General features: G+C 62.3%; 58 protein-coding genes and 1 pseudogene (1 of these 59 only partly in view). 32 read left to right on the forward strand and 27 right to left on the reverse strand.

The features are described 5' to 3' along the window. Positions 1-224: pseudogene (locus tag WA070_RS11840) on the reverse strand (cold-shock protein); the annotation flags it as partial. A 251-nt stretch (positions 225-475) separates the two neighbouring features. Here WA070_RS11840 and WA070_RS11845 point away from each other — a divergent pair. From WA070_RS11845 to WA070_RS11855, 3 genes are read left to right on the forward strand one after another with little or no spacing between them, the layout of a single operon-like run. After that, positions 476-1,093 (forward strand): ribonuclease D, encoded by a 618-nt coding sequence (locus tag WA070_RS11845; RefSeq protein ID WP_422634134.1) that lies wholly within the window; start codon positions 476-478, stop codon positions 1,091-1,093. Between the two features lie 20 nt (positions 1,094-1,113). Continuing rightward, positions 1,114-1,761: an LPS export ABC transporter periplasmic protein LptC gene (lptC, locus tag WA070_RS11850; RefSeq protein WP_422634135.1), complete on the forward strand. Its 648-nt coding sequence runs from the start codon at positions 1,114-1,116 to the stop codon at positions 1,759-1,761. Further along, on the forward strand, positions 1,761-2,327 hold the full coding sequence (locus WA070_RS11855) for an LptA/OstA family protein (RefSeq protein ID WP_422634136.1): 567 nt from the start codon (positions 1,761-1,763) through the stop codon (positions 2,325-2,327). Before lptC ends, WA070_RS11855 begins: the two co-directional genes overlap by 1 nt. A 165-nt stretch (positions 2,328-2,492) precedes the next feature. On the opposite strand, the gene WA070_RS11860 is transcribed toward WA070_RS11855, so the two are convergent. From WA070_RS11860 to typA, 3 genes are all read right to left on the reverse strand, one after another. After that, on the reverse strand, positions 2,493-3,818 hold the full coding sequence (locus WA070_RS11860; RefSeq protein WP_422634137.1) for a NupC/NupG family nucleoside CNT transporter: 1,326 nt from the start codon (positions 3,816-3,818) through the stop codon (positions 2,493-2,495). A gap of 203 nt (positions 3,819-4,021) precedes the next feature. Further along, positions 4,022-4,189, reverse strand: coding sequence for a hypothetical protein (locus WA070_RS11865; RefSeq protein WP_422634138.1), 168 nt, complete (start codon positions 4,187-4,189; stop codon positions 4,022-4,024). Positions 4,190-4,267: 78 nt separating this feature from the next. Further along, positions 4,268-6,100: a translational GTPase TypA gene (typA, locus tag WA070_RS11870; RefSeq protein WP_422634139.1), complete on the reverse strand. Its 1,833-nt coding sequence runs from the start codon at positions 6,098-6,100 to the stop codon at positions 4,268-4,270. A gap of 177 nt (positions 6,101-6,277) precedes the next feature. On the opposite strand from typA, the gene WA070_RS11875 reads away from it, so the two are divergent. Next, the gene (locus WA070_RS11875) at positions 6,278-7,825 is read left to right on the forward strand and encodes a S10 family peptidase (RefSeq protein WP_422634140.1); all 1,548 of its coding nucleotides are present in this window, start codon (positions 6,278-6,280) and stop codon (positions 7,823-7,825) included. A gap of 84 nt (positions 7,826-7,909) precedes the next feature. Here WA070_RS11875 and WA070_RS11880 read toward each other — a convergent pair whose 3' ends face one another. Then, entirely contained in the window at positions 7,910-9,613 is a 1,704-nt protein-coding gene (locus WA070_RS11880; protein WP_422634141.1) for a cation acetate symporter, read from the reverse strand. Further along, positions 9,610-9,945 carry a DUF485 domain-containing protein gene (locus tag WA070_RS11885; protein WP_422634142.1) on the reverse strand — a complete coding sequence of 112 codons (336 nt, stop codon included), beginning with the start codon at positions 9,943-9,945 and terminating at the stop codon, positions 9,610-9,612. The genes WA070_RS11880 and WA070_RS11885 overlap by 4 nt, the downstream gene beginning before the upstream one ends. Before the next feature lie 293 nt (positions 9,946-10,238). Here WA070_RS11885 and WA070_RS11890 point away from each other — a divergent pair, with 293 nt between their 5' ends. From WA070_RS11890 to WA070_RS11900, 3 genes are all read left to right on the forward strand, one after another. Next, positions 10,239-11,456, forward strand: coding sequence for a toxic anion resistance protein (locus WA070_RS11890; protein ID WP_422634143.1), 1,218 nt, complete (start codon positions 10,239-10,241; stop codon positions 11,454-11,456). 72 nt (positions 11,457-11,528) lie between these two features. Further along, positions 11,529-12,239 (forward strand): hypothetical protein, encoded by a 711-nt coding sequence (locus WA070_RS11895; RefSeq protein ID WP_422634144.1) that lies wholly within the window; start codon positions 11,529-11,531, stop codon positions 12,237-12,239. Between the two features lie 18 nt (positions 12,240-12,257). After that, a complete protein-coding gene (locus WA070_RS11900) occupies positions 12,258-12,413 on the forward strand; it encodes a hypothetical protein (protein WP_422634145.1) in 156 nt (51 codons plus the stop codon). A gap of 78 nt (positions 12,414-12,491) precedes the next feature. On the opposite strand, the gene WA070_RS11905 is transcribed toward WA070_RS11900, so the two are convergent. The 4 genes from WA070_RS11905 to WA070_RS11920 all read right to left on the reverse strand — a co-directional run bounded on the left by WA070_RS11905 (position 12,492) and on the right by WA070_RS11920 (position 18,417). Further along, positions 12,492-13,214 carry a class I SAM-dependent methyltransferase gene (locus WA070_RS11905; RefSeq protein ID WP_422634146.1) on the reverse strand — a complete coding sequence of 241 codons (723 nt, stop codon included), beginning with the start codon at positions 13,212-13,214 and terminating at the stop codon, positions 12,492-12,494. Continuing rightward, positions 13,214-14,341, reverse strand: coding sequence for a peptide chain release factor 2 (prfB, locus tag WA070_RS11910; protein ID WP_422634147.1), 1,128 nt, complete (start codon positions 14,339-14,341; stop codon positions 13,214-13,216). The genes WA070_RS11905 and prfB overlap by 1 nt, the downstream gene beginning before the upstream one ends. Positions 14,342-14,576: 235 nt before the next feature. Continuing rightward, a complete protein-coding gene (locus WA070_RS11915) occupies positions 14,577-17,111 on the reverse strand; it encodes a penicillin-binding protein 1A (RefSeq protein WP_422634148.1) in 2,535 nt (844 codons plus the stop codon). A gap of 109 nt (positions 17,112-17,220) precedes the next feature. Continuing rightward, complete coding sequence (locus WA070_RS11920; RefSeq protein ID WP_422634149.1) at positions 17,221-18,417, reverse strand: N-acetylmuramoyl-L-alanine amidase family protein; 1,197 nt, start codon at positions 18,415-18,417, stop codon at positions 17,221-17,223. A 534-nt stretch (positions 18,418-18,951) separates the two neighbouring features. On the opposite strand from WA070_RS11920, the gene WA070_RS11925 reads away from it, so the two are divergent. From WA070_RS11925 to yihA, 8 genes are all read left to right on the forward strand, one after another. Beyond that, the gene (locus tag WA070_RS11925; RefSeq protein WP_422634259.1) at positions 18,952-21,654 is read left to right on the forward strand and encodes an Rne/Rng family ribonuclease; all 2,703 of its coding nucleotides are present in this window, start codon (positions 18,952-18,954) and stop codon (positions 21,652-21,654) included. A 211-nt stretch (positions 21,655-21,865) separates the two neighbouring features. Further along, the gene (locus WA070_RS11930) at positions 21,866-23,215 is read left to right on the forward strand and encodes a M48 family metalloprotease (RefSeq protein WP_422634260.1); all 1,350 of its coding nucleotides are present in this window, start codon (positions 21,866-21,868) and stop codon (positions 23,213-23,215) included. Positions 23,216-23,217: 2 nt separating this feature from the next. Beyond that, positions 23,218-23,985, forward strand: a complete 768-nt coding sequence (locus tag WA070_RS11935) for a DsbA family protein (RefSeq protein WP_422634150.1) — start codon at positions 23,218-23,220, stop codon at positions 23,983-23,985. Between the two features lie 236 nt (positions 23,986-24,221). Next, positions 24,222-24,356, forward strand: a complete 135-nt coding sequence (gene rpmH / locus WA070_RS11940) for a 50S ribosomal protein L34 (RefSeq protein ID WP_006959075.1) — start codon at positions 24,222-24,224, stop codon at positions 24,354-24,356. 32 nt (positions 24,357-24,388) lie between these two features. Further along, the gene (gene rnpA, locus WA070_RS11945; protein WP_422634151.1) at positions 24,389-24,763 is read left to right on the forward strand and encodes a ribonuclease P protein component; all 375 of its coding nucleotides are present in this window, start codon (positions 24,389-24,391) and stop codon (positions 24,761-24,763) included. Beyond that, positions 24,760-24,972 carry a membrane protein insertion efficiency factor YidD gene (gene yidD, locus WA070_RS11950; protein ID WP_422634152.1) on the forward strand — a complete coding sequence of 71 codons (213 nt, stop codon included), beginning with the start codon at positions 24,760-24,762 and terminating at the stop codon, positions 24,970-24,972. The genes rnpA and yidD overlap by 4 nt, the downstream gene beginning before the upstream one ends. Before the next feature lie 29 nt (positions 24,973-25,001). Further along, a complete protein-coding gene (gene yidC / locus WA070_RS11955) occupies positions 25,002-26,705 on the forward strand; it encodes a membrane protein insertase YidC (RefSeq protein WP_422634261.1) in 1,704 nt (567 codons plus the stop codon). 99 nt (positions 26,706-26,804) lie between these two features. Next, positions 26,805-27,452 (forward strand): ribosome biogenesis GTP-binding protein YihA/YsxC, encoded by a 648-nt coding sequence (gene yihA, locus WA070_RS11960; RefSeq protein ID WP_422634153.1) that lies wholly within the window; start codon positions 26,805-26,807, stop codon positions 27,450-27,452. Positions 27,453-27,554: 102 nt separating this feature from the next. Here the strand turns inward: yihA and WA070_RS11965 are convergent, their stop codons facing one another. Continuing rightward, the gene (locus WA070_RS11965) at positions 27,555-28,481 is read right to left on the reverse strand and encodes an SGNH/GDSL hydrolase family protein (RefSeq protein WP_422634154.1); all 927 of its coding nucleotides are present in this window, start codon (positions 28,479-28,481) and stop codon (positions 27,555-27,557) included. Between the two features lie 174 nt (positions 28,482-28,655). Between WA070_RS11965 and WA070_RS11970 the strand changes: the two genes are divergently transcribed. From WA070_RS11970 to WA070_RS11990, 5 genes are all read left to right on the forward strand, one after another. Further along, positions 28,656-28,964 (forward strand): alkylphosphonate utilization protein, encoded by a 309-nt coding sequence (locus WA070_RS11970; protein WP_422634155.1) that lies wholly within the window; start codon positions 28,656-28,658, stop codon positions 28,962-28,964. 70 nt (positions 28,965-29,034) lie between these two features. Further along, on the forward strand, positions 29,035-29,469 hold the full coding sequence (locus tag WA070_RS11975; RefSeq protein ID WP_422634156.1) for a pyridoxamine 5'-phosphate oxidase family protein: 435 nt from the start codon (positions 29,035-29,037) through the stop codon (positions 29,467-29,469). Further along, positions 29,466-29,885 (forward strand): DoxX family protein, encoded by a 420-nt coding sequence (locus WA070_RS11980; RefSeq protein ID WP_422634262.1) that lies wholly within the window; start codon positions 29,466-29,468, stop codon positions 29,883-29,885. The genes WA070_RS11975 and WA070_RS11980 overlap by 4 nt, the downstream gene beginning before the upstream one ends. Before the next feature lie 84 nt (positions 29,886-29,969). Then, positions 29,970-32,018: a carbon starvation CstA family protein gene (locus tag WA070_RS11985; RefSeq protein WP_422634157.1), complete on the forward strand. Its 2,049-nt coding sequence runs from the start codon at positions 29,970-29,972 to the stop codon at positions 32,016-32,018. After that, complete coding sequence (locus WA070_RS11990) at positions 32,015-32,200, forward strand: YbdD/YjiX family protein (RefSeq protein WP_422634158.1); 186 nt, start codon at positions 32,015-32,017, stop codon at positions 32,198-32,200. Before WA070_RS11985 ends, WA070_RS11990 begins: the two co-directional genes overlap by 4 nt. A 186-nt stretch (positions 32,201-32,386) precedes the next feature. Here the strand turns inward: WA070_RS11990 and WA070_RS11995 are convergent, their stop codons facing one another. Together WA070_RS11995 and WA070_RS12000 are read right to left on the reverse strand one after the other, a co-directional pair. Next, positions 32,387-33,316 carry an XdhC family protein gene (locus WA070_RS11995; protein WP_422634159.1) on the reverse strand — a complete coding sequence of 310 codons (930 nt, stop codon included), beginning with the start codon at positions 33,314-33,316 and terminating at the stop codon, positions 32,387-32,389. A 42-nt stretch (positions 33,317-33,358) separates the two neighbouring features. Beyond that, on the reverse strand, positions 33,359-34,036 hold the full coding sequence (locus WA070_RS12000; protein ID WP_422634160.1) for a S24 family peptidase: 678 nt from the start codon (positions 34,034-34,036) through the stop codon (positions 33,359-33,361). 115 nt (positions 34,037-34,151) lie between these two features. Between WA070_RS12000 and WA070_RS12005 the strand changes: the two genes are divergently transcribed. After that, the gene (locus WA070_RS12005; protein ID WP_422634161.1) at positions 34,152-34,334 is read left to right on the forward strand and encodes a hypothetical protein; all 183 of its coding nucleotides are present in this window, start codon (positions 34,152-34,154) and stop codon (positions 34,332-34,334) included. Then, on the forward strand, positions 34,334-34,705 hold the full coding sequence (locus WA070_RS12010; RefSeq protein ID WP_422634263.1) for a hypothetical protein: 372 nt from the start codon (positions 34,334-34,336) through the stop codon (positions 34,703-34,705). Before WA070_RS12005 ends, WA070_RS12010 begins: the two co-directional genes overlap by 1 nt. A 16-nt stretch (positions 34,706-34,721) precedes the next feature. On the opposite strand, the gene WA070_RS12015 is transcribed toward WA070_RS12010, so the two are convergent. Further along, the gene (locus tag WA070_RS12015) at positions 34,722-35,594 is read right to left on the reverse strand and encodes a hypothetical protein (RefSeq protein ID WP_422634264.1); all 873 of its coding nucleotides are present in this window, start codon (positions 35,592-35,594) and stop codon (positions 34,722-34,724) included. Between the two features lie 58 nt (positions 35,595-35,652). Beyond that, a complete protein-coding gene (locus WA070_RS12020) occupies positions 35,653-36,894 on the reverse strand; it encodes a TIGR04063 family PEP-CTERM/XrtA system glycosyltransferase (protein WP_422634162.1) in 1,242 nt (413 codons plus the stop codon). An 89-nt stretch (positions 36,895-36,983) separates the two neighbouring features. On the opposite strand from WA070_RS12020, the gene WA070_RS12025 reads away from it, so the two are divergent. From WA070_RS12025 to WA070_RS12035, 3 genes are read left to right on the forward strand one after another with little or no spacing between them, the layout of a single operon-like run. Next, entirely contained in the window at positions 36,984-37,118 is a 135-nt protein-coding gene (locus WA070_RS12025; RefSeq protein WP_422634163.1) for a hypothetical protein, read from the forward strand. After that, positions 37,111-38,475, forward strand: a complete 1,365-nt coding sequence (locus WA070_RS12030) for a putative O-glycosylation ligase, exosortase A system-associated (RefSeq protein WP_422634164.1) — start codon at positions 37,111-37,113, stop codon at positions 38,473-38,475. The genes WA070_RS12025 and WA070_RS12030 overlap by 8 nt, the downstream gene beginning before the upstream one ends. Continuing rightward, a complete protein-coding gene (locus WA070_RS12035; RefSeq protein ID WP_422634165.1) occupies positions 38,472-39,182 on the forward strand; it encodes a hypothetical protein in 711 nt (236 codons plus the stop codon). Before WA070_RS12030 ends, WA070_RS12035 begins: the two co-directional genes overlap by 4 nt. Here WA070_RS12035 and WA070_RS12040 read toward each other — a convergent pair. Further along, on the reverse strand, positions 39,142-39,696 hold the full coding sequence (locus tag WA070_RS12040; RefSeq protein WP_422634166.1) for a type 1 glutamine amidotransferase domain-containing protein: 555 nt from the start codon (positions 39,694-39,696) through the stop codon (positions 39,142-39,144). The two genes, WA070_RS12035 and WA070_RS12040, sit on opposite strands and share 41 nt — an antisense overlap. Positions 39,697-39,813: 117 nt before the next feature. Between WA070_RS12040 and WA070_RS12045 the strand changes: the two genes are divergently transcribed. From WA070_RS12045 to WA070_RS12055, 3 genes are all read left to right on the forward strand, one after another. After that, the gene (locus WA070_RS12045) at positions 39,814-40,821 is read left to right on the forward strand and encodes a DNA topoisomerase IB (RefSeq protein WP_422634167.1); all 1,008 of its coding nucleotides are present in this window, start codon (positions 39,814-39,816) and stop codon (positions 40,819-40,821) included. 32 nt (positions 40,822-40,853) lie between these two features. Next, complete coding sequence (locus tag WA070_RS12050; protein WP_422634168.1) at positions 40,854-42,017, forward strand: mechanosensitive ion channel family protein; 1,164 nt, start codon at positions 40,854-40,856, stop codon at positions 42,015-42,017. A gap of 132 nt (positions 42,018-42,149) precedes the next feature. Further along, a complete protein-coding gene (locus WA070_RS12055; RefSeq protein ID WP_422634169.1) occupies positions 42,150-42,545 on the forward strand; it encodes a hypothetical protein in 396 nt (131 codons plus the stop codon). Here the strand turns inward: WA070_RS12055 and dgcA are convergent. Continuing rightward, positions 42,539-43,528: an N-acetyl-D-Glu racemase DgcA gene (dgcA, locus tag WA070_RS12060; protein ID WP_422634170.1), complete on the reverse strand. Its 990-nt coding sequence runs from the start codon at positions 43,526-43,528 to the stop codon at positions 42,539-42,541. The two genes, WA070_RS12055 and dgcA, sit on opposite strands and share 7 nt — an antisense overlap. A 136-nt stretch (positions 43,529-43,664) precedes the next feature. On the opposite strand from dgcA, the gene WA070_RS12065 reads away from it, so the two are divergent. Next, positions 43,665-45,497 carry an ABC transporter transmembrane domain-containing protein gene (locus WA070_RS12065; RefSeq protein WP_422634171.1) on the forward strand — a complete coding sequence of 611 codons (1,833 nt, stop codon included), beginning with the start codon at positions 43,665-43,667 and terminating at the stop codon, positions 45,495-45,497. 363 nt (positions 45,498-45,860) lie between these two features. Here WA070_RS12065 and WA070_RS12070 read toward each other — a convergent pair whose 3' ends face one another. The 5 genes from WA070_RS12070 to WA070_RS12090 all read right to left on the reverse strand — a co-directional run bounded on the left by WA070_RS12070 (position 45,861) and on the right by WA070_RS12090 (position 48,947). After that, complete coding sequence (locus tag WA070_RS12070; protein WP_422634265.1) at positions 45,861-46,175, reverse strand: PilZ domain-containing protein; 315 nt, start codon at positions 46,173-46,175, stop codon at positions 45,861-45,863. Positions 46,176-46,376: 201 nt separating this feature from the next. Then, on the reverse strand, positions 46,377-46,799 hold the full coding sequence (locus WA070_RS12075) for an ExbD/TolR family protein (RefSeq protein WP_422634172.1): 423 nt from the start codon (positions 46,797-46,799) through the stop codon (positions 46,377-46,379). A gap of 54 nt (positions 46,800-46,853) precedes the next feature. After that, a complete protein-coding gene (locus WA070_RS12080) occupies positions 46,854-47,339 on the reverse strand; it encodes an ExbD/TolR family protein (protein ID WP_422634173.1) in 486 nt (161 codons plus the stop codon). Between the two features lie 102 nt (positions 47,340-47,441). Next, positions 47,442-48,215, reverse strand: coding sequence for a MotA/TolQ/ExbB proton channel family protein (locus tag WA070_RS12085; protein WP_422634174.1), 774 nt, complete (start codon positions 48,213-48,215; stop codon positions 47,442-47,444). A gap of 72 nt (positions 48,216-48,287) precedes the next feature. Then, positions 48,288-48,947 (reverse strand): energy transducer TonB, encoded by a 660-nt coding sequence (locus tag WA070_RS12090; RefSeq protein WP_422634175.1) that lies wholly within the window; start codon positions 48,945-48,947, stop codon positions 48,288-48,290. A 375-nt stretch (positions 48,948-49,322) separates the two neighbouring features. On the opposite strand from WA070_RS12090, the gene WA070_RS12095 reads away from it, so the two are divergent. Continuing rightward, entirely contained in the window at positions 49,323-50,072 is a 750-nt protein-coding gene (locus WA070_RS12095) for a hypothetical protein (protein ID WP_422634176.1), read from the forward strand. Positions 50,073-50,181: 109 nt separating this feature from the next. Then, the gene (locus tag WA070_RS12100; protein WP_422634177.1) at positions 50,182-51,486 is read left to right on the forward strand and encodes a homoserine dehydrogenase; all 1,305 of its coding nucleotides are present in this window, start codon (positions 50,182-50,184) and stop codon (positions 51,484-51,486) included. Positions 51,487-51,492: 6 nt separating this feature from the next. Here WA070_RS12100 and WA070_RS12105 read toward each other — a convergent pair whose 3' ends face one another. After that, positions 51,493-51,930 carry a hypothetical protein gene (locus tag WA070_RS12105; protein WP_422634178.1) on the reverse strand — a complete coding sequence of 146 codons (438 nt, stop codon included), beginning with the start codon at positions 51,928-51,930 and terminating at the stop codon, positions 51,493-51,495. A gap of 155 nt (positions 51,931-52,085) precedes the next feature. Here WA070_RS12105 and glpX point away from each other — a divergent pair, with 155 nt between their 5' ends. Continuing rightward, the gene (gene glpX / locus WA070_RS12110; RefSeq protein WP_422634266.1) at positions 52,086-53,069 is read left to right on the forward strand and encodes a class II fructose-bisphosphatase; all 984 of its coding nucleotides are present in this window, start codon (positions 52,086-52,088) and stop codon (positions 53,067-53,069) included. 49 nt (positions 53,070-53,118) lie between these two features. Here the strand turns inward: glpX and WA070_RS12115 are convergent, their stop codons facing one another. The 4 genes from WA070_RS12115 to WA070_RS12130 form a co-directional block, all read right to left on the reverse strand. After that, positions 53,119-53,496, reverse strand: coding sequence for a MerC domain-containing protein (locus WA070_RS12115; RefSeq protein ID WP_422634267.1), 378 nt, complete (start codon positions 53,494-53,496; stop codon positions 53,119-53,121). 103 nt (positions 53,497-53,599) lie between these two features. Continuing rightward, positions 53,600-55,381, reverse strand: coding sequence for a diguanylate cyclase (locus WA070_RS12120; RefSeq protein ID WP_422634179.1), 1,782 nt, complete (start codon positions 55,379-55,381; stop codon positions 53,600-53,602). A 136-nt stretch (positions 55,382-55,517) separates the two neighbouring features. Then, positions 55,518-55,928 carry an ATP-dependent Clp protease adapter ClpS gene (gene clpS, locus WA070_RS12125; protein ID WP_422634180.1) on the reverse strand — a complete coding sequence of 137 codons (411 nt, stop codon included), beginning with the start codon at positions 55,926-55,928 and terminating at the stop codon, positions 55,518-55,520. Between the two features lie 191 nt (positions 55,929-56,119). Further along, positions 56,120-56,262, reverse strand: the 3' end of a protein-coding gene (locus WA070_RS12130) for a phasin family protein (RefSeq protein ID WP_422634181.1). It continues 682 nt past the right edge of the window; the window shows 143 of its 825 coding nt (coding positions 683-825); the start codon falls outside the window, past its right edge — the gene reads right to left on this strand; the stop codon is at positions 56,120-56,122.

Consider the following 56,262-nt stretch of genomic DNA (forward strand, 5'->3'; position numbering starts at 1 on the left):
CCACCGAAGCCACCACGGTCGCCGCCACCACCGCCGCCGAAGCCGCCGCGATCACCACCAAAGCCGCCGCCGCCGCCGAAGCGATCACCGCCGAAGCCACCACCGCCGCCAGCAAAACCGCCGCCGCCACCGCGACCGCCGCCCTGGTCATAAAAATTGTCGTCGCCGAAACCGTCGCGCTTGTCCTTGCCGCGCCCGCCGCGGCGACCTCTGTCAAAACTCATGCCCTGTTAGTCACTTTCGCTTCGCCCCAAGACCAAAATCGGACAAAACATGTCGGGCGAATGACATGCGCAATCCACCGCAAAGGCGGGTTTGGGAATCACTATATCAAATTTTCGGGGCAGAGCGAATGATTTTCGCCGCTATTTCAAATGAGGTTGGAACGACAGCCAGCGGGTGCGTCCACGCTCCCCCTGTCACGCACACCAAAGCGCCGATTGCGGGACGCCCGCTTTGCGCATAGGGGATGCATATGACCGTCCATTTCCATGAAGAAGATCTGCCCGCAGGCGTGCTTGCCCCCGGCCCGATCGCCGTCGATACCGAAACCATGGGGCTGATCACCCCACGCGACCGGTTGTGCGTCGTCCAGCTGAGCGATGGCAAGGGCGACGAGCATCTGGTGCGGTTCATGCCCGACAGCGATTATGCCGCGCCCAACCTGCGCGCCGTGCTGGCGGACCCGGAACGGCTGAAACTCTATCATTTCGGGCGTTTCGATATTGCCGCGATCCAGCATTATCTGGGCGTGGTCGCAGCCCCCGTCTATTGCACCAAGATCGCCTCGCGCCTCATCCGCACCTATACCGACCGTCATGGCCTGAAAGAACTGGTCCGCGAACTGCTGGGTCAGGACATCAGCAAGCAGCAGCAGAGCAGCGACTGGGGCAACCCGACCCTGTCCGACGCGCAAAAGGATTATGCCGCGTCGGACGTGCGCTTCCTCCATGCGCTGCGCGCCGAACTGGACAAGCGGCTGATCCGCGAAGGCCGCATGGAACTGGCGCAGGCCTGTTTCGATTTCCTGCCGCACCGCGCCGCGCTCGACCTGGCCGGATGGCCGGAAATCGACATCTTCGCGCATATGTAAGCGAAACGGAAAGTCCGCCCATGTCCGTTCAGGCCGATCAGCAACGCAATGTGCGCCGCCATTGGGCGCGCCCCGGCGGCAGCCACGACCGGCTGGTCCTGCGCCTGAAAAACTGGCTGCCGGTCGCGGTCGGCGTGTTCAGTGCGCTCCTCTTCACCGCGCCCTTCACTGGCGGCGATAAAGTCAGCTTCGTTCTGGATAAAAAGAAGGTGGACGTCGCCACCGAACGGATGCGCGTCACCGAAGCCCTCTATCGCGGGCAGGACAGCAAGGGGCAGCCCTTTTCCCTGCGCGCCGGGTCCGCGGTGCAGAAAAGCTCGCGCGAACCGATCGTCGATCTCAACAGCATGTCCGCCCGCATCCTGCTGACCGACGGTCCCGCCGTCCTCAATGCGGAAAAAGGGCGCTACGACATGGAATCGGAACGCATGGGTATCGAAGGTCCGGTCCAGTTCGAGGCAGCAGGCGGATACCGGCTGACCACGCGCGACGTCGGCATCGACCTCAAAACCCGCAGGATGCGCAGCGCCGGGCGCGTGGATGGGCGGATTCCCATCGGCACGTTCAGTGGCGACCATCTGGAGGCTGACCTGGCTACGCGCACGGTAACGCTCAATGGCCGGGCGAACTTGCGCATCGAACAAAATGGCCTCAAAGGGCGGAACTGATGAAAGCCTCTCTTATCCTGTTCGCGATCGGCTCCGCAGGCGCGGCCGGTATGATGGTCTTCGGCGCTGGCGCGCAGGTGATGCGCAACCATGACAGCAACGCACCCGTCAATTTCAACGCCGACCGGATCGAGGTGCAGGACCGCGCCGACCGTGTCGTCGTGTCCGGCAATGTCGTGGTGACGCAGGCGGGCATGACGCTCAACGCCGCGCGCATGACGGTCGCCTATCGCAAGCAGCCCAATGGCCAGACCAGTACCGGTCCCAGCGGCGTGGAGATCGACCGGATCGACGCGTCGGGCAGTGTCGTCGTGACCAAGCAGGACCAGACAGCGCGGGGCGATGTCGCCATCTACGACCTCAACAGCAAGCTGATTACCATGCTGGGCAACGTATCGCTGACGCAGGGCGCCAACAGGCTGAACGGCGGACGGCTGGTGATGGACCTCAACAGCGGCCGCTCGACCGTCGATGGCCGCTCCTCTGGCGGCGTACCGGGCGCAGCAACGGGTACGGGCGGACGCGTGTCAGGCACCTTCATCGTGCCGCAGCGGACCAACAATTAGAGTTTAGCACCCGTTATTGCGAATGAAACCAGGGCCTGACTACCCACCACCTCCGTTCGCTTCGAGCGAAGTCGAGAAGTGTATAGCGCTGGGCCTTGGTTTCTCGACTTCGCTCGAAACGAACGGAGGCGGGTAAAGCATTAAGCATCAAGCTGCCCCAGCCCCCTACCGCAAACTCAACATCAACCCCGCCAGCGCCGCACTCATCAGGTTAGCCAGGCTCCCCGCGACCAGCGCCTTCAACCCCAGCCGCGCGATCATGGGCCGCTGGTTGGGCGCCAGATTGCCGGTAACGGCCATCTGGATCGCGATCGAACTGAAATTGGCAAAACCGCACAGGGCAAAGGTCACGATGGCAATCGTCGTGGACGACAGACTGCCCTGCACCTGCCCCAGATTGATATAGGCCACGAACTCGTTCAGCACGACCTTCGTCCCGAACAGGCCGCCCGCCACCTGCGCCTCCGTCCACGGGATGTTCAGCAGATACATGACCGGCGAAAACACATAGCCCAGCAGCATCTGAAAGCTCAGGTTGGTGAGGCCGAACCACGCGCCGATCCCGCCCAATATGCCATTGGCCAACGCCACCAGCGCCACGAACGCCAGCACCATCGCACCCACCGCCACCGCCAGCTTGACGCCGGTCTGTGCGCCTTGCGCTGCCGCCATGATGAGGTTGGCGGGCCGTTCCTCGTCATGCGTCGCGACTGGCATCGGTTCGCCCGGCGTGCCTTCGGGCAACAGCGCGGCAGGGCCAACGCCGCTGATCCGTGTTTCGGGCAGGGTCAGGTCGGGATTATCGCCCAACGCCAGTTCACCCTGCACCGGCACGCGTGGGTCAGGCATCATGATCTTGGCCATCAGCAATCCGCCCGGCGCAGCCATGAAGCTGGCCGCCAGCAGATAATCGATGCGGATACCCATGGAGGCGTAGGCAGCCAATATGGTGCCAGCCACGCCCGCCATGCCGCTGGTCATCACGGTGAAGAGTTGCGCGGGCGTCAGGCCCGCCAGATAGGGGCGAATGACGAGCGGACTTTCGCTCTGCCCCACGAAGATATTGGCTGCCGCGCACAGGCTTTCGACCTTCGACACGCCCGTCACTGCCTCGATCGCGCCACCGACCCAGCGGACGATGAACTGCATGATCCCCAGATAATAAAGGATCGACACGAGGCTGGCGAAGAAGATGATGACCGGCAATGCCGCGATGGCAAAGCTCGCCCCGCCAATTTCCGGCCGGGCCAGCGGGCCGAAGATAAAGTCCGTCCCCGCCTGCGCATAACCCAGCAGATTCGCCACGCCGCGCGACATGCCCGCGATGATCGAACGCCCCGCCGGGACGTATAGCACCAGCAACGCGATCCCCGCCTGCAATATGAATGCCGCGCCGACCACGCGCGGCTTGATGGCGCGGCGATCAGACGACAGGGCGAAGGCGATGGCAAGGATCAATAATATGCCGGCAAGGCCGATGAGCAGGTGCATGAAACGCTTTCGCGGAAAGGGACTTATCGCGCGACTATATGGACGGGTCGCGATCATGGCCAGCAGGTTCGTGGGCGAGCGTGGCCGGGCTAAAAGTGTGATGGCGTTGAGCTAACTCCCCACCTCCGTTCGTTTCGAGCTTGTCGAGAAACCAAACGCAGCGCTATCCGCTTCTCGACACGCTCGAAGCGAACGGATCGACCCTAGCCCTCGCCCTTGCCCGCCTGCTTGGCCTTATGCGCCGCCAGCAGCGCATCGATCTCGACAATGCGCAACCGTTGCGGCGTATCCTTCGCCAGCCCTTTCAGGCGACATTCGGCCCACAGGGCGCGGCGTTCGGCGTTCAGCGCCTTGAAATACAGATCGGCCATGATTGGCTCCTACGTCTAAAACGGAAAAGGGCCGGCGCCTCGCGACACCGGCCCTTTGATTATCGTGCTACCTTAGAATCAGGCAGCCTTGGAACGGCTCATGCGCTTGCGCTCGTTCGGGTCCAGATACCGCTTGCGCAGACGAATGGTCTTGGGCGTGACTTCGACCAGTTCATCGTCGTCGATATAGGCGATGGCCTGTTCCAGCGTCAGCTTCCATGGCGGGGTCAGGCGAACGGCGTCATCCTTGCCGCTGGCGCGGAAGTTGGTCAGCGCCTTCGACTTCATCGGGTTCACTTCCAGATCGTCGGGCTTGGCATTTTCGCCGATAATCATGCCTTCATACAGCGCTTCGCCCACGCCGACCATCAGGATGCCGCGCTCTTCCAGCGGTCCCAGCGCGTAAGCGTTGGCTTCGCCCGCGCCGTTGGAGATCAGGACGCCATTCTTGCGGCCTTCGATTTTGCCCTTATGCGGACCGTACTTCTCGAACAGCCGGTTCATGATGCCCGTGCCGCGCGTGTCGGACAGGAACTCACCATGATAGCCGATCAGGCCGCGCGAGGGGGCGGAGAAGGTGATGCGCGTCTTGCCACCGCCCGAAGGACGCATGTCGGTCATTTCCGCTTTGCGCAGGTTCATCTTTTCCACGACCGTGCCGGAAAATTCATCATCGACGTCGATCATGACGACTTCATATGGCTCGGTCTTGCCATTTTCGTCTTCACCAAACAGCACGCGCGGGCGGCTGATCGACAGTTCGAACCCTTCGCGGCGCATCGTTTCGATGAGCACGCCCAGCTGCAATTCGCCGCGCCCTGCCACTTCGAAGCTGTCCTTGTCGGCGCTCTCGGTCACTTTGACGGCGACGTTGGATTCGGCTTCGCGCGCCAGACGGTCGCGGATCATGCGGCTCGTCACCTTGGTGCCTTCGCGGCCCGCCATCGGCGAATCGTTCACGGCAAAGCGCATCGACAGCGTTGGCGGATCAATCGGCTGCGCCTGAATCGGCACGGTGACCGACGTGTCGCAGATGGTGTTGGCCACGGTCGCGACGGCCAGACCGGCCAGCGAAATGATGTCGCCCGCCTTGGCTTCATCCACTGGCACGCGATCGAGGCCGTGGAAGGCCATGATCTTCGACGCACGGCCGGTTTCGATCACCTTGCCGTCCATGTCGAGCGCGTGGATCGCCTGATTCACCTTCACCGAACCGCTGGTCACGCGGCCAGTCAGGATGCGGCCGAGAAAATTGTCGCGGTCAAGCAACGTCACCAGGAAGGTGAAGGGCACGCCATCGACTTCCACGGCGGGTGCAGGCACATGATCGACGATCTTCTGGAACAGCGGGATCAGCGTGCCCGACCGCAGCGTGGGATCTTCATTGGCGTAGCCGTTACGGCCCGACGCATAGAGAACGGGGAAGTCGAGCTGCTCGTCGGTCGCGTCGAGCGACACGAACAGGTCGAACACTTCGTCCAGCACTTCCTGGATACGCTCGTCGGGGCGATCGACCTTGTTGACGACGACGATGGGCTTCAGGCCCAGCGCCAGCGCCTTGCCGGTCACGAACTTCGTCTGCGGCATCGCGCCTTCGGACGAATCGACCAGCAGGACGACACCATCGACCATCGACAGGATGCGTTCGACTTCACCGCCGAAATCGGCGTGTCCGGGCGTATCGACGATGTTGATGCGCACGGGCTCGCCACCTTCGGGGGTCCATTCGACCGAGGTGGGCTTCGCCAGGATGGTGATGCCCCGTTCCTTTTCCAGGTCGTTGCTGTCCATCGCGCGCTCTTCGACGCGCTGGTTGTCGCGGAACGTGCCGGACTGGCGGAAAAGCTGATCGACAAGGGTGGTCTTGCCGTGATCGACGTGCGCGATGATCGCGATATTACGCAGGGACATATTTTGCCTTCGGGATATGGTTTCCCCTGGCAGACACTAAGGCCGCGCAGAGGCTTCGGGCGCGCCCCTACAGGAAATGACGCGATGCGGCAAGGGCGGCGCGCCCCTGATCGGACGCTTGATCGGTCGCCCGACTGCTTTATGGGCGTAAAACAGGTTCGAATAAAGGAAATACCCATGCGGCTGCCCGCCCTTCTCACCTTCACTGCGCTCCTTGCCCTGTCCGCCCCTGCGCTGGCGCAGAAAGACGCGCCCGACGCGGCCAGGTCCCATGCCGAAAAAGTGGCTGAGGATGTCGCGGCCAACTGGGCCAGCGCCCCGGTCGAGGAAGTCGTGAAAAGCGGCAAAGGCACCGCCCGCGTCGATGGCCGGGCGATCGCCTACACCCAGAGCGCCGGCACGCTGACCATCCGCGATGAAAAAGGCAAGCCCGTCGCCAGCATGTTCTACACCGCCTATACCGCAGCGGGTAAGAACCGCCCGCTCACCTTCTTCTATAATGGCGGCCCCGGTTCCTCATCGCTGTGGCTGCGCATGGGCAGCTTCGCGCCCGAACATGCCCGCACCGGCGATCCACAAGCGGTCAGGCCCGCCCCCTTCGATGTCGGCCCTAATCCCGACAGCCTGATCGGCAGCACCGACATGGTGTTCCTCGACGCGATCGGCGCGGGCTATTCGCGGCCCTTGGGCGATGCCAAGCCCGCCGATTTCTACGGCGTGGATCAGGATGTCGACGCCTTTGCCAAGGCGATCATGCGCTACACGACCAAGTTCGGCCGCTGGGCATCGCCCAAATATATCTTCGGCGAAAGCTATGGCACCACCCGGTCAGGCGCACTCGCCTATCAGTTGGAGGACCGCGGACTGGCGCTCAACGGCGTCGTCCTTCTGTCTTCCATCATGAACTATGGCGTGCGCCAGTCGGGCTTCGACACCATCCATATCGGCTATATCCCCAGCTATGCGGCGACCGCCTGGTATCATAACCGCGTGCCCAACCGCCCCGCCACCTTGGAGGAATTTGTCGAGGAAGCGCGCATTTTCGCCAACGGACCCTACGCCACCGCGCTGCTCAAAGGACAGGACATCAGCCCGCAGGAAATGGACTCCATCGCCACCCAGATGAGCCGTTTCACCGGACTGTCGGTCGATTATATCAAGCGCGCGAACCTGCGCGTCAGCCTGTCGCGCTTCCGCAAGGAAATCCTGCGCGACAGCCGTGAAACGGTGGGCCGCTTCGACAGCCGCTACAAGGGCATCGACGATGACGCAGCGGGCGAAACGCCAGACTATGACGCATCCAGCACCGGCATCACCGGCCTCTATGTCGGTAGCTTCCTGGATCAGGTCACGCGCCAGATGGGCTATGAAACCGACCTGTCCTACCGCCTCAGCGCACGCGAAGGCGGCGATTTCAAATGGGACTGGACCCATGAAGCCCCATCGGGCGGGAAGCAGAATGTCGCCGACGTGACCGCAGACCTCAGCGCCGCGATGCGGACCAACCCGCATCTGCGCGTCCTGTCGCTCAACGGCTATTATGACATGGCGACGCCCTTCTTCTCCACCGAGCGCGATCTCAAGCACATGATGCTGGAACCGGCGCTGCGCCAGAACCTGCAATTCCATTATTATCCCGCCGGGCACATGGTCTATCTGAACCCGGTGGCGCTGCACCAGATGCGCCTCGACATGGAACGCTATTATGCGGAGGGCGCGCGCTAAACCCCGTCCGTCATCCCCGCGAAGGCGGGAACCCATCTCCCAACCTGGCATCCAGCATCAAGGTTGGGAGATGGTCACAAACGCTCAATGGTCACTCGCCGCAAAAGCCCCAATCCCCGTTTCCGCCCGCACCCGCTGCGCCGGATAACCCGCCTTATCGACCGCCGCGCGCGGTGAGCGATCCAGCCGCGAAATCAGCCAGATCGCGATGAAGCCAGCCGGGACCGAGAAGATCGCCGCCGAACTATAGGGGAAGGGCGCGACGCCAAAGCCGAATGTGCTGGTCCACACCGCTGGCGACAGCAGCGTCAGCACAAATGCGGTCAGCAAACCGATCCCCCCGCCCCATGCCGCGCCCTTCGTCGTGCAACCACTCCACAGCAACGACAGGATCAACACCGGGAAATTGCCCGACGCCGCCAGCGCAAAGGCGAGCGACACCATGAACGCCACATTCTGCTTTTCAAAGACCAGCCCCAGCAGCACCGCCAGCGCACCCAGCGCCAGCGTGGTCAGGCGCGATACCCGCAATTCGCTGGCCGAATCCGCCTCGCCCTTCTTGATGACGGTAGCATAGAGATCATGGCTGACCGCTGATGCCGCCGAAAGTGTCAGCCCCGCGACCACCGCCAATATGGTGGCGAAGGCGACGGCGGAAATGAACCCCAGAAAGGCGTTGCCGCCGATCGCATGGGCCAGATGGATCGCGGCCATGTTGCCGCCCCCGCGCAAAACCCCCTTCGCATCCAGATAGCTGGCGTCGGTCCCCACCAGCACGATCGCGCCAAAGCCAATGATGAACGTCAGGATATAGAAATAGCCGATCCAACCGGTCGCCCACAGCACCGACTTGCGTGCTTCCTTGGCATCGGGAACGGTGAAGAAGCGCATGAGGATATGCGGCAGCCCCGCCGTGCCGAGCATCAGCGCCAGCCCGAACGAAATCGCCGACACCGGGTCTTTGATGAAATTGCCCGGCGCCATGATCGACCGGCCCTGCGCCGCCGCATCGGTCGCATCCGCGCCACCCGCCAGCGCCGCCTGCGTCTTGACCTCCACCGCGCGCGCGAACAACGCTTCCAGTGAAAAGCCGGTCTGCGCCAGCACCATGACCGCCATGAAACTGGCCCCGCCCAACAGCAGCACCGCCTTGATGATCTGCACCCATGTCGTCGCGCGCATGCCGCCGAACAGGACGTAGAGCATCATCAGCCCGCCCACGATCACCACGGCGACGGCGTAGGGCAGGCCGAACAGCAATTTGATAAGCTGCCCCGCCCCGACCATTTGCGCGATCAGGTAGAAGGATACGACCAGCAGGGTCGATACCGCCGCAAAACTGCGCACTGCCGGCTGCGCAAAACGATAGGAGGCGACATCGGCAAAGGTGAAGCGCCCCAGATTGCGCAACCGTTCGGCCATCAGGAACAACAGGATCGGCCAGCCGACCAGAAAGCCGGTGGAGTAGATCAGCCCGTCATAGCCATCGTTGAAAATCTGCGCCGAAATGCCCAGAAACGACGCCGCCGACATATAATCGCCCGCCATCGCCAGCCCATTCTGGAACCCGGTAATGCCCCCGCCCGCCGTATAGAAATCCGACGCCGTGCGAGTCCGCGCCGCCGCTGCCTTCGTGATCCACAAAGTCATGCCGACAAAGGCAACGAACATGGCGATAGCGACCCAGTTGATCGGCTGCTGCTCCGCCTGCCCCTCCAGCGCAGCGGCGAAAGCACAGCCCGGAAACGACAGGGCGGCGATGGCCAGCAGGCCGCGCATCGTCCTCATGCGCCTTTCGCCTTCACACCATGGTCCCGCAAAATCGCGGCCATCTGCGCATCATGATGCCGGTTGGCGTGAAAGACATAAGCGCCGGTCAGCGCAATGGCGAAGAGGATCAGGCCCAGCCCAATCGGGATACCCAGCGAGGTCACGCCATCGCCGATCGGCATCCCCAGCAATGTCTTGTCGAACGCGATCAGCAGCAGATAGCCCACGAACGCCCCGACGATCGCCGCCGTCAGCCACCAGCCCAGCCGCATCCGCCGCGCCACCAGCGCGATATAACGCGGATCGGCCGCAACCGCGCGGATCACCGGATCATCATCGCCGTTCGCCATCCACCCGTCCCCTTATTTTCGCCATCGGCGGCTATGCCAGAGCGCGATGACTCCCATTCGGCACACCCCCATCCGTTCGTTTCGAGCGAAGTCGAGAAACGCCAGCATAGCGCTACGGCGTCTCGGCCTCGCTCGAAACGGACGGATCAGCCTAGAGGCATCATGCTTTGGGGCCAAGGGAGATGATTGCAATAGCGCGGCGGGACACCGTATAACGACGCACGCACTTGCAGGGCCACTGTTCTATCGACATATAACAGTGACGCCCGACACAGGCTTTTTCCGGAGATGACATGGCTTCGACCGCGCCCACCGACACGGCTACCGCCAACCCTTTCAACCTGACGCCGCCCGACCCGGTGCCGGTTGTCGCGCCTGACAGGGCGGCGGGTTTGGTGCCGATCGACGATGAAAAACGCAGCAAGCTGGACGAAAAGGTCGATGCCTTCGTTGACGATCTGGTGGCGCAGGACGCCAACAGCCCTGAATTTGGCCAGCGCGTCGATCAACTCACCAATATGGGCCGCAAGGAAATCGCGGAGGCGGCGGGCCACTCCAACCGCTTCCTCGACCGCCCCGTCCGCGCGATGGACAGCGATACGAAGGTCGGCGCGGACCTCGCCGAACTGCGCCGCACGGTGGAGGATCTCGATCCGGGCAAGCGCGGCAACCTGATGGCACCCAGGAAGCTGTTCGGCATCATCCCCTTCGGCAACAAGATGCGCGACTATTTCGACGGCTATAAAAGCGCGCAGGGCCATATCAATTCGATCCTGGGGTCGCTCGCCAGCGGCAAGGATGTCCTCATAAAGGACAATGCCGCCATCGATGTCGAACGGCAGAATATGTGGGCCACCATGGGCAAGCTGGAACAGATGGTCCATATCAGCAAGACCATGGACGCCCGGCTGGAAGCCAAGGCGCTGGAACTGGATTCGTCCGACCCGGCCAAGGCCAAGGCGATCCGCGAAAGCGCCCTCTTCTACATCCGCCAGCGCACGCAGGATCTGCTGACGCAACTGGCCGTCACGGTGCAGGGCTATCTGGCGCTCGATCTGGTCAAGAAGAATAATGTCGAACTGGTCAAGGGCGTGGACCGCGCCAGCACGACCACCGTCGCGGCGCTCCGCACGGCAGTGACGGTGGCGCAGGCGCTGGCCGGGCAGCGGCTGGTGCTCGAACAGATCAGCGCGCTCAACACCACGACCGCCAACATGATCGACCGGACCGGCGAACTGCTCAAGAGCCAGACTGCGCAGATCCACGAACAGGCCGCGTCCAGCACGATCCCGATCGAAACGCTGCAACGCGCCTTCCAGAATATCTACGACACGATGGACAATATCGACGCGTTCAAGATGAAGGCGCTGGAGAGCATGAAAACCACGGTCGGCACGCTGTCGAACGAAGTTGAAAAGTCCAAGGGCTATATCGCCCGCGCCCAGGGACAGGCGCAGGCAGCACAGGAAGCGCGGGTGGATAATCCATTATTGAGCGCGATCGAGGGCTAAGGATGACCCCCTCCCTCTTTTCCACAAATGCGCAAAATGTGTGGTCCTCATTCAGGGAATTGGGGTCGCCAGATGAGCCGATCTGATCGCACCCTAGCCGACGCCGAAGCCGTCCTGCGCCGCCACAGCGATCGCGGAAAAAGCCTCTCCACCCGCGCCCGTCAGCGCCGCAATGCCGGTGTGCTGCGCAAGGTCAAATATGCTTTCTGGGCGATACTGGCTGTCATATTAGGCAGCGCCGTGGCAGGCTTCATCCTGCCGCTCGGCACCACCGGCGTCATGATCGCACTGGGCATCATGATCGCCGCCCTGCTGCTCATCGCCCTGATCCCCACCGAAACCCGCGTCAGAACCGAAGCGCTCGCCTCCACCGAACTCACCGCCCTGCCGCTCCAGACCGAAATCTGGCTGGAAAACCAGCGCAAGGCTTTGCCTGCCCCCGCCATCACGCTGGTCGACAGCATCGGCGTCCGTCTGGAAACGCTCGGACCACAACTCGAACGCCTCAACCCGCAAGACCCCGCCGCGCAGGAAGTCCGCCGCCTGCTGTCGGACCATCTGCCCGAACTGGTGACCGGATACCAATCCATCCCCGAACCCATGCGACGCGAAGAACGCAATGGCCGCATCCCTGAGCGCCAACTGGTCGATGGACTATCCGTAATCGACGCGGAAATCGCCCGAATGAGCGAGAGTCTGGCCAGCGGCGACCTGGACAAGCTGGCGACGCAGAACCGTTTTCTCGAACTCAAATATCAGGAGGCGAAGGAACTGGGCCAATAGGTCCGTCTCTCCTTCTGCATGATCCATCTCACCCTCATCATCGTCGATTTCCTGACCGGCCTGCTGGCGGCTGGCGCCTGGGCGCTCGCCAGCGCCGGCGGCGCCATCGCAGCGGTCATCGGCGGCGGGGTGCTGGGTGTGTCGATGTTCCGCCGATGGCGACGCAAGGAATAACCTAAGGTCCTCCCTGTCGCGCAGCGATGGGGAGGTCGCAGGGCGCAGCCCTGACGGAGGGCCAAAAGCGTCGCTCCCTTACTCCGCTTTCATCGCACATGGCACAATACTGGCCGGATCAGGCCGCGCCGTGATCCGCCGAAACCGCACCAGATACCCCCCGGCCGTCGGCTTGGGGACCAATTCCTGCATCCGAAATCCCATTGCCGCCATTTCGCACATCAACAGGCGAGGCGGCGTGCCATGCTGGTCGGTCGGGCGATCTGCATCGACCACGATCAACTCGCCATCCTTCTTCAACGCCGGGCTGAGATGCCAGAGAAACGCATATGGCTCCGCGATCTCATGATACATATGGACCATCAATATGCGATCGAAGCTATTGGGCGGCAGGCGGGGATCTTCCGGGGCGCCCAGCTTCACGCTGACATTGTCCATCTTTTCCCGCGTGATCCGGTGCGACAGCGCCTCAATCACTTCGGGCGTGATGTCTTCGCCCAGCACGCGCCCTTCCGCGCCGACACGCTTGGCGAGGCGAACGGTATAATAGCCCTCCCCCGCGCCGATGTCCGCCACCGTCATGCCCGGACGGATGCCTGCCCGGTCCATAATGTCTTCGGCCTCATTGACCCGATCGCGCGCCTCTTCGCTCGACCAGCGGGTCGACACGATCGGCGCGACGGGACGGTCGGCTTGCGGAAATGGTCTGGCCGCAGCGGAACGCTGCGTCTGGTTGCCGCCGCCCAGTTGATCGCAGGCGGCCAGCAGGACGAGCGCACCCGCCAAAGCCACCCGGATCATCAGTCCACATCCTCCACGTCGACCGCCTCGCCCGTCACCTTCTGGCTGAGCGCCGCCGCCATGAACGGGTCGAGCGCACCATCGAGCACATCATCGGGCGCGGTGGAAGTGACGCCGGTGCGCAAATCCTTCACCAGCTGATAGGGTTGCAGGACGTAGGATCGGATCTGATGGCCCCAGCCGATTTCGGTCTTGGCCGCATATTCGCCCGCCGTCACCGCTTCGCGCTTGGCCAGTTCCGCTTCGTACAGACGGGCCTTGAGCATGTTCATCGCGGTGGCGCGGTTCTTGTGCTGCGACCGGTCATTCTGCGACGCGACGATGATGCCGGACGGAACGTGGGTGATGCGGACGGCGGAGTCGGTCGTGTTGACGTGCTGACCGCCCGCGCCCGACGCGCGATAGGTGTCGATCTTGAGGTCGGATTCCTTGACCTCGATGTCGATGTCGTCGTCGATCACCGGATAGACCCAGACGGACGAAAAGCTGGTGTGCCGCCGCGCCGCACTGTCATAGGGGCTGATGCGGACCAGCCGGTGGACGCCGCTTTCGGTCTTGGCATAGCCATAGGCGTTCTCGCCCTTGATCAGGAAAGTGGCGGACTTGATGCCCGCCTGATCCCCCGCCTGATAATCGACCAGTTCCACCTTATATCCGCGCCGTTCGGCCCAGCGGCGATACATGCGGCTGAGGATTTCGGCCCAGTCCTGGCTTTCGGTCCCGCCAGCGCCCGCATGGATTTCCAGATAGGTGTCGCTGGCATCGGCCTCACCCGACAACAACGCCTTGATCTTGTCCACGTCGGCCCGATCGGCCAGCGCCTTCAATGACGCAACGGCCTCGTTCACCATATCCTCGTCACCCTCGACCTCGGCCATCTCGATGAGTTCGGCCGTGTCCGACTTTTCGGTGGCGATGGCGCGGGTCGCGCCAATGGCGCTGTCCAGCCGCGTGCGTTCCCGCATGACCTCCTGCGCCAGCTTGGCATTGTCCCACAGGGTAGGATCCTCGACGCGGGCGTTCAGCTCGTCCAGCCGGCGCAGCGCGCGGTCCCAGTCGAGTGACTGGCGGAGCAGCGCCAGCGCGGCGTCGATACGATCGATATATTGCAGCGCTTCGGCGCGCATGAGGTGTCTCCAGACATTCGGCTGTTCCCGATCAGGCAGGAACGCATCAAGGCACTGCCCCTATCGGAGACAGAAGATTTTGCAAAGAATCATTCCTTCCCCATGTGGGAGGGGGGGACCGTTTGCGCAGCAAATGGTGGACGGGCGTTCCCCTATCATGAGGGGGTGGCACCCCTCGGTCCGCCTGCGACCAGCCACCTCTCCCACAAGGGGGAGGATGGGACATGTCACGCCCTCAATAGATGCCGCCCTGATCCTGAATGAAGTCCGCGTCGCTGCGCGCCCGCCCGCGCGCGCTGGCTCGTGCCGCTGCGACCTTGGCCTGCGCTTCCGCTTCATCCTTGCGGATGGTGCGCCGGGGTTCGGATTCGGGCTTGAACGCTTCCCAGATGACGGCCGCTTTTGGCTCGCTGGTGGGCCATGCGCCATAGACGCGCTTGCCCGACCGGCGATCGATCGGCACCATGCGGATACCCGCTGGCGCGACGAAGGGCGTCTTGGGCATCGTTTCCAAAATCGGCGCCATCGCGGCCTTCCAGATCGGCGCGGCGATGCGCCCGCCCTGCGCCCAGCCGCCCAGACTGCGCGGCTGGTCATAGCCAAGATACACGCCAGCGACCAGATCGGGCGAACCACCTACGAACCAGACGTTGGTCGGGCCGTTGGTCGTGCCGGTCTTGCCGAACAGCGGGCGCTTGAGGTCGGCCAGCACCGTGGCAGTGCCGCGCTGAATGACGCCTTCGGTGATGTGGACCACCTGATAGGCGGTCATCGGGTTCATGACCTGCTTCCCCTCCATGCCGAAGCGGGGCATGGGCTTGCCGTCCCAATTGGCCATGTTGCATCCGTCGCAGGGCCGCCAGCGTTCGGGCCAGATCACCTTGCCGCGCCGGTCCTGCACATAGTCCATGACCTTCGACGGGAATTGCCGCCCCTGATTGGCGAGCGTCGCATAGGCATTGACCATGCGCTCGACGGTCGTTTCACCCGCACCCAGCGCGAAGGAGAGATAAGGCTGATAATCGCCAATCCCCAGCGCCTTGATCGTCCGCACGACGCGTTCCATGCCGGTCTGGCTAGCGGCGCGCACCGTCATCAGGTTGCGCGATTGCTCTACGCCCCAGCGCATCGTCTGCGGCCCCGCGCTACCGCCGGAGAAGTTGCGGAAGCATTTCTGGCCCAGACTTGCGGTCTGATAGACGCACAAGGGACCATCCACGATGATCGAGGCAGGCGTCATGCCATTGTCGAGCGCGGCGGCATAAACGAAGGGCTTGATGGTCGAGCCGGGCTGCCGCAGCGCCTGCGTCGCGCGGTTGTAGGAGGACAGGCGCGAATCGAATCCGCCCTGCATTGCGCGGATGCGCCCCGAATGGACTTCCTCCACCACCATGCCACCCGACACCGACGGGATGCTGCGCAAAGCCCAGCCGTCCCCGTTGCGCGTGACGATGATGAGGTCGCCCGGCGTCATCGCGGAAAAGGCAGGACCGCCGGTCTTGCGATAGGGCGTCTGCGCGGCGCTGGCTGGCAGTGTGCCGGTAGTGCCATCGGAAAAGCCGATCTGCGCCTCGGACGACGTGCGGCTGATGACGACGGCAACGCGCCAGTCAGCATAATCGACGGAGATATAGCTGGCAGCCAGTTCGCGTTCCCAGCCATCGCCTGCCTTGATATGACCGACCGGACCGGACCAGCCACGGCCGGCGTCGAACCGCAACAGACCTGCGCGCAAGGCGTTTTGCGTGCTGTCCTGCACTATCGGATCATAGGGGCTGCGCACCCACAGTCCGCCTGCATAGACGCTGTTCGGACCATCGCTGGCCTTTTCGCCGAACAGGCCGATCAGGCGACGGCGCACTTCTTCCATATAATAGCCACCGGCGCGGGCGTCGAAATTCGATCCGTGGGCGGCAACGGTGCCAAGCGGCAGCGCCACGGCAGCGGCGCGCTGAGCGGACGTGATCCAGCCGTTCTTGAGCATTTCGCCCAAGGCCCAATTACGACGGTCGATCGCGCGCGCAAGGCCGGTCGGACTTTCCGGGCGATAGTTGGCCGGTCCCTTGGGCAGGATCGACAGATAGGCCATTTCGTGCAGCTTAAGATCTGCGACATCCTTGTCGAAATAGGCGCGCGCCGCTGCCTGCACCCCATAAGCATTCCGGCCCAGGAATATCTGGTTGAGATAGAGTTCGAGGATCTGCTGCTTGCTCAGCACATTTTCCATGCGCCAGGCCAGGATCATTTCCTTCACCTTGCGCGTGGGCGAATATTCGTCGCCGATGAGCAGGTTTTTGGCCACCTGCTGCGTGATGGTAGAACCGCCGCGCGCGCGCTGCCCCGACCCCAGTTTGCTGGCATAGTCCACGACCGCGCCTGCAAAGCCGGGGAAATCGACGCCATGATGATCAAAGAATGTCTTGTCCTCCGCCGCCAGATACGCGCGGATCAATAGCGTGGGATAATCGCTATATTGCAGCTGCACCCGGCGTTCGCGGGCATAGCTGTGTACGGGCTGGCCATTGATGTCGCGCACGATAGTGGGCAGCGGCGGCTCATATTCCAGCAGCGTCGCCGCATCAGGCAGGCCGCGTGCGAAGATCAGCCAGAAGGCGAGGCAGAAAAGCAGGAATCCGCTTAAGAGGATCGCGGCCCAGCGAAAAAGGCGGCGGCCCCATAAGGGGCGCAAGCGCCCCAGAGCCCCTCCGGCGTCGCGGCGCAGGCGATAGGCGAAGGACGATGCGGGCGGATTGGAACTGGCCTCTTCCATGACGCAGAGGCTCTAGGGTCAAAATCGGCACAATGCCAGAGCGATCGTAGAGAGGGTGCTGCAACACATCTGAAAATCCTCCCCTTTCCAGGAGAGGGATTTTTATAATTTACCCACCCGCCGTGTCACCCCGCATCGCCAGCTTTCGCGCGAAATGCACTTCGACCGCGCGGGCCACACCACGCGCGATCTTCTGCTGTCCCTCACGGGAAGACAGAAACGCAGCGTCGTCCACATTGGAAATATAGCCAGTCTCGAACAGGACGGACGGCGTATCGGGCGCTTTGAGCACCATTAGAGACGCAAAGCGATGAGCCGCGCTGCGGAAAGGAACAAAGGGCGCTGCTTCGCGCTGAAGCAAACGGGCAAAGTTCGCCGATATGTTCATTGATTCGCGCTGGGTCAGGTCGATCAGGATCGAGGACACATCGCCCGACTGCTCGCCCAGATTGACGCCGTTGATGATGTCGGCCTTATTCTCCCGCGCCGCCAGCCGGGACGCTTCCCGGTCGGACGCGGTTTCGGATAGGGTGTAGACGGTCGCTCCATGCGCCTGCGCATTTTCCGCCGCATCGGCGTGGATCGAAATGAATAGGTCGGCACCCAGCTTACGCGCGATGCCATAGCGTTCCTGGAGAACCAGAAACTTGTCGTCATCACGCGTCAACGCCACGCGCACGCGGCCGGATTTCACCAGTTGATCGCGGATCGCCTGCGCGATCGCCAGCGTCACATCCTTTTCCCGCTTGCCATTATCCTTGTTGATCGCGCCGGGATCATGGCCGCCATGCCCGGCGTCGATGACGATCAGCGGCCGTGCGCCATCGCGCACGCCTTCAATCTGCGGCAGCGACAGGCCGCGCGATGCCGCCGGGATGGCCACGGTAATCGAATGGAGCCGCTGGCGCGGCCGCGCGGCCATATCGGCGGGGGCGTCGAAGCGGATGCGCCCCTTGCCCACACTATTGTCGCCAGCGTTGCGCGTTACGAAGTTTCGCGATCGGCCATCTGATGCCTTTTCGGGATCGCCCGGCGTGGATAGATCAAGCACCAGGCGCGACGCCCCGCCCCTGGGCGGTTGCTTCAAACCCTCAACCGGACCTCCCCGACCGACCTGCGCCTTACCGACACTCGACCCAGCCCGATCGTCAAAACGCACGACGAGGCTATTGTCGCGCAATTCCACGCCCGACAGGCCGCCTGCGCCGCCCGACGTGCCGGTAAGCAACGCGGTCATCAGGGTCAGGCCATGTAGCATCGACCGCTTGTGCAACGCACCGGTGGCGACCGTCCAGCGCAATCTCATATGCTTAATCCGTCAGGCGTCCCCACGCTGAATGACCGATTAAGCAATTCCCCCTTGTCGTCCGGTGTAGCGAGAGGGTTAATCCAATCTTCACCAAGTTCCCGGACAAGCGGGATGGGGCGTCCATACCGCCGCATTATATTTCCTGCAGCCGTTGCCCCGTGGGTCTTTGACTGCTAACCATTCACATTCCCGCAAGATATGCCCGCTCCATGGGCGCCTGGCGGGGTACAAAGAGGGGCATCGGCGCGCGCCATTCGCGCGGACGGATGCCATGAACAGGTTGACGCTGCATGAGGCATGATTTCCATTCCACGCTTGCCCCGGTAACGGGCGATGCGGCGTGGATGGTCCGGCCCGGCGATTTGTCCGGCCCTGCCGACGCAGCAGACGCGCAACATTTCCTTCAAACCCGGACGACCCCGCAATCCGCGCCTTTATCGGCGCGTACGCGGCCGTCCTTTCACTATCGCGTAGCAGCCCGGCCCAGCGCCGCTGGCCGCCATCGCCGGAGACATATAAATGACAATGCGTATGCTGATCGACGCGCGCCACCGGGAAGAAACCCGTGTCGCGGTCGTCAAGGGTAACCGGATCGAGGAATTCGATTTCGAGTCCGCTGAGCACAAGCAGCTCAAGGGCAATATCTATCTGGCCAAGGTAACGCGGGTCGAACCCTCGTTGCAGGCAGCGTTCGTCGATTACGGCGGCAACCGCCACGGCTTCCTCGCTTTCAGCGAAATCCACCCCGACTATTATCAGATTCCGCGCGAAGACCGCGAAGCATTGCTGCGCGAAGAACGCGCGCATGCCGAGGAAGAGGCCGCCCTGCGCGCCGATTTCGACGATGACGATGATGAAGACGGCGAAGGCATCGTCGAAACCGTCGAGGCAACCCATCATCATGACGATGGAGAGGGTGAAGAAGGTGCGAGCGGTCACGACGTCGCCGAGGGCGGCGAAGCGGAAGGCAGCGGCGTTCGCGGCAATGGTCGCGGGCGGGGCCGTGGTCGCGGCGGCGACGAGGCTGCCGACGAGCTACGCCGCAAGCGCATGGCGCTGCGTCGCCGTTACAAGATCCAGGACGTCATCAAGCGCCGTCAGGTGCTGCTGGTGCAGGTCGTCAAGGAGGAGCGCGGCAACAAGGGCGCTGCGCTGACCACCTATCTGTCGCTGGCCGGGCGTTATTGCGTACTGATGCCCAACACCAGCCATGGTGGCGGCATTTCACGCAAGATCAGCAACGCTGCCGATCGCAAGCGTTTGAAGTCGATCATTTCCGACATGGCGCTGCCATCGTCGATGGGCTGCATCGTGCGCACCGCCGGGCTGCAACGCACAAAGGTCGAGATCAAGCGCGACTTCGATTATCTCGCCCGTCTGTGGGACGAAATTCGCGAAGGAACGATGAAATCCGCCGCGCCCGCGCTGATCCACAATGACAGCGACCTCATCAAGCGGGCAATCCGCGATATCTACAATAAGGATATCGAAGAAGTCATCGTCGAGGGCGAGCATGGCTATAAGGCCGCCAAGGACTTCATGCGCCTGCTCATGCCGACCCATGCGCGCCGCGTGAAGGGTTATGCCGATCCGGTGTCGCTGTTCCAGCGCGCCGGTGTCGAGGACCAGCTCGCCGCGATGTACAATCCGGTCGTGCAGCTGAAATCCGGTGGCTATCTGGTCATCAATCCGACTGAGGCGCTGGTGTCGATCGACATCAACTCGGGTCGTTCGACACGCGAACATGGCATCGAACAGACCGCCGTCGCCACCAATCTGGAAGCAGCCCGCGAAATCGCGCGCCAACTGCGCCTGCGCGATATGGCTGGCCTCGTCGTCATCGACTTCATCGACATGGAGGTGAACTCCAACATTCGCAAGGTCGAGAAGGCGATGAAGGAAGCGCTGAAAGACGACCGCGCGCGCATCCAGGTCGGCCGGATTTCGGGCTTTGGCCTGATGGAAATGAGCCGTCAGCGGCTGCGCACCGGCGTACTCGAAGCCTCCACCCGCCAATGTCCGCATTGCGAAGGCACCGGCCTTGTCCGTACCGCTTCGTCGGCAGGCCTGTCCGCCCTGCGCATGCTGGAGGAAGAAGCGGCCCGTGGTCGCGGCGATTGCATCACCCTGCGCGCCAGCCAGGAAGCGGCTTTCTACGTCCTCAACAACAAGCGTCAGGGACTGGACGAGATCGAACAGCGCTATGGCGTGACGATCGTCGTGCTGCCCGATGGCGAAGTCGAGGGCGCACGCATGTCGGTGGAGGCCAGCGGCCCCCGCCCCGAACGCGTCGTCACCTATGCGCCGATGGTCGATGAAGATGACGAATTCGACGTGATCGAGGACGAAGACGAAGAAGACGACATCGCCGCCGAAGCGGAAGAGGAAGCCGCTTCCGCCGAACGCGAAGAGCGTGGCGAGCGCGACGGTGAGGATCGCGATGGCAATCGCCGCCGTCGTCGTCGTCGTCGTCGTCGTGGCGGACAACGTGATGAAACGCGCGAAGAAGGCGCGGCTGAAACTGACGCCGATGGCGAAGAGGACGAGGCCGAGCCTGCAATCGCGGAAGATGGCGAGGAGGGCGATAGCGTCGCCGTTGAAACCGCACGGGCCGACAATGACGAGGAAGGCGGCAATCGCCGTCGCGGTCGTCGCGGTCGTCGTGGTGGACGTCGTCGTCGCGAAGGCAGCGAAGGCGCGGCATCGGAAGCTGGCACGCAGGACGGCCAGGCCGAAGACGCCGAGCCGATCGAAGCGGTCGAGGCGCTCGAAATCGAAGCACTCGTCGAAGCTACCCCGGCCGAGGACGCACCCAAGACCCGTCGCCGCCCCCGCGCTCGCAAGCCCAAGGTCGATGAAGCGCCCGCAACGGAAGCGGTCGAGACAGCGCCCGAAGCCGTTGTGGAAGCCGCGCCGGAAACGCCTGCGGAGGAAGCCCCGGCCAAGCCCAAGCGCACCCGTCGCAAAAAGGCCGACGTCGCAGCCGAAGCCGCACCCGAAACCGCTGTCGTCGAAGCACCGGTTGCCGACGAAGCCCCTGCCAAGCCCAAGCGTACTCGCCGCAAGAAGGCCGACGTCGCAGCGGAAGCCGCGCCCGAAGCTGTTGCCGTCGAAGCGCCGGTCGAGGTTGCGCAGGCAGTCGAACCAGCAACCGCCGATGGCGATCAGGATGGCGGCACCGACGAAAACGGCGCGCCTCGCCGGGGTTGGTGGCAACGGACCTTTGGCCAGTAAGCGCCAAAGGCCCGCCAGTCGTTGACCGTTGGAGCCTGACACATGCAAAAGCGCCGCCGTTCGTCCGGCTCGACCCAACGGGTCTGATCCTGACGTGCGGCGGCGCTTTTTCTATTCTGGTCGGCTTCACATCCCGTTCAGGGCGATCATGGCATCGCCCCGCGTCAATGTCCCGACCCTGTCCAAGCCCCCTGCCCCGCTGGCGTCGTCCATGATGCGGCGATCGCGGCATCTGGCGATCCTGATCGCGGCGATCGCCTGCCTGGCGCAGCCCGCCCACGCGCAGCAGATCCTGCGCGACGCAGAGACCGAAGCCTTCATGGCCGATATGTCAGGCCCGCTGGTCAAGGCCGCGGGCATGGAGCCGCGCAACGTCCAGGTACTCGTCATCAATGACCCTGAAATCAACGCCTTCGTCGCTGGCGGCCAATATGTGTGGGTGCATAGCGGCCTGATCGCGCAGGCCGACAATGTGAACCAGCTACAGGGCGTCGTCGCGCATGAACTGGGCCATATTGAGGGCGGCCATATCATTCGCTCGTCTGAGGGCATCAAGGCGGCCACCAGCGTTAGCCTGCTCTCTCTGGTGCTGGGCGCGGCGGCGATCGCAGCAGGCGGCGCAGAAGCGGGCCTGGGCATCATGGGCCTGGGCCAGCAAGCGGCGATGAGCAATTTTCTCGCCTTTTCGCGCGCGCAGGAAAGCTCTGCCGATCTGGCGGGCGCGCGCTACCTCAGTGCAGCCGGCGTCAGCGGCCGGGGCAGTCTGGAATTTTTCAAGAAGCTGCAAAATCAGGAATATCGCCTCGCCATTCCGCAGGACAATAGTTACGGGCGCACCCACCCCCTGTCCGGCGAACGCATCAATGTTTTGCGCGAAGTCTATACCGTCGATCCATCCTGGCAGAAGCCGGTCGATCCGGCGCTGGAGGGACGGTTCGAGCGGATCAAGGCGAAGCTGTTCGGCTTTGCGTCCGAACCTAACCAGACACTGATCAAATATCCCGAGACCGACCAGACCATCCCCGCCCATTATGCGCGCGCCTATGCCTGGCACAAAAGCGCCTATCCGCTAAAGGCGTTGAACGAAGCCGATGCACTGCTGACCGCCTTACCGCACGATCCTTATTTCCTGGAGCTCAAGGGGCAAATCCTGCTCGAAAGCGGACGCCCAAGAGACGCGATCGCACCTCTGCGCGAGGCGGTAAGGCTTACAAATCAGCCGCTCATTTCCGTCCTGCTGTCCCACGCGCTGATCGCAACGGAGGACGAAGCGAATTTTGCTGAAGCCGAACAGGTGCTGCGCGTGGCTGTCGCGCGCGATCGGGAAAACCCCTTCGCCTGGTATCAGCTAGGCGTCGTCTATGAGCGGCGCGGCGATACGCCGCGCGCCGCGCTGGCTACGGCGGAACGCTATGCGATGATGGGCGAAAATCCGATGGCGCTGCGCAGCGCCGATGCCGCGATGCAGGGTTTGAAACCCGGCACGGTCGATTATCTGCGCGCGCAGGACATCGCCATGGTATCGCGCGCCGCGATCGAGCAGAAGCGGAAGAAACGATAGCCATGACCGACCCACACCGGCCCGAATTTCGCGCCGCTCTATCCAACAGGATGATCCAGATGACCATCGGCGTATTCGCCTTTATCGCCGCCGCAGCGGGCACCGCGCTCGCCATGCAGGCGCCCGCCCCCGTCAATGCGGCCGACCGCACCGCGATCGAAAAGATCGTGCATGACTATATATTGGAGCATCCCGAGATCATCCCGCAGGCGATCGAGAAGTTGCAGGCCAATCGCATGACCAGCACGATCGAAGCGAACCGCGCAACGCTGGAAAAACCCTATGCCGGCGCATGGGAAGGCGCGGCCAATGCTGACGTCACCGTGGTCGAATTTTTCGACTATGCCTGTGGCTATTGCCGCGCCTCGCTGCCCGACCTTGCAAAACTGGTTGGATCGGATGCCAAGGTCAGGATCGTCTATCGCGAACTGCCGATCCTGTCGGAAGCCAGCAACGACGCGGCGAAGGTCTCCCTGCTGGCGGCCGAACGCAGCCAATATATGGCCTATCACAAGGCCCTCTATGGCGCGGGCAAGGTCAGTCGCGACACGATCGTGGCAGCAGCGGCCAAGGCCGGTATTACCAAATCCGAGGCGGAAGCCGCGATGGCATCGGCCAAATATGACGCCGAAATCCAGTCCAACATCGCGCTCGCTCAGGAACTTAAGGCCAGTGGCACTCCGACTTTCGTCATCGGCAATCAGGTGCTCAACGGCGCGGTCGGCTTCGACGCGCTCAAAAGTGGTGTCGCGACGGCGCGGGGCAAATAATCATCCTCCCTTGCAAGGGGAGGTGGCTGGCCAAAGGCCAGACGGAGGGGTGTTGCCCTCTCGATAGGCCAACCCCTCTCCCCTCAGGCTAAGCATCCCCAACATGATATGCACGCCTCCACCCATTGACTTCCCACCCCCTTTTGCCTATCGGACGCCCCCTGACGGGTGGCCGCTGCTTTGGCGGCCCTTTTTTGTCACGCCCGATTCTCTAGTTGTTTTTTGAGGAATGAACGATGAAGCGCACTTTTCAGCCGAGCAATCTGGTTCGGAAGCGCCGTCACGGTTATCGCGCCCGCATGGCGACCCCCGGCGGCCGCAACATCATCCGCGCTCGTCGCGCGCGCGGCCGCAAGAGCCTGAGCGCCTGAGCGACGGGCCGTCGTCGTCCCTGCCTGCGATCATGAGCAGGCGGGCCGATTTTCTGGCGGCCAATCGTGGCAAGCGCGCGCCCATGCCAGGATTCGTCCTGCTGGTGCGTGAGCGGGCCGATGGCGATCCGGCGATGCGTTTCGGCATCACGGTCACGAAAAAGATTGGCGGCGCGGTCGTCCGTAACCGGATGAAGCGCCGCTTTCGCGTTCTCGCGCGCGAACTATTGCCTCTGCACGGCTATGCGGGTGCAGATCATGTGCTGATCGGCCGCGATGGCGGGATAGAGCGCGACTTTACGCTGCTTCGTGCCGAGCTGGAAAAGGCGCTGGGCAAGATCGCGCGCGCAACTGCGGGCGACAACAGACCGCAGCGCGCCGCTCATGGCAGGGGCAAGGGCGCGTGATTGCCCGCCTGCTCATCCTGATCGCCCGCATCTGGCAAATCGGCCCTTCGCGCATCCTGCCCCCAACCTGCCGCTACGCGCCGTCCTGTTCTGAATATATGATTCAGGCCGTGCGCAAATATGGCGCGATCAAGGGTAGCTGGTTGGGGACCAAGCGGCTAATGCGATGCCACCCATGGGGCGGGTCGGGGTACGACCCGGTCCCCTGACACATAATCTGACGGCGGAGCGCAAGCGCGTGGACGACAAGAAGAATATCATTCTGGCGGTGCTACTGACCGCAGCGATTCTGTTCGGCTGGCCCTATGTGTCGCATTATGTCTTCCCGGTCGCCAATCCACCAGTGACCCGGATCGAGGGCGGCAAGACCATGCCGGTCGCCAATCCCGCAGCAGACCCCGCCGCTGACAGCGTGTCCGCGATTCGCGACCGTACGATAGTCTTGCGTGAAAGCCCGCGCGTTCCCATTCGCACACCCAAACTGCTCGGGTCGATCAATCTGAAGGGGGCGCGCATCGATGACATCGTGCTGCCGACCTACAAGGAAACGATCGAAAAAAATTCCGCGTCCGTCCGTCTGTACAGCCCCGCCGGGACGCAGGACTCCTATTTCGCTGGCTTCGGCTGGCAGGGCGAAGGCCTGAAAACGCCCAACAAGGACACATTGTGGACCGCGCAGGGTAGCGCGCTGACACCCACCAGCCCGGTGACGCTCACATGGAATAACGGCGCGGGCCAGCTGTTCGAAATCCGCCTGACCGTCGATCAGAACTACATGATTTCCGCCGCGCAGAAGGTATCGAACACCGGCGCTGGCGCGGTCGGTGTCAAGCCTTATGCCTATATCAGCCGCATGGGTCCGTCCAAGGACGTATCGACCTGGACCATCCACACCGGTCCGATCGGCGTGTTCAACGGCGCGGCCAATTATGGCGTGAATTTCAAGGATCTGGACGAGGGGCCGTCGAGCCAGCAGTTCCAGTCGACCGACGGCTGGATCGGCTTTACCGACAAATATTGGCTTTCCGCGCTGGTTCCCGATCAAAAGACCGCTTTCGCTGGTCAGTTCCAGAAGGGTGCTGGCACGCAATATCAGGCCGATGTCGCACTGAACGCCACGATGCTCGCGCCCGGCAAGGCCGCAACGCAGACGCTGCGCCTGTTCGTGGGCGCAAAGGAAGTCAAGACGCTGCAAGCCTATGAGCGCGATGGCATCAAGCTGTTCGACCGGGCGATCGACTGGGGCTGGTTCTACTGGTTCGAACAGCCGATCTTCGCGCTGCTCCACTGGCTGTTCGAGACGCTCGGCAATTTCGGTGCGGCGATCATCTGCCTGACCTTCGTCGTGCGCGGCCTGATGTTCCCGGTCGCCCAGCGCCAGTTCGCGAGCATGGCGGCGATGCGCGCGGTTCAGCCCAAGATGAAGGCGCTTCAGGACAAGTACAAAGACGACAAGCCCCGGCTCCAGCAGGAGATGATGGAACTGTACAAGAAGGAAAAGGTCAATCCGCTCGCCGGATGCCTGCCCATCTTCATTCAGATTCCGATTTTCTTCGCGCTGTATAAGGTGCTTCAGCTGACGATCGAAATGCGCCACCAGCCATTCGTGCTGTGGATCAGGGATCTGTCCGCGCCCGATCCGCTGCACATCGTCAACCTGTTCGGCCTGTTGCCCTTCACCCCGCCTTCTTTCCTGGCGATCGGCGTGCTGGCAGTGCTGCTGGGCATCAGCATGTTCTTCCAGTTCAAGCTGAACCCGGCCCAGATGGACCCGATGCAACAGCAGATCTTTTCGATCATGCCGTGGATGATGATGTTCATCATGGCGCCGTTCGCGGCTGGCTTGCTCGTCTACTGGATCACCAACAACTGCCTGTCGATGGCGCAGCAATGGTGGCTGTACAAACGCCACCCCGTGCTGAGCACGGCGACGGCGAAGTAGACCAAACCATCATCCGTTCGGGCTGAGCTTGTCGAAGCCCTGCACTTTCGTGAAGGGAAGAACGGCCCTTCGACTGGCTCAGGGCGAACGGATTTTTTAGTGACAGACCAAGACCATGCCGACCTGATCGAGGAAGCGCGCAAGACCTTTTCCGGTCCGATCGCTTTTCTCAAATCCGCGCCCACGCTGGAGTTTCTGCCCGACATGTCGGTCAATGAAGTCGCGTTTGCGGGCCGGTCCAACGTCGGTAAATCCTCGCTGCTCAACGCGCTGACCAATCGCAACAGCTTGGCGCGTACGTCCAACACCCCCGGTCGTACGCAAGAACTCAACTTCTTCGACGTGGGCGAACCGCTGCGCTTTCGTCTCGTCGATATGCCGGGCTATGGCTATGCCAAGGCGCCCAAGGACGTGGTGCGCAAATGGAAGTTCCTGGTGAACGACTATCTGCGCGGGCGCGCGGCGTTAAAGCGGGCGCTGGTGCTGATCGACAGCCGCCATGGCGTAAAGGACGTCGATACCGACATGCTGGACATGCTGGATGGTGCAGCGGTCAGCTATCGCATCATCCTGACCAAGGCAGACAAGATCAAGGCCAGCGAACTCGCCACCGTGCGGCAGTCGACAGCCGATGCGATCCGCAAGCGCCCCGCTGCCCATCCCGACATCATCGCCACGTCGAGCGAAAAAGGCATGGGCATCCCCGAACTGCGCGCCGCCGTACTGGAAGCCGTAACCCAAGGATGACACCGCGCGCTGAGTCAAATATTTGATTCTAGTGCGGTTGATGGATTTGAAATAGGCTCCGGATCATGCCGCCACAATATGGCGTATTTCAAATCCACCACATTAGCGCCCCACTTCCCTATCCAGTGCCCCGGCAATCGCGGTCATGGCCGCCAGATTCGGATGATAGGGCGAGAAGTTCGTCACCCCGTTCGGGGGTGCGAAACCCGATGACCAGCTATCGGCTGTGCAGGCTTCATGGCCGCGCGACAGGTCGGAAGCCCTGACCAGCCCCGCACCTGCCCGACGGGCGACCGTGGCAGTCACATTTGCCAGCCGCAGGGCGATGGTTCGCGCAGTATCCGCGCTGACGGGGTTATTGAACGGCGCGGATACACATCCCTTCGCCGGGACGATGCGAATATAATCGACGAAGACAAGCCGCGCGTTGGGCGCGCGCCGCTTCACCTGCTCTCCAATGCTATCCATCGCCGCTTCGAGCTTTGCCCATGTCGCTTCATCCGCCGTCGCCTGCATGGCGGCGAACTGCTGGGGCTTTTCCCGCGCATAGGCTGCCATTTTTCCGCACATCGCCGACGCGGCCGACGACAACAGGTCCACCTGCCCGTCGCAGGATGCCTTCATCAGGCTGCCAACGAAACCGACATCATTGCCCCCGATCGTCACGGTCACGAGCCGCGCATCAGGCGGGATCGCCTCGATCTGCGGCGGCAATTCCTTCCATGGCCCCAGAATATGCGCCGTCGTCGCGCCACCGCAGCTGACATCGACCAAATGGAGGCCATGCTGGCGAGCGAATTGATGGGCATAATTGTCAGCCGATCGCTGGCAGCGTGTCGGTGGCGTGTCAGCAGATGTCGTGACGCCCGGCCCCGCCGCATAGGAACTGCCCATCGCGACATAAATCGACCCGACCGGAACAGAAAAGGCTGCGGGGCCGGACTGCGCGGCGCACCCCGCCAACAGCAAAGCCGACAGGCCGTTGGCCAGGTGAGCCACGGCATGCGTGACTCTGCTAACGATGGTCATCCGTGATTTCCTGCAATAATCGATACGCGCGATAAGCCTGTGCGATGTTCCCATAACCCACAACTTCGGACATCTGCATGGCCATAGCACGAACAGTCTTCATCCGTCGCGCCGCTCGACATGGCGGCCTATCCACGCCATGGGCTTGGATCAGCATTAGGGACGGGAAGCATCATGGCCGACGACGATTATGTCTATGACGAAGCGAGCGGGGAATGGGTCAGCGCGGCTGATGCGCACGTTACGACAAGCGGCGCTGATGCAGACCCAATCGAGGTGCGCGATTCGGTTGGCAACCTGCTGGCCGATGGCGATCAGGTAACATTGATCAAGGATCTGACGGTCAAGGGCGCGGGCCAGACATTGAAGCGCGGCACGTTGATCAAATCCATCCGCCTGACCGGCGACGCGCAGGAAATCGACTGCCGATACGACGGGATCAAGGGGCTGGTCCTGCGCGCGGAGTTCGTGCGCAAACGCTAGGATGAAATCGACGCCGGGAACCTAACCGGATGTGTGCCGCGTTGTGGCTGCACATCACAGGAGACGGACCATGGCCGAACAGACGATCGCCACGCTGGCGGAAAAGATGAAGCAGATCGATTTCACGATGCTGTCGACCCATGCGCAGGGCGGCCACATCGCCGCGCGGCCCATGAGCAACAATCGCGACGTTACATATGAAGGCGACAGCTATTATTTCACCACCGACGACACGCTGATGGTCGGCGACATCGCACGCGATCCGCGCGTCGGCCTGTCCTTTCAGGGCAAAAGCGGTTTGCTTGGCCAACGCCCGTTGTTCATCGCGATCGAGGGCCATGCCGAACTGATACGCGACCGTGCAGCGTTCGAGGCGCATTGGAACGCCGACCTGGACCATTGGTTTGCCGATGGCGCGGATACGTCTGCTTTGGTGATGATCAAGGTAGAAGCGCAGCGCGCCCACTATTGGGATGGCGAAGATGAGGGTGAGTTAACGCTCTGACGAAATCCGCACTTTCGGCCCGCATCCGCACCGCCGCCCGCATCCTGCTGGCGGCGGCATATCTTGTGGCCGGGATCGCGCATCTGACGCGCCCCGCGGGTTTTCTTGCGATCACCCCGCATTGGGTGCCGATGCCCGAAACGGTGATCGCCCTGACTGGCGTCGCCGAACTGGCCGGCGCCATGGGACTGATGACTCAGTGCCTGCGCCCTGCTGCCGGTATTGGCTTGGCTTTATATGCGCTGTGCGTCTGGCCAGCCAATATCCATCATGCAATCAACGACATTCCGCTGGGCGGTCTCCATTTAAGCTGGTGGTATCATGGCCCTAGACTGGCGTTGCAACCGGTGATCATCTGGTGGGCGCTATGGGCCAGCGGTGTGACGGATTGGCCCTTGGGCAGGAAGGCGCGCTGATCCACGACCGACCCGGCCCGCCAACGGTTGTCTTTCGGAGCTGAACTCTTACTGTGCGCGCTTCCCGGAGCAGCAGGACGCGCAATGACACGGCATATTCCATGGATCCTGATCGCCCTCGTCGGCGCGGCGGCACTGACCGTCGTGGCGGTGTCACGCGGCGAAGCGGTCAACGCGCTCTGGATCGTGGTGGCAGCCGTAAGCAGCTTTCTGGTCGCCTATCGCTATTATGCGCTGTTCATTTCCCGTCACGTCATGGGCCTAGACCCGGCACGCGCCACCCCCGCCGTCCGCCGTGCCGACGGACTGGACTATGTCGCGACCGACCGCAGCGTCCTGTTCGGCCATCATTTCGCGGCGATTGCGGGCGCGGGGCCGCTGGTCGGGCCAGTGCTCGCCGCGCAGATGGGCTATCTGCCTGGCACATTATGGATCATCGCGGGTGTCGTATTGGCGGGCGCGGTGCAGGATTTCATGATCCTGTTCATCTCGATGCGCCGCGACGGCAAATCGCTGGGCGAACTCATCCGCATGGAAATGGGGCAGGTCGCGGGCACGATCGCCCTGTTCGGTGCCTTCATGATCATGGTCATCATATTGGCAGTGCTGGCGCTGATCGTCGTCAAGGCGCTCGCCGAAAGCCCTTGGGGCATGTTCACCGTGGCGGCGACGGTGCCGCTGGCGCTTTTCATGGGCGTCTATACCCGCTGGATCAGACCGGGTCGGATCGGCGAAGTTTCCATACTGGGCCTTGTCGGCCTGCTCGCCGCCATCGTCTATGGGCAGGCTGTTGCCGCTTCCCCCGTCTGGGGTCCGATCTTCACCTTCACGCCGGTGCAACTGTGCTGGATATTGATCGGCTATGGCGCGGTAGCGTCAGTACTGCCGGTCTGGCTGCTGCTCGCCCCGCGCGACTATCTCTCCACCTTTCTCAAGATCGGAGCGATCGCCGCGCTCGCCATTGGCATCGTCATCATGGCACCGCCATTGCGTATGCCTGCGCTGACCCAGTTCATCCATGGTGGCGGACCGGTCTGGTCGGGCGGACTGTTCCCCTTCCTCTTCATCACCATAGCCTGTGGCGCGGTGTCGGGCTTCCACGCCCTCATCGCCAGCGGCACCACCCCCAAGCTGATCGCCAGCGAAGCCCATGCGCCCGTCATTGGTTACGGCGCGATGCTGATGGAGGCGTTCGTCGCAATCATGGCGCTGGTCGGCGCGTCGATCCTGGATCCGGGCATCTATTTCACGATGAACAGCCCGGCCGCGCTGATCGGCACAGACGCGGGCAGCGCTTCCGCCGCGATCACCGCGATGGGCTTTCCCATTAGCCCTGAACTCATCACTCAGACGGCAAAGGATGTCGGTGAGCACAGCATCATCAGCCGCGCGGGCGGCGCGCCGACGCTGGCCGTCGCAATGGCGGAAATATTCTCCCATGTCGTCGGCGGCCCCGCCATGAAGGCCTTCTGGTATCATTTCGCCATATTGTTTGAGGCGCTGTTCATCCTGACCGCCGTGGATGCAGGCACGCGGGCGGGGCGTTTCATGTTGCAGGATCTGATCGCGCTGGCCGTGCCGTCCTTCAAAGACACGAGCAGCCATATCCCCGGCCTCATCGCGACCGGCCTGTGCGTCGCTGCCTGGGGTTTCTTCCTCTATCAGGGCGTGACCGATCCACTCGGCGGCGTGAATACGCTTTGGCCGGTGTTCGGTATTTCCAACCAAATGCTGGCCGCCATCGCCCTGATGCTGGCCACCGTCGTGCTGTTCCGCATGAAGCGCGACCGCTTCGCCTGGGTGACGGTGCTGCCGACCGGATGGCTTTTGGCCTGCACCCTGTCCGCAGGCTGGCTCAAGCTGTTTTCGACGGATCCCAAGGTTGGCTTCCTCTCTCACGCGACCAAATTCGCCACGGCGGCGGATCAGGGAAAACTGCTAAACCCCGCCAAATCGATGGCTGAAATGCAGCGGATCATATTTAACGACCGGATCGACGCGGCACTGGTCGCACTGTTTCTTGCCGTCGTTCTGGCATTGCTGGTCTTTACCGTGCGGACATGTCTGGCGGCGCGCAGGTCTGCAACACCGACGGCGCATGAAATTCCCATGCACATGGTTCCGGCGGAATGAGCGGTTTGATCGACACATTGCGGCGCACGGCGCGACTGATGGTCGGCATGCCGGACTATGACGCCTATCTGAGCCACCGCGCGCAACATCATCCGAACGAACCAGCGATGGACCGCATCACCTTCTTCCGCGATCGACAGGAGGCACGCTATGGCGGCAGGAATGGCGGACGATGCTGCTGAACATCTGTAATATTACTGCAATGGCGGTAATGTCTGTGTAATAAAAATTCAAATATAACCCTTTTGGGGTATGGTAAAATATCAGCTATAGTTTTAGAGGCCACTCGTCCTTTATGCCCGACAGCAAGAGGATGTGCCCCCCGCCCATCCCTTGCGGCGAGGGGCACTTTCATTTTCAGCTTGTCGTCAACGGTTGCTGTTGAAACCCGCGACCATCCCCGCGCAAATCGACAACGCAATTTCCGCCGCACCGATCGCGCCGATATCCAGCCCCGCTGGCCCGTCTATCCGCTTGAGATCATGATCCGAGAAGCCCGCTGCTGCGAGCCGCTCCAGACGGGCGGCATGACTTTTGCGCGATCCCAAGGCCGCCACATAGCCGGTTGATGCACTAAGCGCCGCCGCCAATGCCGGATCGTCGATCTTGATATCATGGCTGAGCGTTACGACAGCAGTCGACTCGCCGGGGAAGCGGGCGGCTATGGCATCGTCTGGCCAACGGTCGTCCAGTTCTACACCTGGGAAGCGCTCGGCGGTCAAAAACCGCCCCCGCGGGTCGATCACCACCGAGGTCACACCGATCGCCTGCGCCAGCGGCACCAGCGACTGGGCGATCTGCACCGCCCCGACGATCAACAGGCGGCGGGGCGGATCATAGCGATTAAGGAAATCATCCGCCCTTTCGTCATGCACCCCGCTTTCGCGCGTCATGCCGGTGGTCAGGTCCGTCGCCAGCGTCAGCGCCCTGCCCCGCGCGCTTTCCGCCTCTATCCGGTCGAATAGCGCCGTCGGGAAACCCGCTTCACCGACTGACTGCACCAGCACGCTGATTTCTCCGCCGCACGGCAGGCCGACTTCCCACGCATCGCCGTCGGCCACGCCATAGCGTTCGACATGGCCCACCCGTCCCGCGATCACCTCCGCCGCGCGTTGCAGCACGTCGGTTTCGACGCAGCCACCTGAAATGCTACCCTCGAACCGGCCATCTTCATGTACGATCATATGGCTGCCACGCGGGCGCGGAGCCGATCCCCAGGTCGACACGACGGTTGCCAGCGCCAGTCGCGCGCCGCGCCATTCCACCGCCTTGCGGATCACCGCACCATTATCGTTCAAGACCTAAACTCCTTTGGCGCACAGATAGGGATGGCGGACCCGCTAGACCAGTCGCCTGCCGGTCCAGACGACCCGACCGACGATAGCGACCAACCTGGGGTCGATATCTGTCCAATCAGGATAATGGGCATTGTCGCTGATGACGCTGAAACGTCCGCGCAACGGACCCATGGCGATCCGCTTAACCATCAGCACCCCATCTAGCCGCAACACATAGACACCGTCGCGCAGTCGCATGGCGTCGTCGTCATGATCGACCATGATGTCGTCGCCATCGCTGAGCGTCGGGGCCATCGATTCGCCATCGACCCGAATGATCGAAACCCGTTGCGGTCGCACGCCCAGATGGCGCAACCAATGCGCGTCGAACGCCATGATACCGGCTGTCTGTTCGTCTACGTCCAGCGTGCCGCCGCCAGCCGACGCGCCCAGCGCGAGGCGCGGCACCGCCACGACCGCCGGGACCGAACGCATTTGCCCCCCGCCCGGCATGATCGCCACAGGCGCAGCGACCCCGCCCAGTGCCTGTTCCGCCACGCCGAAATAGCGTGCCAGCACGCGCCGGTCCTCCTCATCCAGTTTGCGTGGCGTGCCGCGCTTGATGAACTGCTGGATATAGGCCGGGTTGCGACCGATCAGCCGCGACAGATCGGCGTAATTTTCCCCACGATCGGCGATCAGCCGGTCCAGTGCGATTCGGGCATCTTGGGCTTCATCCATGGCCGATCCATAGCAATAGGATTTTTCCTAGACAAGTAGGAAATAGGGTTAGAAATAGGAATGCGCTTGACGATTCGCAGGGCGCGAGTCGAATCAACAGGGGAGACTGAAACGGATGCTGTTGCGCACGATCGAGAAATTTCTTCGCCATAACGGTATGGCACCGACGACCTTCGGGCGGGCCTCGACGCGTGATCCGCGCCTTGTCTTCGACATGCGCAGCGGGCGCGAGCCAGGGGAACGGGTGAAGAGGCGTGTAGAACATTTCATGAACACATATCGCAGGAAGGTCAGATGATGACAAGCATGGATCATGGATTTACCACGCATCGTACCGCGCGCACGGGCGCGATCGGCCAGCGGTCAGGCGATCCCCTGCCCCGGCTTTTGACGCAACTGCTGGACCGGGCGGGAGCGCCCACGACTATCGAGCGTGCCGCCAGCCGTCCATGGGCCAGCGCCCTGTTTGAAGGACGTCGTCACGTCGTCACGTTAAGACTGACGGGCGATGACATGGCCGCCCGGCGCGCGCGCTTCGTGAACGGCCTTGCCGACGCGCAATGGTTACTGTCGGGTCATTTCGTGGCCGACATCAGTATCGATGAAGACCGGCAGGATGGGGATGACTATCTGCTCGAAATCTCTGCCCTGACGATCGAAGACTGGTGATCGTCGGCTGTCTGGGTCAGCGCGCGCGGCCGGCCATGGTGCGCAACGCGCCAAGCGCCGCGCGCAGAGCGTCATCTGCATCCCGTGCCACATGATCGCGCACCGGCACGGGCGCGGCGACGGGCATGTCGGCAAGGACGCGTGCGCTGGCCGTGGCAGGAGCGCGGCTGCGCAGGGACAGGCCGCGCTCCAATCTCTCGGTCAACTGAGTGATCGTCAGGCCATGGGTCGGCGCAGGATCAAGGAAAACAGGTTCAGCCTCGACTTGCGGTGCAAACCCGTCCTCCTGCAGCACGGCGCCCTCGCTCTTGACCGACAGAGCCGCTTCTGGTTCAGCCTCTGACGCACGCAGAAAAGTCGGTTGCGCCAATTCCTGCACCTGCGGAGCCAGAACGACGGGTTCTTCCTCGGCCGACATCTTCCATTCGACACGCTCGATCCGATCGGGCCGGGCAAAAATATCCAGGCCGCTAAAATCGCGGCTGGCAAAAATCGGCGCACGGGCCGGTGCATCGGGATGCGCGTCGGCACGTCGCAAGGCAGGCGTGGGCCGCTCGACCGGCGCAGGTGGCGTTCCAGTGATGCGGCCCCTTGCCAGTGCAGTCAGCTTGGAAAATGCGAAACCCATCTGTCTTGCTCCTTGCGGACGCGACATGCGCCCTTCTTCGTCCATCGCCGCCGCATCCGTCCGGGTGCGGCGCATCATATCCATCAGCCCCATCGTCATCAGCGCGGCAAAGCCCGCCAGCACCAACCGCGCCTTCAACCCCAGCGGCGGGGCAGCGGCGGGCAGCGATTCGCTGATGCCGCTTGACGCTACGAGCGTTTCGATCAGTCCGACCGGGATCGATAGGACCAGCAACGCAGCGCCCAGACCGCCCAAGGCGATCGTCGTCCACTTTCTGCCCTGCCCGGCTCGTCTCGGCACGCTGCGTCAAACCTTCCGTTCAGGCGGCCGCGCGCGACCGAGCAGGACGCGCCAGCAGCCGCTGGTAAACAGGTTCGTAACGCAAAATGTTTGACGACCAGTTACGCTCGCGCTCGACAAAGGCGCGCGCCCTCGCGCGGCGTTCGTCCCAACCAGCGCGCTGCGCGAAAAGCCCCGCCAATGTCGTCGCTATGCCTGCCGGGTCATCGGGCGGGAACAATGCGCCGGTGACGCCATCCTCGATCAACTCGCGATGCCCGCCGACGCTGGACGCGGCCACCAATCGCCCCTGCGCCATGGCTTCCAGCGGCTTGAGCGGCGTCACCAGATCGGTCAGCCGCATCGCCTTGCGCGGGTAAGCCAATATGTCGATTTGCGCATAATAATGTTCGACCTGATCGTGCGGCACCCGGCCAACGAAGACGATATGGTCGGCAAAGGGCGATGCCATCGCCTGATCGCGCAAAGCCTGTTCACGCGGACCGCCACCGACCAGCAGCAGCTTGGCGCGCGGACGGGCGCGGACGAGTCGCGGCATGGCGGCGATCAGGTCGTCCAGACCTTCATAGTCATAGAAGCTGCCGATGAAGCCAACTACGTCCGCTCCTTCAAGCCCGAGTTTGGCGGCGAGTACCGGGTCGCGCGGCACCGGCGCGCCAAACTGTTCCATGTCCACGCCATTGGGGGACACGACGATCTTGGCCGGGTCGATACCGCGTGCAGCCAGATCGCTGCGCAGTCCTTCGCAGATGACAGCGACCGCATCAGCGGCGCGCACGGCATGAGTTTCAAGCTGGCGGGTCAGCCAGTAGCGCGGGCTGCCCTCCGTCCCTGTCCCATTGCCGACTGCCGCATCTTCCCAAAAAGCGCGAATTTCGTAGATAAGCGGAATGCCATGCCGTTTCGCCACGCGCTGCGCCGCCATGGCGTTCAATACCGGCGAATGGGCGTGTATGATGTCAGGCCGCCATTGCTGCACCAGCGCCTCGATCGCGTCGGCATGGGCTGCGATGTCGCGCCATTCGCGCAGGACCGGGTTGCCCGTCGCCGGTTCGCCCGGCGTGCGGTAAAAGGTCAGGCCGTCAATCTCCTCCTCCAGCGGGCCGTCGCTCATTCCCGTGGCCACGCCGTGGCGATGCCCGGTGATGCCGCGCACGTGCCATCCTCTGGCGATCTGCGCGCGCAGGATCGCACGAGTCCGAAAGGTGTAGCCACTGTGGAGCGGGAGGCTGTGATCCAGCACATGAAGGATACGGGTCATACCCCTGTTCTTTAGGGGAAAAGGTTTAACGGCCCGTCAACCGTACGGCGTTATGCAGGCCGAGTGTACAAGGAAGCCCCGACCCAGCGATGATCGACACATTATCCCTGCTGATCAGCCACTGCGCGATTCTGCTCGCCGCCTGGCGACTGATCCCGCGCGCCGATCTGGATCGCGATCCCGATTCGGCCGCGATCCCGTTGGAAACGCACGGCGATGCGTGACCTGTTCTTTATCGCCTTCCTTGGCCTATTCGGTCTTCTTGGCCTGCGTCGCCCGTTCCTGCTCGTCGCCGTCTATGCCTATATCGACATCGTCTCACCCCAGCGCTTGTCCTATTTCCTGCTCAACTCCATCCCCATCTCCGCCATCGCCTTTGCTGCGATGGTTGGCGCGTGGCTGGCGGTGGATGACAAGGAGGATTGCCGTTTCTCCGTCAGGCAGGGACTGATGCTGTTGCTGCTCGCCTGGTGCGGCTACACGACGATGACCGCCGATTTCCCGGTCGAGGCGATGACCAAGTGGAATTGGGTGTGGAAGGCGATCATCGCTGGCGTCTTCCTCCCGCTGGTCTTGCGCACTCGGCTAAGGATAGAGGCGCTGGCCGTCTTCATGATCCTGTGTGCCAGCACCATCATCATCAATGGCGGCTTGAAAACAGCGTTATCAGGTGGCGGCTATGGCGTGCTGAACCTGATGGTCGACAATAACAGCGGCCTGTATGAAGGGTCGATCATCAGCTGCGTCGCCATATCCCTGATCCCGTTGATCCTGTGGCTGACACACCATGGCACCATCTTTCCGCCTGACTGGAAAGTGAAGGGTTTTGCCTACTGCCTGTGCCTGGCCTGCATGTTGATGCCGATCGGGACGGAGGCGCGCACGGGCCTCGTCTGCCTCGTCATCCTGATGGGCATGATGCTGCTGCGCTCGAAACGTAAATTCGTCTACGGCCCGTTGCTGGCGGTCGCCGCGCTCTGCGCCGTCCCCTTCCTGCCCGCCAGCTTTACCCAGCGGATGCAGACGATCGAAAACCATCAGGGCGACGAAAGCGCGTCCACTCGCGTGGCCGTGTGGATGTGGACGCTCGACTATCTCAAAACTCATCCGGGCGGCGGCGGCTTCGACAATTATCTCCAGAACAGCTTTACCTATTTCGCGCAAAGCACCGTCACTGACAGCGGCGGCACACGCGTCGAACGCAGGCTCGTGACGGACAGGGGCCGCGCCTACCACAGTGCCTATTTCGAACTGCTGGGGGAACAGGGCTATTTCGGCTTCCTGCTTTGGCTATTGATCCACGGCACCTGCTTCATCCGAACGGAAATGATCCGGCGCATCTATCGCAACACCACCGCGCCCGATGAAACATGGATTGCCCCGCTCGCCATCGCGCTGCAACAGGGGCATGTCGTCTATATGATCGGATCGCTGTTCGTGGGCATCGCCTACCAGCCGTTCGTGTTCATGCTCCTCTCGCTCCAGATTGGGCTGGATACCTATCTCACACGTCGGCGCAAGGCGGTGGCGCGCGCGGGTCTCGCCGCTGCCCTCGCGGCACGGCACGGCGTCCCGGCATGACGGGTGAGTTACGCGCATTGGGCCTCGCCCACGGCCTGTTGATCGGATTGCTGCTGGCAGGTCCGTTGCTATCCCCCGCGCTCATGCCATGGGGTCTGGAAGCGCTGTTCATCATGGGCGGTTTCCAGTTGCGCCTTATGGACCGGCGCAGCACGCTGCGCGGCAGGCCGGGCGACTGGACAAGCCACATCCGCATGGCCCCCTCGCGCATTCTGCCATGGGCGGCGGTCGCCATCGTCACGCTGATCGCCGGGGACGCCTATCGCGCGCTGGCGGTGCTCATCGCAGCCGCTGTCGGCGAACTTCTACTCTATCCGGTTGCCATGATCGTCACGGGGAGGTTGCCTCACAGCACGGCGAAGCCACTGTTGATTCTGCTGCTCATGCTGGGCGGCGTTGTTGCGGGAGAGATCGGCAGATATATGATCGCTTTTGCGATCGGCATAGCGGCGTGCCTGGTCTGGCTACGCGGACCAGATGGCGATTTTCAACGACTTGGCTTGGCGCTGGCCGCCATGGCGACAGCCATGCTTTGCGCGACGATGCTCCCGTCCAGCCAGTCCTTTGCCATTCCCGTATCGATCGTCTGTGCCACGCTGGCATTGGCGCATCTGTCCATCCTGCGTCGCCGCCCGGTGCCTTGGCAGGCAACGGGCAGCGTTATGGTCAGGCTGCGATGGCTGCACTCTGGCTCACGGCCTTTTTGAAGGCTTCGACAAAGGCGGGAATGTCGTCCGGCTTGCGGCTGGTGATCAGGTTGCCATCGACTACGACTTCCTTGTCCACGACAGTCGCGCCCGCATTGCTCAGGTCCGTGCGCACCGATGGCCACGATGTTACGGTGCGCCCATCCAACACGTCTGCCTCGGCCAGCAGCCAAGGCCCGTGGCAGATCGCTGCGACCGGCTTGCCCGATTCGACAAAGGCCCGCACGATCGCCACAGCCTGCGCGTTGGTACGCAAAGTGTCGGGATTGGCCACGCCGCCCGGAATGATCAGCCCGTCATATTGTTCGATCCGCGCCGCATCGATGCGGATGTCGGGCGTGATCGTGTCGCCCTTTTCATCATGCTTCATGCCCTGGATCGGCTGAATGTCGGGCGAAGCGAGCGTTACCTGCGCCCCGGCGTCGATCATGGCCTGACGCGGGTCGAACAGTTCGGATTGCTCGAATCCGTCGGTCGCGATGATAAGGATACGGCTGTTTTCTAATGCTGGCATGGTCGGTTTCCTTGGGGCTTGGGGAAGAAGCCTGCTCAACGGACGACATGCGCAGCGGTTGCCGCATGTTCGGAACGAAGCGGCGAACAGCGGGTTTTTCGCCACGAGAAGGATAAGATGGCCCAAAATATGATCGTCCATGTCGACGACAGCATCCCCGGCATTTCCCGACGCGCGCTGAAACGCGGCTGGGCCTATTACCGGCACGACGGTGATCGCATCACCGATCGGGCGGAGATCGATCGGCTCAACGCCATTGCCCTGCCTCCCGCCTATCGCGACTGCTGGTTCTGCGCGGATTGCAACGGGCATATTCAGGCCACTGGCTTCGACGATCGGGGGCGCAAGCAGTATCGCTATCATGTCGATTTCCGGTCGGCACGTGACGCCGAAAAATATGCCGGCTGCCCTGATTTCGGTCGCGCCCTGCCCAAATTGCGCACGCGTATGGAGGCCGATCTGTCCAGACGCAGCCTGCGCAAGGACCGCACCATCGCCGCCGTCGTCCGCCTGCTCGACCTGGCGAAGCTGCGCGTGGGCAACGAACATTATGCGACCACGAACAAGAGTTTCGGCGCAACGACGCTGCGCCGCCGCCATCTCGACCTGTCGGGCAAGTCGCTTACACTTTCCTACCGTGCCAAGTCAGGCAAGCAGCACAGTCTGACCATCACCGACGCCCGCCTGTTGCGCTTCGTGCGACAGGTGCAGGATCTGCCCGGCCAGCATCTGTTCCAATATCTGGACGAAGATGGCGCGCCGCACCCGATCACCTCCAGCGACGTCAACGCCTATATCGCGGCGGCCATGGGCGGCGCCTTCACTGCCAAGCATTTTCGTACTTGGGGTGCATCGACCATCGCGTTCGAAACGCTGGCGGCGGGCCATGTCTCGCTCAAGGAGATGATCGCGCCCGTTGCGGCCGCACTGGGCAATACGCCCGCGATCAGCCGCAAAAGCTATATCCACCCCGCGCTCATCGCATTGTGTCAGGAAGGGCAGGATGAATGGCGCAAAGGGCTTCGCCTGCCGCGCCAGACACGCTATCTGTCGCGGGGGGAACGCGGACTCATTGCGTTTCTGGACAATCTTGACGAAGAGACACCGCGCACGGCCGCCGCCTGAGCGCCAGGATGACAAACAAGATCTAGGACGACATGGCCAAGACCAAAGACCCCGCCTTGCCCGCCATGGATGTGCGGCCGCCCAACATCGCCGAAATGTGGCGATCGACAGGCCATTGGCTGGAAGTCCATTATCTTCAGATATTGATCGCTCTGGGCGCTGGCGTCCTGATTTATCTCGCGCTCGCTGCGCTGCGGCAATATGGGAAAAAATGGCGCGGTACGCGGGGCGACCCGATGGGCTACGCCAATGTGCTGGGTCGCGCAGTGTCCCGCACCACCCATTTCTTCATGTTGACGGTCGCCGCCCGACTGGTCGCCGGTTACGCCAGCCCGCCCGAAACAGTGCTCAAGACTGTCTCTTTCCTGTTCACCATCGCGGCGGTCTTGCAATGTGCGGTATGGGCGCGGGAAATCATTCTGGGCCTGATCGAGCGCAAGACACTGGCGCAGGATGGCGGTGGCGAAACGCTGGCCAACGCGATGGGCCTTATCCGCGTGCTGGTGACGTTTGCACTGTTCGCCATCGCGACGATCGTGGTGCTGGACAATCTGGGCGTCAACGTCACAGGGCTGGTGGCGGGTCTGGGCATCGGCGGCATTGCTATCGGCCTGGCCGCGCAGGGTATTTTCTCCGACCTGTTCGCCGCGCTCTCGATCATATTCGACAAGCCATTCCGTCGGGGCGAGATCATCCAGTTCGACCAGACCACCGCGCGGGTGGAGCGCATCGGCCTGAAAAGCACGCGCCTGCGCGCCATGTCTGGCGAACGTAAAGTGGTGTCCAACGCCAACCTGCTGCAAAAGGAAATAACCAGCCTTCAAACCCTGACCCAGCGCCGCGTCACCTACGCCATCGGCATCATCTATCAGACGCCGGAGGATAAGGCCGATGCCATTCCCGACATGCTCAAAGTGATCGTGGAGGCGGAAGGGCTGATCTTCGTTAACGCAGGCATCATCGCCTTCGGAGCCAGTTCGCTCGACTATCAGCTCAATTTCGACGTACCCGACCCCGACCATCATGACTATTTCCAGATGCGCCACCGCATCGGCCTTGCCATCTGGAAAAAGTTCAACGCGGAAGGAATCGAATTCGCCTATCCTACCCAGACCAGTATCACCGCAGGGCCGGATGGTAAGGCGATCATGCCCTATGCCGAAGTCCAGCCGGTGCGATCGGTCGAAGAAGGCTAACGAGACGGAGTTACAGCATTTTGTTCCCCGGCGAACACAAAAGGGCGATTCCCGACCCACATCATCGCGCCTGCGACTCGCTTCGTCCCCACACCCTTGCCGACACAGTGGGTACGCCTTAGCCACCGCCGCATGATATTCTCCCGCATCCTTCTCGCTCCCGCAGCCCTGCTGCTCGCCCTCCCAGTCACCGCGCATGCGCAAGGGTTGGGCGCAGAGGCGGGCTATGGCCGCGCCGATGGCGGCTGGGGGGCGGAACTGGGTGCGGGCTATGCGCTGGGCTTGGCAGGATTTCGCCTGACCCCCGGCGCGGGCGTTCATCTGCGCAATGGGGACGTCCACCCCTATGGCCGGGTCGAGGCCAGCTATACCATTCCCCTGTCCGCTACGCTCGGCGCGGGCGTGCGGATAAGCGAAGACAATGTCCGCCCCTACGCGACGGTGGCCCTGCCCCTGTTCCCCATGTTGCGGGCCAAGGCCAATGTCGGCCCCAGATATTATGCGCTCGGCCTGACGGTCGGTTACTGACCGGGCGGCTTGCCCATCCCCCAAAGCGTTCCCGGCGCAAGCAAGCCGTCCGCCATCATCAGCGCGCCCGGACGGTCCTGTGCCAGCAGCAACGCACCGTCCAGGTCGATCCAGTCAGCCCCGCGCGCCAGTAGCGCAGCAGGCGCGATCCCCAGCGACGTACCCAACATACACCCGACCATGATACGAAATCCCCGCTCGCGGGCATCATGCGCCAATGCCAGTGCCTCGGTCAGCCCGCCCGCCTTGTCAAGCTTGATATTGACCGCTTCAAAGTCACCCAACCGGTCGAGATCGGCGCGCGTGTGACAGCTTTCGTCCGCGCATAGCGGCACGGGCGCGCACACCCCAGCCAGACGCTCCTCCTGCCCATGCAGCACGGGCTGCTCGACCATTTCGACGCCCAGTTCCGCCAGTGCCTGCGCCTCCGCCGCTATGTCCAGATCATGCCAGCTTTCATTGGCGTCCACGATCAGCCGCGCATCGGGCGCCCCCGCCCGCACCGCAGCGATCCTTTCGCGATCGCCCGTCCCCGTCAGCTTGCATTTCAGCAGCGCGAATCCTTTCGCCGCCGCCACGCGCGCTGCCTCCTCCATCTCTACCGGATTGCCCAGACTGATGGTGAAGGCAGTGGGAAGCGGCACAGGCGGCTCCAAACCTGCCAATTGCCAAACGGGCGCGCCCTGCCGCTTCGCTTCCAGATCCCACAACGCACAATCCAGCGCATTGCGCGCGGCCCCGCGTGGCATGGTGGTGAGCAACGCCGTCCGCTCCAGTGGCCCGTTATAGGCTTGGATCGCCGCGACGCAGCTTTCTGCACTCTCGCCTTCATAATAGATCGCGGTGCCCTCACCCCGGCCCACAAACACGCCGTCGCCCACGGTGCAAACGACCACATCGACATGTGTCTTGGCCCCGCGGCTGATGACGAAAGCGCCCGCCACTGTCCAGCGTTCGACCGTCGCGGAGATAAGTTGGATCATCGCTCTTTCCTGCGGAATGTCTCGACAAGCATTGGGCCGTCTATGCGCGAAACCAGTCTGCGGGAACAGGTCCGCAGTACAACCATTTTCCGCACAGGCAATTCCACCTTACCATGAAATGGTCTAAGCGCCGCGCATGGTGGATACTCCAAACTCTTCGTCGTCAGCACAAGTGCCGGCTCCTGCACGGGCCGCTGTGAACAATCTTGCGATGTTGTGGCGTTTCGCGCGTCAGTATCCCGGCCGCATCGCGGGCGCTATTGCTGCATTGATCGTGTCATCGGCGGCCACGCTTGGCATCCCCAGCGGTTTCCGTCTCGTCATAGATCGGGGCTTTACCGGAGGTGGCGACATCAGCCGCTGGTTCGAATATCTGCTGATGATCGTCATCGTTCTGGCGATCGCCACCGCGCTGCGCTTCTATTTCGTGTCGTGGCTGGGCGAACGGGTCGTCGCCGACATACGCAGCGCAACCCAGGCCAATCTGCTACGACAGGCACCCCGTTTCTTCGAGGAAAACCGCCCCTCCGAAATCGCGTCGCGCATGACCGCCGACACTGCCATTGTCGAACAGGTGGTGGGATCGACCGTTTCGATTTCGTTACGAAATCTGGTGACTGGCATAGGCGGTCTTATCTACCTCTTCGCTCTCTCACCCAAGCTGGCGGCCATGCTGCTGCTCGGTATCCCCTTCATCCTGCTTGCCCTCATCAGCCTGGGCCGTAAAGTGCGTGGCCTTTCCCGCGCCAGCCAGGACAGATTGGCCGACGTGGGCAGCGTGACCAACGAAGTGCTCGGCGCCATGAAAATCGTGCAAGCGTTCGGTCAGGAAGGCCGGGAAGCAGCGCGCTTCGACGCTACGGTAAACAGCGGCTTCGATACAGCCCGACAGCGCATCCGCCTGCGCGCACTCATGACAGCTGTGGTGATCACTCTGGTATTTGGGTCTATCACAGCCGTCATGTGGCAGGGCGCGCTCGATGTAGCGGCGGGCCGCCTCTCGGGCGGCAGCATCGCAGCGTTCGTCCTCACCGGCGGCCTTGTCGCAGGCGCGTTCGGATCCTTGTCGGAAAGCTGGGGCGACCTGCTACGCGGCGCGGGTGCAGCCAGCCGCTTGCACGAACTCATGACCGCCGTGCCTGACATCCTGCCACCAGTCGCGCCCATCGCCATTCCCGCCGCCAATAACGGCGCGCGCCTGACATTCGATAACGTGCATTTCCATTACCCCACCCGCCCCGATCACGCGGCGATCAACGGCATAACGCTCGACGTCGCCCCCGGCGAAACGGTCGCGGTAGTTGGACCTTCGGGCGCTGGCAAATCGACACTAATCCAGCTCGCTCTGCGCTTCTACGATCCAGCTTCGGGCCGCATCAGCCTGAACGGAGTGGCCTTGCCGGAAGCCGATCCCGCGCAGTTGCGCGCGATGATGGCGATGGTGCCGCAAGATAGCGTCATCTTCGCCGCCTCCGCCCGCGACAATTTACGCTATGGCCGTTGGGACGCGACCGACGAGCAGATCTGGGCAGCCTCTCGCGCCGCCAATGCCGAATCTTTCCTTCGCGCCCTGCCACAGGGGCTGGACAGTTTCATGGGCGAAGGCGGCACTAGGCTGTCAGGCGGACAACGCCAGCGCCTATCAATTGCCCGCGCGCTCCTGAGGAACGCGCCGATATTACTTTTGGATGAGGCGACGTCGGCGCTGGATGCCGAGTCCGAACGACTGGTGCAGGATGCGCTCGCCAAGTTGATGAAGGGTCGTACCACCATCGTAATAGCGCATCGATTGGCCACCGTGCGCGCAGCAGATCGTATCATCGTGCTGGATGAAGGCCGCATCGTCGAACAAGGCAAGCACGCTGCGCTCGTCTCGCAGGGCGGCCTCTACGCCCGCTTGGCCAGCCTACAGTTCCAGGATTCACCGTCAGCGCCAGATGAGCCGGGACAAAGCGATACGGTGGGCTGATAGCTTCGGCTGATATCCAGACCTTACTAGTGCCGACCCTAAAAGTTAACTATCGTTCGGACGGGGTCATAACCGGACTAGCGATTCGTAATATTGGAGGGCAGCGGCCAAGGAACGTCGGTTTCATGTCCCGACCGGCGTCGTTGACCGATAATGAGCGATGCTAAATCAGCCCGCGATCAAATTGCGGCACATCAACCGCTTGAGATGTTTGATCCTGCGATGCCCTGTAATTCGGATACGGCAAATGATCCGCCACGGCTGGAAATTGCTCTGAGCCGATAAATCAGCCAATGCATTGGGACCGATCCAATAGTCAGCGATCAGATCGACAGCAATTGCGGAGCTACTTCCGCCGATCGATCAACTATTTTCACGAATGATGTAATCTAAAATTGCCGGGTGGAGCGGTCGTTCGAAGGCACAGCCAGATTCGTGCGCACGGGTCCATAATATGCGCGCGCGGCGGCCTTCGAACCCAGGCAGCATAATCCACAGGTCACTGCCGACCGACAATTTCATGAAACTTTGCAAACGAAATCCATCGACCGATACATCGGCAATCTGGCTTTTGAACCAGGTTTCACCGACACGACGGATCTTAACACCGATCTGCGCATATTTGCGCTCGGCCGCTCGGGCTGTTCGATCTTGGCCGCGATGGAATTCTGCATTCATTGGATGTTCTACAGGCCTATCATTCGTCCTGATTATCGCCAATCGCGGTAAGCAAAAGGTTAATGCGCCCTTACTTTGCATCACAAAAAAAGGCCGCCCGAAGGCGACCCTTATTCATAACGCATCTATAAGTTTCGCCTATGGCCCGGCATCGCGGAAAATGGGAAGTCCTGATGCGATGCTCGTAGCCAGGGCTATGCCTTAGAACCTGCCATATTGTTCATTGCCAACGAAGCCCAGCTTCGTAACGCCAGCCCGCTTGATCTCGGCCAGCACCTCGTCAACGGTCACATAGCGGGTCTGCGCGTTCGGCTGGAACTGAAGTTCCGGCTCGACGGGCAGGCGCAACGACTGCTGGAGATACTGACGCAGGGTCAGCAGGTCGATCGGCGCACCATTCCAGGTGATGATCCCGGCCGGATCGATCGCGACCTTGTTCTTGACAGGATCGATCACGCTATCGGTAGGCGGCGCGTTTTGAGGCAGATCGATCTTCACCGCGTGGGTCTGGATCGGAATGGTGATGATGAACATGATGAGCAGAACGAGCATGACGTCGATCAACGGCGTCGTGTTCATTTCCATCATCGGTTCGCCATCATCAGAACCGGCGCTCATTGCCATTGGGCGATACTCCTAGAAATTCACATATTATCGACGGCCGCTGGCAGTCGACGGTTACAGACGGACGGTGCCCTGACCCGGTTCAGGCTCGGAAATGAAGCCAACCTTGGGGAAACCGGCGCGCTGCATCGTATAGATGGTCCCGCCAATGCAACGGTAAGGCGTGTTGATGTCACCGCGGATATGCACTTCGGGCAAATCTTCGGGCGTCATCTTATCAATACCGCCAACCTTCTTGATATCCGCTTCCAGCTTGGCAACTGCGCGGTTCAGCAAGTCGTCGGAATTGACCTTGGTCATGTTCCAATAAACGGTGCAGGCGCCTGCTCCATCCGTCGTAACCGACAGCGAAACATTTTCCGGCTTCGTCGTGGTCGGTTCGAACCGGACTTTAGGCAGCTGGAGATCGACCGTCTGCAGCACGACTGGAACGGCGATCAGGAAGATGATGAGAAGCACCAGCATGACGTCGACGAGCGGCGTCGTGTTGATATCTGTGATCGGCTTTTCTTCGCCGGAGCCACCAACGCTCATTGCCATTGATCAGTATCCTAACATGTCTGTCATATTCGACCGCGAGCCACATGCCGCGGCCGGGGAACCGAAGGCGCTTATATGCGCCATTTCGGCTCCCCTTCTTGATCAGGCCTTGGTGGGGGCGGCAGGAACCGGCTTGCCAACCTGGGCAGGTGCCGGGGCACCAACGACAGGCTTCACAGCGCCGTTCGAAACCATGTAACCCAGCAGATCGGTCGAGAAGGAAGACAGGTTCTCGGCGATCGCCTTGTTACGGCGCTGCAGGAAGTTGTAGGCAAGCACAGCGGGAACCGCGACGACCAGACCCAGAGCGGTCATGATCAGTGCTTCACCGACTGGACCGGCAACCGCGTCGATCGACGCCTGACCCGATGCACCGATCTTGATCAGCGCGCGGTAGATGCCGATAACCGTACCGAAAAGACCAACGAACGGCGAGGTCGAACCAACGGTCGCAAGGAAAGCGAGACCACCACCCAGCTTCCAGTTGATCGCATTTTCCGAACGGGCGAGCGAACCGTGCAGCCAGTCATGCGCTTCGACCGGATCGGTCAGCTTGGAATGCTGGTCCTGCGCAGCGATGCCGTCATCGACGATCTGCTTGTACGCGCTGTTCTTTTCCAGCTTGGCCGAGCCTTCCTTGAGGTTGGCCGAACGCCAGAAGGTCGTGCGAACCTTCTTATACTGGTTGATGACCTTCTGCTGCTCGATCAACTTGGTGAACAGAACATAGAAGGTGCCGACCGACATGCCGACCAGAATGATAAATACGGTCCATGCAATGACGCCACCCTGTTCGAGCGCTTCCATGAGGCCGTATGGGTTGGCGGCGGCTGCCGGAGCAGGTGCGGCAGCGGCCGCAATGATGGAGTTCAACATGATCAAGACTTCCCTCTCAATGAGATCAAGCGCGGAAGAGGCGGCGCTCAGCGCACGCTCTTCCTGTTTGGATTATTCAGGCAGACGCCAGGTAATACGGCCGTTATACGTATCGGACATGTCTTTACCATCGGAACCCTTGGCCGGCTTGAAGCGCGCACGCTTCGGCAGCAGGCGGCAGGTGGCTTCGTCGAGATCGGGATGTCCGGTCGATGAAGTGATGGTGCAACTGGTCACCCGACCATCCGCGCCGATTTCCAGACGGAAACCAGCAGTGCCCGAACGCTCTTCACGCTGCGCGCGGCTAGGATAGTCCGCATCGCTGACCCAGCTGCCAGGAGCGCCACGCGGCGTCGCACGCGTCGCAGCCTGAGCCGGTGGCGGCGGAGCTGGCGGCGGCGGCGGAGCAGCGACCGGGACCGGATTAAATACGGGCGGCGGCGTCCGAACCGTCTGGATCGGAGGCGCAGGCGCCGGGGTCTGCACGATCGGCGGCGGAGCAACAACCGGTGGCGGCTCGATCGGCTGATCAGGCGGCGGCGGTGGCGGCTCCTCGTCTGGTGGCGGCGGCTCTTCCTTCACGTCGACCACATTCAGCTGTTCTGCCGCTTTTTTGACATATTTCATGCCAAGGCCGGAGACAAAGGCATAGCCAAGAACAGCGTGAATCAGGGCAACGATGACGATCGAGACGGTCCGACTCGATCCTTCCGAGTGGTCAGCATAAGCCATTCAGCAACGACACTCCTTAACTCATCTTACCAGTGGTTTATACAAATCAGCCAAAAACGACCCAAGCTGTCCGGGCTTCCCCGAGCACCTTTGGCCCCTATCCGTCATTTGCTACCGTTCAAACTCCTATCGCGGCGCATCGTGGCACGCAAACGCTTTATCGATTTGTTCATTTGCGTTTACCATTTCATATCGGAATGACTTGCCTGTGACATCCTTGCCACTGGCTAAATTTACAGGACGAACCAGATCATGAAATCCCCCATCCACTTTCGAATGGCGCTGATCCCATGCCTCATTGCAGCCGCAAATTTCGCGGTTTTCCCGGCTTTAGCGCAACAACAAAAATTGTTATCGCAATCATCCAATGTCGCGATGACGATGTCCTACGCCGATATTGTGGACCTTGCCGATGGGGCACCGCTGATCGCGGATGTGCGTATTCGCAACATCATAATTTTGAAGGATGCCCAGGCGGGCAATGTTCCAGCGGGACATAAAAGACTGTTTCTGGAAGGCGACGTGTCGGGTTTGATTCGCGGGGAAGCGGGAATCAGTCCTCTTGTAAGCTGGCTGTACGATGCACCGGTCGATGCTCGTGGCAAATTACCAAAGCTGAAGAAGGCCCAGGTCATTCTGTTCGCCCGCACGGCCACGCAGCCAGGTCAGATCCAGCTCGTGGCCCGCGATGCGCAGATTGCATCGACTCCCGCTGAACTGGCGCGCGTGAAGAGCGTCGTGTCTGCATTGGTCGCGCCTGACGCTCCGCCGCGCATATTGGGATTGGGGGATGCGTTTCATGTGGCTGGCACCGTTGCGGGCGAAGGCGAGACGCAAATCTTCCTGCGCACCGAAAATGGCGATCCGGTGTCACTCTCTGTCCTGCGTCGTCCGGGGCAGGAGCCGCGTTGGGCCGTCGCTCTGGGCGAGATCGTGGACGAAGCCGCCCGTGCGCCTGCCGCCGGCAGCCTGCTATGGCATCGCCTCGCCTGCACCCTGCCCCCTGCCCTGCCCGCCATATCCGTTCGCACCCTGTCCGTGCAGGATGCAGAGGCTGCGCGCGCCGATTATGATGTCGTGATCAATGCGCTTGGCCCTTGCAGCCGCATGCGGAAGGCCAGCTGATTCGCATGATGGTCAGCGCGGCGACCCGTCAAGTCAGCTTTTGCTTGGACGGGCACGCGCGGGCGGCTATCAGCCCGCGTCATCATCGTCAGGAAAGAGGTACGCCGCCATGACCAATCTGCACCGCCATGCCCCGCTGCGCGTCGCGCTGGTTGGCCTCGGCACGGTGGGCGGCGGCGTGATCCGGTTGCTCAACACAAATGGCGCGCTAATCGCGCGGCGAGCGGGTTGCCCGATCCAGATCGTCGCCATTTCGGCGCGGGACCGAAACAAGGATCGGGGCGTCGATCTGTCCCCTTATGAATGGGTCGACGACATGCACAGCCTGGCCACACGCGACGACATCGACGTGGTGGTGGAACTGATCGGCGGATCGGATGGCCCGGCGCTGACGTTGGCGCGCCAATGCCTGACCGTCGGCAAGCCGTTCGTGACCGCCAACAAAGCGATGCTGGCGCATCATGGCCTGGACCTTGCCCGGCTGGCGGAAAAGGGCGGCACGGCTTTAAAATATGAAGCAGCGGTGGCAGGCGGCATTCCGGTCATCAAGGGCATGCGCGAAGGGGCCGCGGCGAACGAGATCGCGCGGGTCTATGGCATCCTCAACGGCACCTGCAATTACATCCTGACCACGATGGAAAAGGAAGGGCGCGGTTTCGATGAAGTGCTCAAGGAAGCGCAGGAACTGGGCTATGCGGAGGCCGACCCCAGTTTCGACATTGATGGTGTGGATGCCGCGCACAAACTGACCATCCTTGCCAGCCTGGCGTTCGGCACCGAACTGGACTTTGCCGCCGTCGCGACCACCGGCATCCGCCACGTCATCGCCGCCGATATCGCCGAAGCCGCCGCGCTGGGCTTTCGCATCCGGCTGGTCGGCATGGCGCAAAATGGCGCGGACGGCCTGTTTCAGCGAGTCCATCCGATGCTGGTGCCGCTCGACCACCCGCTCGCCCATGTCGATGGGTCGCTCAACGCAGTGGTGGCGGAAGGGAATTTCGTCGGCCGCCTCTTCTTTCAGGGACGCGGCGCGGGCGATGGCCCTACGGCATCAGCCGTGGTCGCCGACCTGATCGACGTTGCGCGCGATGAATATGGCGACGCATTCGCCATGCCGGTTGCTGCGCTGACGCCGCAGAACACGGCCGACGCAGGAGGTCGCATCGGCCGCACCTACATCCGCTTCATGGTGCAGGATCGCCCCGGCGTGCTGGCAGAGATCGCAGCGGCCACGCGCGACGCGGGCGTGTCAATCGAAAGCATGATCCAGCGCGGCGCGAATCAGGCAGACGGCGTGTTGGTCGCGATCGTCACCCATGCCGGCGAGGAACGCTGGGTACGCGATACGCTGGAGCGGCTAGCCGGGTCGGACAGCTTGCTCGACACGCCAATGGTCATGCACATCCTCGATTGATTCGCCTCAATGCTGCCCGGCGCCCTTGTAGCGATCGGGCAGCGGTGGCGGCGGAGCAAGATCGGCACCGGGATCGATAATCGCGACGATCCCCTTGGCCGCATCGGACAGGATCTTGCGCGCGTTCAAGCCGCCAACGCACCCGCCCCCCTGCCCGCCGACAACTCCGCAGCTCCCTTGCTTCACCGGCGCTGACGACGCGCGGGGCACATCGCCGCGCGGCGGCGCGCTATCCACCGACTCACGCGGCAGGGACAGGCGTTCGCGCGCATTGCGCTCTTTCTGCGTCCCGCAGACCACGATAGCGTCGCCGCTGCGATCGCAGGGCCGGATGACCTGCGTCTTGCTGCGATAGGTCACCATCAGCGAGTCGTCGGCGACCGATTGCGCACTGGCGGGCAAGGCCGTAGCGGACAGAATAAGGATGATGGGCGCTCGCATCATGCGAGGCAAAAAGCACCCAATCATGGCCGCATCATGTCGGCCTCCGGACAGCGTCGATATGATCTCTTTACGGGCCTTCGCGCCTCGACAAGCCAGTCGGTTGCTCCTATCGGGTGACCGATAAAGACACCTGAAAAATGGGCAGAGGAATGATGATGGCGCAGCCAAGCTCGACACTCGATCGCGTGCTGGTGCTCGAAATGGTGCGGGTGACGGAAGCCGCCGCCATCGCTGCATCGAAGCTGATCGGACGCGGCGATGAAAAAGCCGCCGATGCCGCCGCCGTCGAGGCCATGCGCCTTGCCTTCAACAACCTCGCCATCGACGGCACCATCGTCATCGGCGAGGGCGAACCCGATGAAGCCCCTATGCTGTATGTCGGTGAAAAGGTCGGCAACGCCGCTGGGAGCGGCCCGCGCATCGACATCGCGCTCGATCCGCTTGAAGGCACGACCATCACGGCCAAGGCCGGACCAAACGCACTGTCCGTGCTGGCGATCTCAGAGGAAGGCGGGCTGTTGAACGCCCCCGATGTCTACATGGACAAGTTAGCCGTCGGGCCGGGCTATCCCGATGGCGTCATCGACCTGAATCGGTCGGTGCGCGACAATGTCGAGGCGGTCGCCGCCGCCAAGGGGGTGGAGCCGGCCGACATCATCGTCTGTGTCCTCGACCGCCCGCGCCATGAAAAACTGATCGGGCAACTGCGTGCGATCGGCTGCGGCATCATGCTGATCCCCGATGGCGACATTGCAGGCGTCATCGCCACCACCAACCCGGAAACCGCGATCGACATCTATATGGGTTCGGGCGGTGCGCCGGAGGGCGTGCTGGCCTGCGCCGCGCTGCGTTGCGTGGGTGGCCAGTTCAAGGGCCGCCTGCTGTTCCGCAACGATGATGAGAAAAGCCGCGCGCGCAAATGGGGCATCGCCGACCTGGACAAGATTTACGACCTGAAGGAACTGGCCAAGGGCGACTGCATCTTTGCCGCGACAGGGGTAACGGACGGTTCGCTGCTGAGCGGTGTCAAACGCTTGCCGGGTGGCAAACTGACGACGCAGAGCGTGGTGATGCGCGCCAGCACCGGCACGGTACGTTGGGTGAAAGGCGAGCATCGCGTCGAGCCGAAGCGGTTCTAAGCAGATGATAGTCGATCGCTGTCACAGGCGATCCCTATCCTCACCGATGCTATCGGCCCGCACGATGATTGAGGTCGTGGCCGAGCGCCAGGATAGCGACTCCGATCAGCGTGTAGACGCTTTCCTGCAAACCATGATCCATCGTCATCGCACCGGCCATGACGCCAAGGCCCAGTGAACCGATCGCCGCTGGCATCATATAGCCATGGACGACGGCGCCATGACCCAGCGCAACCGCGCCGAGCAGGATCGCCAGAACCAGCCCGACCTCATGAAAAATCGGATTGTCGAACACCCCGCCTGCCGACGCCAGCAGACCCAGCACGACGGCGGTGAGGAAACAATGCGCGACGCACAGTCCCGACAGAGCCATGGCAATGCGATCGATGCGGCCGGTTAGCAGGGCATGGCGGATGGTCGGGTTCATGGTCGCCATGACATAGGCCAGACCATCATAAGTTACAACATTACATCGGCATTTTTTGCGAAGGGGATTACAGTGCCTGTGCGCCGCGCCCGATATGCCTAATTCAGGCGGCCAGGCGCAGGCAGTTGCGCCCGCCATGCTTGGCCCGATACAGGGCCTTGTCGGCGGCCTCCAGCATGGCCGTTTGTGTCGCATGACCGTCCAGTTCGACCAATCCCGCGCTGAAGGTCACGGCGATGCTTTCGCCTGTGTCCAGCCGGATCGGTTCGACCAGCCGAGCGCGCATGCGTTCGCAGACCATGCTGGCGCGATCGATGTCGCTGTCCACCAGCAGGATCGCGAACTCTTCGCCGCCCAGCCGTCCGATGCTGTCGATGCCGCGCATACCGGGTCGCAGGCGTTCGACGAACGCGGTCAGCACCCGGTCGCCAGCCCCATGGCCATGAGCGTCGTTCACGGCCTTGAAGAAATCGATGTCCAGCAGCAGCAAACTCGACCGTGCGCCGTTGCGGGCGCGAATCATTTCCGCGTCGAGTTTGTCGAGAAAGGCGCGGCGGGTGTCCGCACCGGTCAGCGAATCGCGGGCGGCGACCTGTTGCAGCGCCCTTTGCCGCGCCTTGTGCCGCGATATGTCGCGGACGGTGCTGATCACGCCGATCGGCACGCCCCGTTCGTCGAGGACCGCACGGACGACCATTTCGCACCATTGCAGGTCAATGCTGGTGATCAGCGGCCGGAACTCCACGATGTGCGATTGACCTGCCTGCGCCAGCGCCTTGCGGTGCGCCGCCGCGACCTGCGCGCGATCGACCGGATCGACCAGATTCGCAGCCATCTGGCCCATCAGCAGTTCGGGCGCGCAGCCGATCTGCTCCATCGCCGATGGCGAGGCATATTGGATAACGCCGTCGATGCCGATGTTCAGCACCACGTCGCCATTATGTTCGGTAATGGCACGATAGCGGGCTTCGCTGTCCCGCAGCATCTGGAACAGGCGACGGCGTCCGTTCAGTTCGGCGGCGATCGGCATGGTCAGCAGGAAGCTGAGCGCCAGATAGAATTGGAACGCCTGCACCCGATCGCCCATCGACCCGCCGATCAGGACGAGTGGCCCGTCGCCCGACAAGGTTGCCAGCCCACCGATCACGCCCAGGATCACAATGGAGGCGGCTGCGCCCAGATGGCCGACTCGAAAGGCGATCAACACCAGCGGCAGCAGCGGCGCGAAGAGCATGGGGTAGCGGGCGAAGTAGAAGATATGGATCGTCGTCGCGGCAAACAGCAGCAGCAGCAAGCCAGCCTCGACCTTTATGGCCGGAGGGGTTTCACGCACCCACCGGCCCACTTCTCCCTGCAGCAGCAGGATGAGGATGGGCGTGCAGGTCAGGCCCCCCAGCGCATGGCCGGTGTACCAATGCAGCCAGGACAGGCCAAAACCGACCGGTGTCAGCCAGGATGCGATCGCCGCGGCGGCGATGCCAGTGACGATGTCGGCCACCCCGCACAGCGCCAGGATGAACACGACCAGCGGATGGATCGACCCGATGACGCCGTCGCCAGGGCGGCGATAGTGACGGCAGATCAGCGCGACGATCAGCGATTCGGCCAGATTGATCGCCGCCATGGGAATCGCTGCGGCCGGTCCCATGCCGAACAGCGTGGTCGAGGCGGCGCTGGCCACGCCGCAGGCGATCATGGCGGCGGGCCAACTGCGGCGGCGCGATGTGAGCAGGACAGCCATCAGGAAGGCGTTGGCGATCCAGATGAGGGCCAGCCCCCCCTCGAACCGGGAAGAGAGCAATGCTGCGGAGGCCGCCAGAAAATAGCAGCCGCCGATCGTAACCGGCAGGAGAATTTTGGCGGGATGGAGGGACGGTCTCGGCATGGTCGCGCTGAGACTAAAGTCTTAGGGTTAAAAATTGCTCACGATGACGCGCTTTTGGAGCAAGGCGATTTCCAGAGTGAGCACCACAGCTTTTGCGCGCTGGCACCAAATTCCTACTTTTAACGTGCTGAAATAGTTACGCTTTTTCTAATGTGCATTGGAGCGGATGCTGGTTTTGGCGCGCAAAGTCCATCACCTGGTTGACCTTGGTCTCGGCCACTTCATAGCTGAAGATGCCGCAGACGCCCACGCCGCGCTGATGGACGTGGAGCATGACGCGAGTCGCTTCCTCCATATCCATGCGGAAGAAGGACTGGAGAATGTGAACGACGAACTCCATCGGCGTATAGTCGTCGTTGAGCATCAACACTTTATAAAGCGACGGTTTTTTGGTCCGGGTCCGGGTGCGGGTGGCGATGCCCACATTGGGGCCGCCGGGGCCGTCGCCCTGATCTTCCCGGTCATCGCCCGCCATCGTCGCGGGCTGCGCAGTGTGTGTGGCAAAGCTGATCATGATGACGCAGGATATGGCGATTTGGCGCGCCATGGCAAGGGGGCGAAGGGACAGCCCGTCCGATCCGGCCGATATTTTAGAGCCGGATTGCGTTGAATACACTTACTCTCCGTTCCGTTCGCTTCGAGCGAACGGGGGTGAAGTGGACGGGACTGCGGTCACGCAAAAGGGCGCGCCTCCGTGGGGAGACGCGCCCTTTTACATAGGCAGGCAAGCTGGACCGATCAGGCGGCCAGCGACTTCACCTTGTCAGTGACGAGCGAAACGCGCGCGGTCAGCGGGCTGGCGACTTCGCTGGCCAGCTTCATCATCGCTTCGCTGCTCTTGGCGGCTTCCTTGGCGAAATCGTCAAAGCTGCTCGACATCA

It is taken from the genome of Sphingobium sp., from assembly GCF_049304695.1.
GTDB lineage: Bacteria > Pseudomonadota > Alphaproteobacteria > Sphingomonadales > Sphingomonadaceae > Sphingobium.

Bases quoted from the DNA above. Each gene is read 5' to 3' on its own strand.
- WA070_RS11845 (WP_422634134.1), top strand. From the start codon at position 476: ATGACCGTCCATTTCCATGAAGAAGATCTGCCCGCAGGCGTGCTTGCC.
- lptC (WP_422634135.1), top strand. From the start codon at position 1,114: ATGTCCGTTCAGGCCGATCAGCAACGCAATGTGCGCCGCCATTGGGCG.
- WA070_RS11855 (WP_422634136.1), top strand. From the start codon at position 1,761: ATGAAAGCCTCTCTTATCCTGTTCGCGATCGGCTCCGCAGGCGCGGCC.
- WA070_RS11860 (WP_422634137.1), bottom strand. From the start codon at position 3,818: ATGCACCTGCTCATCGGCCTTGCCGGCATATTATTGATCCTTGCCATC.
- WA070_RS11865 (WP_422634138.1), bottom strand. From the start codon at position 4,189: ATGGCCGATCTGTATTTCAAGGCGCTGAACGCCGAACGCCGCGCCCTG.
- typA (WP_422634139.1), bottom strand. From the start codon at position 6,100: ATGTCCCTGCGTAATATCGCGATCATCGCGCACGTCGATCACGGCAAG.
- WA070_RS11875 (WP_422634140.1), top strand. From the start codon at position 6,278: ATGCGGCTGCCCGCCCTTCTCACCTTCACTGCGCTCCTTGCCCTGTCC.
- WA070_RS11880 (WP_422634141.1), bottom strand. From the start codon at position 9,613: ATGAGGACGATGCGCGGCCTGCTGGCCATCGCCGCCCTGTCGTTTCCG.
- WA070_RS11885 (WP_422634142.1), bottom strand. From the start codon at position 9,945: ATGGCGAACGGCGATGATGATCCGGTGATCCGCGCGGTTGCGGCCGAT.
- WA070_RS11890 (WP_422634143.1), top strand. From the start codon at position 10,239: ATGGCTTCGACCGCGCCCACCGACACGGCTACCGCCAACCCTTTCAAC.
- WA070_RS11895 (WP_422634144.1), top strand. From the start codon at position 11,529: ATGAGCCGATCTGATCGCACCCTAGCCGACGCCGAAGCCGTCCTGCGC.
- WA070_RS11900 (WP_422634145.1), top strand. From the start codon at position 12,258: ATGATCCATCTCACCCTCATCATCGTCGATTTCCTGACCGGCCTGCTG.
- WA070_RS11905 (WP_422634146.1), bottom strand. From the start codon at position 13,214: ATGATCCGGGTGGCTTTGGCGGGTGCGCTCGTCCTGCTGGCCGCCTGC.
- prfB (WP_422634147.1), bottom strand. From the start codon at position 14,341: ATGCGCGCCGAAGCGCTGCAATATATCGATCGTATCGACGCCGCGCTG.
- WA070_RS11915 (WP_422634148.1), bottom strand. From the start codon at position 17,111: ATGGAAGAGGCCAGTTCCAATCCGCCCGCATCGTCCTTCGCCTATCGC.
- WA070_RS11920 (WP_422634149.1), bottom strand. From the start codon at position 18,417: ATGAGATTGCGCTGGACGGTCGCCACCGGTGCGTTGCACAAGCGGTCG.
- WA070_RS11925 (WP_422634259.1), top strand. From the start codon at position 18,952: ATGCTGATCGACGCGCGCCACCGGGAAGAAACCCGTGTCGCGGTCGTC.
- WA070_RS11930 (WP_422634260.1), top strand. From the start codon at position 21,866: ATGATGCGGCGATCGCGGCATCTGGCGATCCTGATCGCGGCGATCGCC.
- WA070_RS11935 (WP_422634150.1), top strand. From the start codon at position 23,218: ATGACCGACCCACACCGGCCCGAATTTCGCGCCGCTCTATCCAACAGG.
- rpmH (WP_006959075.1), top strand. From the start codon at position 24,222: ATGAAGCGCACTTTTCAGCCGAGCAATCTGGTTCGGAAGCGCCGTCAC.
- rnpA (WP_422634151.1), top strand. From the start codon at position 24,389: ATGAGCAGGCGGGCCGATTTTCTGGCGGCCAATCGTGGCAAGCGCGCG.
- WA070_RS11965 (WP_422634154.1), bottom strand. From the start codon at position 28,481: ATGACCATCGTTAGCAGAGTCACGCATGCCGTGGCTCACCTGGCCAAC.
- WA070_RS11970 (WP_422634155.1), top strand. From the start codon at position 28,656: ATGGCCGACGACGATTATGTCTATGACGAAGCGAGCGGGGAATGGGTC.
- WA070_RS11975 (WP_422634156.1), top strand. From the start codon at position 29,035: ATGGCCGAACAGACGATCGCCACGCTGGCGGAAAAGATGAAGCAGATC.
- WA070_RS11985 (WP_422634157.1), top strand. From the start codon at position 29,970: ATGACACGGCATATTCCATGGATCCTGATCGCCCTCGTCGGCGCGGCG.
- WA070_RS11990 (WP_422634158.1), top strand. From the start codon at position 32,015: ATGAGCGGTTTGATCGACACATTGCGGCGCACGGCGCGACTGATGGTC.
- WA070_RS12000 (WP_422634160.1), bottom strand. From the start codon at position 34,036: ATGGATGAAGCCCAAGATGCCCGAATCGCACTGGACCGGCTGATCGCC.
- WA070_RS12005 (WP_422634161.1), top strand. From the start codon at position 34,152: ATGCTGTTGCGCACGATCGAGAAATTTCTTCGCCATAACGGTATGGCA.
- WA070_RS12010 (WP_422634263.1), top strand. From the start codon at position 34,334: ATGACAAGCATGGATCATGGATTTACCACGCATCGTACCGCGCGCACG.
- WA070_RS12020 (WP_422634162.1), bottom strand. From the start codon at position 36,894: ATGACCCGTATCCTTCATGTGCTGGATCACAGCCTCCCGCTCCACAGT.
- WA070_RS12025 (WP_422634163.1), top strand. From the start codon at position 36,984: ATGATCGACACATTATCCCTGCTGATCAGCCACTGCGCGATTCTGCTC.
- WA070_RS12030 (WP_422634164.1), top strand. From the start codon at position 37,111: ATGCGTGACCTGTTCTTTATCGCCTTCCTTGGCCTATTCGGTCTTCTT.
- WA070_RS12035 (WP_422634165.1), top strand. From the start codon at position 38,472: ATGACGGGTGAGTTACGCGCATTGGGCCTCGCCCACGGCCTGTTGATC.
- WA070_RS12040 (WP_422634166.1), bottom strand. From the start codon at position 39,696: ATGCCAGCATTAGAAAACAGCCGTATCCTTATCATCGCGACCGACGGA.
- WA070_RS12045 (WP_422634167.1), top strand. From the start codon at position 39,814: ATGGCCCAAAATATGATCGTCCATGTCGACGACAGCATCCCCGGCATT.
- WA070_RS12050 (WP_422634168.1), top strand. From the start codon at position 40,854: ATGGCCAAGACCAAAGACCCCGCCTTGCCCGCCATGGATGTGCGGCCG.
- WA070_RS12055 (WP_422634169.1), top strand. From the start codon at position 42,150: ATGATATTCTCCCGCATCCTTCTCGCTCCCGCAGCCCTGCTGCTCGCC.
- dgcA (WP_422634170.1), bottom strand. From the start codon at position 43,528: ATGATCCAACTTATCTCCGCGACGGTCGAACGCTGGACAGTGGCGGGC.
- WA070_RS12065 (WP_422634171.1), top strand. From the start codon at position 43,665: ATGGTGGATACTCCAAACTCTTCGTCGTCAGCACAAGTGCCGGCTCCT.
- WA070_RS12070 (WP_422634265.1), bottom strand. From the start codon at position 46,175: ATGAATGCAGAATTCCATCGCGGCCAAGATCGAACAGCCCGAGCGGCC.
- WA070_RS12075 (WP_422634172.1), bottom strand. From the start codon at position 46,799: ATGGCAATGAGCGCCGGTTCTGATGATGGCGAACCGATGATGGAAATG.
- WA070_RS12080 (WP_422634173.1), bottom strand. From the start codon at position 47,339: ATGGCAATGAGCGTTGGTGGCTCCGGCGAAGAAAAGCCGATCACAGAT.
- WA070_RS12085 (WP_422634174.1), bottom strand. From the start codon at position 48,215: ATGTTGAACTCCATCATTGCGGCCGCTGCCGCACCTGCTCCGGCAGCC.
- WA070_RS12090 (WP_422634175.1), bottom strand. From the start codon at position 48,947: ATGGCTTATGCTGACCACTCGGAAGGATCGAGTCGGACCGTCTCGATC.
- WA070_RS12095 (WP_422634176.1), top strand. From the start codon at position 49,323: ATGACGATGTCCTACGCCGATATTGTGGACCTTGCCGATGGGGCACCG.
- WA070_RS12100 (WP_422634177.1), top strand. From the start codon at position 50,182: ATGACCAATCTGCACCGCCATGCCCCGCTGCGCGTCGCGCTGGTTGGC.
- WA070_RS12105 (WP_422634178.1), bottom strand. From the start codon at position 51,930: ATGATGCGAGCGCCCATCATCCTTATTCTGTCCGCTACGGCCTTGCCC.
- glpX (WP_422634266.1), top strand. From the start codon at position 52,086: ATGGCGCAGCCAAGCTCGACACTCGATCGCGTGCTGGTGCTCGAAATG.
- WA070_RS12115 (WP_422634267.1), bottom strand. From the start codon at position 53,496: ATGAACCCGACCATCCGCCATGCCCTGCTAACCGGCCGCATCGATCGC.
- WA070_RS12120 (WP_422634179.1), bottom strand. From the start codon at position 55,381: ATGCCGAGACCGTCCCTCCATCCCGCCAAAATTCTCCTGCCGGTTACG.
- clpS (WP_422634180.1), bottom strand. From the start codon at position 55,928: ATGGCGCGCCAAATCGCCATATCCTGCGTCATCATGATCAGCTTTGCC.